Annotated in this window: 45 protein-coding genes and 2 pseudogenes; 27 read left to right on the top strand and 20 right to left on the bottom strand. The window is 72.6% G+C overall.

What is annotated here, in order from left to right; genetic code table 11:
- Positions 1-156: 156 nt before the first annotated feature.
- Positions 157-510: a PRC-barrel domain containing protein gene (locus tag ACWCP6_RS33070; protein ID WP_450936307.1), complete on the bottom strand. Its 354-nt coding sequence runs from the start codon at positions 508-510 to the stop codon at positions 157-159.
- Between the two features lie 370 nt (positions 511-880).
- On the opposite strand from ACWCP6_RS33070, the gene ACWCP6_RS33075 reads away from it, so the two are divergent.
- Positions 881-2,488, top strand: a complete 1,608-nt coding sequence (locus ACWCP6_RS33075) for a PP2C family protein-serine/threonine phosphatase (RefSeq protein WP_450936349.1) — start codon at positions 881-883, stop codon at positions 2,486-2,488.
- A 142-nt stretch (positions 2,489-2,630) separates the two neighbouring features.
- Here the strand turns inward: ACWCP6_RS33075 and ACWCP6_RS33080 are convergent, their stop codons facing one another.
- Both ACWCP6_RS33080 and ACWCP6_RS33085 read right to left on the bottom strand, forming a co-directional pair.
- The gene (locus ACWCP6_RS33080; RefSeq protein WP_450936308.1) at positions 2,631-4,466 is read right to left on the bottom strand and encodes a glycoside hydrolase family 15 protein; all 1,836 of its coding nucleotides are present in this window, start codon (positions 4,464-4,466) and stop codon (positions 2,631-2,633) included.
- 133 nt (positions 4,467-4,599) lie between these two features.
- Positions 4,600-5,010 carry an STAS domain-containing protein gene (locus ACWCP6_RS33085; protein WP_450936309.1) on the bottom strand — a complete coding sequence of 137 codons (411 nt, stop codon included), beginning with the start codon at positions 5,008-5,010 and terminating at the stop codon, positions 4,600-4,602.
- A gap of 412 nt (positions 5,011-5,422) precedes the next feature.
- On the opposite strand from ACWCP6_RS33085, the gene ACWCP6_RS33090 reads away from it, so the two are divergent.
- Positions 5,423-6,619: a PP2C family protein-serine/threonine phosphatase gene (locus tag ACWCP6_RS33090; protein WP_450936310.1), complete on the top strand. Its 1,197-nt coding sequence runs from the start codon at positions 5,423-5,425 to the stop codon at positions 6,617-6,619.
- A gap of 331 nt (positions 6,620-6,950) precedes the next feature.
- Here the strand turns inward: ACWCP6_RS33090 and ACWCP6_RS33095 are convergent, their stop codons facing one another.
- Together ACWCP6_RS33095 and ACWCP6_RS33100 are read right to left on the bottom strand one after the other, a co-directional pair.
- The gene (locus ACWCP6_RS33095; RefSeq protein ID WP_450936311.1) at positions 6,951-7,454 is read right to left on the bottom strand and encodes a MarR family transcriptional regulator; all 504 of its coding nucleotides are present in this window, start codon (positions 7,452-7,454) and stop codon (positions 6,951-6,953) included.
- Positions 7,455-7,998: 544 nt separating this feature from the next.
- The gene (locus ACWCP6_RS33100) at positions 7,999-8,391 is read right to left on the bottom strand and encodes a DUF2267 domain-containing protein (RefSeq protein WP_450936312.1); all 393 of its coding nucleotides are present in this window, start codon (positions 8,389-8,391) and stop codon (positions 7,999-8,001) included.
- Positions 8,392-8,706: 315 nt separating this feature from the next.
- Between ACWCP6_RS33100 and ACWCP6_RS33105 the strand changes: the two genes are divergently transcribed.
- Positions 8,707-8,877 carry a hydrophobic protein gene (locus tag ACWCP6_RS33105; protein ID WP_450936313.1) on the top strand — a complete coding sequence of 57 codons (171 nt, stop codon included), beginning with the start codon at positions 8,707-8,709 and terminating at the stop codon, positions 8,875-8,877.
- Between the two features lie 462 nt (positions 8,878-9,339).
- On the opposite strand, the pseudogene ACWCP6_RS33110 reads toward ACWCP6_RS33105, so the two are convergent.
- A pseudogene (locus tag ACWCP6_RS33110) lies at positions 9,340-9,552 on the bottom strand (DUF5133 domain-containing protein); the annotation flags it as partial.
- A 611-nt stretch (positions 9,553-10,163) separates the two neighbouring features.
- Here ACWCP6_RS33110 and ACWCP6_RS33115 point away from each other — a divergent pair.
- Complete coding sequence (locus ACWCP6_RS33115) at positions 10,164-11,339, top strand: site-2 protease family protein (RefSeq protein ID WP_450936314.1); 1,176 nt, start codon at positions 10,164-10,166, stop codon at positions 11,337-11,339.
- A gap of 52 nt (positions 11,340-11,391) precedes the next feature.
- Here the strand turns inward: ACWCP6_RS33115 and ACWCP6_RS33120 are convergent, their stop codons facing one another.
- A complete protein-coding gene (locus tag ACWCP6_RS33120) occupies positions 11,392-11,958 on the bottom strand; it encodes a CGNR zinc finger domain-containing protein (protein ID WP_450936315.1) in 567 nt (188 codons plus the stop codon).
- Positions 11,959-12,045: 87 nt separating this feature from the next.
- Between ACWCP6_RS33120 and ACWCP6_RS33125 the strand changes: the two genes are divergently transcribed.
- Positions 12,046-12,927, top strand: coding sequence for an alpha/beta fold hydrolase (locus ACWCP6_RS33125; RefSeq protein ID WP_450936316.1), 882 nt, complete (start codon positions 12,046-12,048; stop codon positions 12,925-12,927).
- A gap of 412 nt (positions 12,928-13,339) precedes the next feature.
- Here the strand turns inward: ACWCP6_RS33125 and ACWCP6_RS33130 are convergent, their stop codons facing one another.
- Positions 13,340-14,461, bottom strand: a complete 1,122-nt coding sequence (locus tag ACWCP6_RS33130; RefSeq protein ID WP_450936317.1) for a cobalt-precorrin-5B (C(1))-methyltransferase — start codon at positions 14,459-14,461, stop codon at positions 13,340-13,342.
- A gap of 17 nt (positions 14,462-14,478) precedes the next feature.
- Here ACWCP6_RS33130 and ACWCP6_RS33135 point away from each other — a divergent pair, with 17 nt between their 5' ends.
- Entirely contained in the window at positions 14,479-15,252 is a 774-nt protein-coding gene (locus ACWCP6_RS33135; protein ID WP_450936318.1) for a cobalt-precorrin-6A reductase, read from the top strand.
- A gap of 76 nt (positions 15,253-15,328) precedes the next feature.
- Here ACWCP6_RS33135 and ACWCP6_RS33140 read toward each other — a convergent pair whose 3' ends face one another.
- Both ACWCP6_RS33140 and ACWCP6_RS33145 read right to left on the bottom strand, forming a co-directional pair.
- Positions 15,329-15,955, bottom strand: coding sequence for a precorrin-8X methylmutase (locus ACWCP6_RS33140; protein WP_450936319.1), 627 nt, complete (start codon positions 15,953-15,955; stop codon positions 15,329-15,331).
- A gap of 124 nt (positions 15,956-16,079) precedes the next feature.
- Positions 16,080-18,293, bottom strand: coding sequence for a SpoIIE family protein phosphatase (locus tag ACWCP6_RS33145; protein WP_450936320.1), 2,214 nt, complete (start codon positions 18,291-18,293; stop codon positions 16,080-16,082).
- Between the two features lie 369 nt (positions 18,294-18,662).
- On the opposite strand from ACWCP6_RS33145, the gene ACWCP6_RS33150 reads away from it, so the two are divergent.
- The 3 genes from ACWCP6_RS33150 to ACWCP6_RS33160 all read left to right on the top strand — a co-directional run bounded on the left by ACWCP6_RS33150 (position 18,663) and on the right by ACWCP6_RS33160 (position 21,167).
- Positions 18,663-19,343: an ABC transporter permease gene (locus ACWCP6_RS33150; protein ID WP_450936321.1), complete on the top strand. Its 681-nt coding sequence runs from the start codon at positions 18,663-18,665 to the stop codon at positions 19,341-19,343.
- A gap of 13 nt (positions 19,344-19,356) precedes the next feature.
- Complete coding sequence (locus tag ACWCP6_RS33155; RefSeq protein ID WP_450936322.1) at positions 19,357-20,094, top strand: ABC transporter permease; 738 nt, start codon at positions 19,357-19,359, stop codon at positions 20,092-20,094.
- 101 nt (positions 20,095-20,195) lie between these two features.
- Positions 20,196-21,167 carry an ABC transporter substrate-binding protein gene (locus ACWCP6_RS33160; RefSeq protein ID WP_450936350.1) on the top strand — a complete coding sequence of 324 codons (972 nt, stop codon included), beginning with the start codon at positions 20,196-20,198 and terminating at the stop codon, positions 21,165-21,167.
- Positions 21,168-21,204: 37 nt separating this feature from the next.
- Here ACWCP6_RS33160 and ACWCP6_RS33165 read toward each other — a convergent pair whose 3' ends face one another.
- The 4 genes from ACWCP6_RS33165 to ACWCP6_RS33180 are packed head-to-tail and all read right to left on the bottom strand — an operon-like array spanning position 21,205 to position 25,265.
- Positions 21,205-22,368, bottom strand: coding sequence for an ABC transporter ATP-binding protein (locus ACWCP6_RS33165; RefSeq protein WP_450936323.1), 1,164 nt, complete (start codon positions 22,366-22,368; stop codon positions 21,205-21,207).
- Between the two features lie 22 nt (positions 22,369-22,390).
- Positions 22,391-23,038 carry a LutC/YkgG family protein gene (locus ACWCP6_RS33170; protein ID WP_450936324.1) on the bottom strand — a complete coding sequence of 216 codons (648 nt, stop codon included), beginning with the start codon at positions 23,036-23,038 and terminating at the stop codon, positions 22,391-22,393.
- Positions 23,035-24,513 carry a lactate utilization protein B gene (locus tag ACWCP6_RS33175; RefSeq protein WP_450936325.1) on the bottom strand — a complete coding sequence of 493 codons (1,479 nt, stop codon included), beginning with the start codon at positions 24,511-24,513 and terminating at the stop codon, positions 23,035-23,037. Before ACWCP6_RS33175 ends, ACWCP6_RS33170 begins: the two co-directional genes overlap by 4 nt.
- Positions 24,510-25,265 carry a (Fe-S)-binding protein gene (locus tag ACWCP6_RS33180; protein WP_450936351.1) on the bottom strand — a complete coding sequence of 252 codons (756 nt, stop codon included), beginning with the start codon at positions 25,263-25,265 and terminating at the stop codon, positions 24,510-24,512. The genes ACWCP6_RS33175 and ACWCP6_RS33180 overlap by 4 nt, the downstream gene beginning before the upstream one ends.
- A 133-nt stretch (positions 25,266-25,398) precedes the next feature.
- Here ACWCP6_RS33180 and ACWCP6_RS33185 point away from each other — a divergent pair, with 133 nt between their 5' ends.
- The 8 genes from ACWCP6_RS33185 (at position 25,399) to ACWCP6_RS33220 (ending at position 36,295) form a co-directional block, all read left to right on the top strand.
- A complete protein-coding gene (locus ACWCP6_RS33185; protein ID WP_450936326.1) occupies positions 25,399-26,715 on the top strand; it encodes an alpha/beta fold hydrolase in 1,317 nt (438 codons plus the stop codon).
- Positions 26,716-26,943: 228 nt separating this feature from the next.
- Positions 26,944-29,607: a beta-N-acetylglucosaminidase domain-containing protein gene (locus tag ACWCP6_RS33190; RefSeq protein WP_450936327.1), complete on the top strand. Its 2,664-nt coding sequence runs from the start codon at positions 26,944-26,946 to the stop codon at positions 29,605-29,607.
- A gap of 263 nt (positions 29,608-29,870) precedes the next feature.
- Positions 29,871-30,848 (top strand): NADPH:quinone oxidoreductase family protein, encoded by a 978-nt coding sequence (locus ACWCP6_RS33195; RefSeq protein WP_450936328.1) that lies wholly within the window; start codon positions 29,871-29,873, stop codon positions 30,846-30,848.
- The gene (locus tag ACWCP6_RS33200; RefSeq protein WP_450936329.1) at positions 30,845-32,026 is read left to right on the top strand and encodes an acyl-CoA dehydrogenase family protein; all 1,182 of its coding nucleotides are present in this window, start codon (positions 30,845-30,847) and stop codon (positions 32,024-32,026) included. Before ACWCP6_RS33195 ends, ACWCP6_RS33200 begins: the two co-directional genes overlap by 4 nt.
- Positions 32,023-33,165, top strand: a complete 1,143-nt coding sequence (locus ACWCP6_RS33205; protein ID WP_450936330.1) for an acyl-CoA dehydrogenase family protein — start codon at positions 32,023-32,025, stop codon at positions 33,163-33,165. Before ACWCP6_RS33200 ends, ACWCP6_RS33205 begins: the two co-directional genes overlap by 4 nt.
- 195 nt (positions 33,166-33,360) lie before the next feature.
- The gene (locus ACWCP6_RS33210; protein WP_450936331.1) at positions 33,361-34,230 is read left to right on the top strand and encodes a phosphatidylinositol-specific phospholipase C/glycerophosphodiester phosphodiesterase family protein; all 870 of its coding nucleotides are present in this window, start codon (positions 33,361-33,363) and stop codon (positions 34,228-34,230) included.
- Between the two features lie 151 nt (positions 34,231-34,381).
- Positions 34,382-34,576, top strand: coding sequence for a hypothetical protein (locus tag ACWCP6_RS33215; protein WP_450936332.1), 195 nt, complete (start codon positions 34,382-34,384; stop codon positions 34,574-34,576).
- Positions 34,577-34,717: 141 nt separating this feature from the next.
- A complete protein-coding gene (locus tag ACWCP6_RS33220) occupies positions 34,718-36,295 on the top strand; it encodes a hypothetical protein (RefSeq protein ID WP_450936333.1) in 1,578 nt (525 codons plus the stop codon).
- A 6-nt stretch (positions 36,296-36,301) separates the two neighbouring features.
- Here ACWCP6_RS33220 and ACWCP6_RS33225 read toward each other — a convergent pair whose 3' ends face one another.
- Both ACWCP6_RS33225 and ACWCP6_RS33230 read right to left on the bottom strand, forming a co-directional pair.
- A complete protein-coding gene (locus ACWCP6_RS33225) occupies positions 36,302-37,540 on the bottom strand; it encodes a phosphodiester glycosidase family protein (RefSeq protein ID WP_450936334.1) in 1,239 nt (412 codons plus the stop codon).
- 77 nt (positions 37,541-37,617) lie between these two features.
- Positions 37,618-37,986 carry a DUF779 domain-containing protein gene (locus tag ACWCP6_RS33230; protein WP_450936335.1) on the bottom strand — a complete coding sequence of 123 codons (369 nt, stop codon included), beginning with the start codon at positions 37,984-37,986 and terminating at the stop codon, positions 37,618-37,620.
- A 364-nt stretch (positions 37,987-38,350) separates the two neighbouring features.
- Between ACWCP6_RS33230 and ACWCP6_RS33235 the strand changes: the two genes are divergently transcribed.
- From ACWCP6_RS33235 to ACWCP6_RS33245, 3 genes are all read left to right on the top strand, one after another.
- Positions 38,351-38,872: a MarR family winged helix-turn-helix transcriptional regulator gene (locus ACWCP6_RS33235; RefSeq protein WP_450936336.1), complete on the top strand. Its 522-nt coding sequence runs from the start codon at positions 38,351-38,353 to the stop codon at positions 38,870-38,872.
- 91 nt (positions 38,873-38,963) lie between these two features.
- Positions 38,964-39,707: a dienelactone hydrolase family protein gene (locus tag ACWCP6_RS33240; RefSeq protein ID WP_450936337.1), complete on the top strand. Its 744-nt coding sequence runs from the start codon at positions 38,964-38,966 to the stop codon at positions 39,705-39,707.
- A 62-nt stretch (positions 39,708-39,769) separates the two neighbouring features.
- The gene (locus ACWCP6_RS33245) at positions 39,770-40,042 is read left to right on the top strand and encodes a DUF6295 family protein (protein WP_450936338.1); all 273 of its coding nucleotides are present in this window, start codon (positions 39,770-39,772) and stop codon (positions 40,040-40,042) included.
- 41 nt (positions 40,043-40,083) lie between these two features.
- Here ACWCP6_RS33245 and ACWCP6_RS33250 read toward each other — a convergent pair whose 3' ends face one another.
- Positions 40,084-41,559, bottom strand: coding sequence for an APC family permease (locus tag ACWCP6_RS33250; RefSeq protein ID WP_450936339.1), 1,476 nt, complete (start codon positions 41,557-41,559; stop codon positions 40,084-40,086).
- Between the two features lie 186 nt (positions 41,560-41,745).
- Between ACWCP6_RS33250 and ACWCP6_RS33255 the strand changes: the two genes are divergently transcribed.
- The 4 genes from ACWCP6_RS33255 (at position 41,746) to ACWCP6_RS33270 (ending at position 48,137) form a co-directional block, all read left to right on the top strand.
- The gene (locus ACWCP6_RS33255; RefSeq protein ID WP_450936340.1) at positions 41,746-42,951 is read left to right on the top strand and encodes an ROK family protein; all 1,206 of its coding nucleotides are present in this window, start codon (positions 41,746-41,748) and stop codon (positions 42,949-42,951) included.
- Between the two features lie 155 nt (positions 42,952-43,106).
- The gene (locus ACWCP6_RS33260) at positions 43,107-45,848 is read left to right on the top strand and encodes a glycoside hydrolase family 2 protein (protein ID WP_450936341.1); all 2,742 of its coding nucleotides are present in this window, start codon (positions 43,107-43,109) and stop codon (positions 45,846-45,848) included.
- A gap of 163 nt (positions 45,849-46,011) precedes the next feature.
- Complete coding sequence (locus tag ACWCP6_RS33265; RefSeq protein ID WP_450936342.1) at positions 46,012-47,220, top strand: T4 RnlA family RNA ligase; 1,209 nt, start codon at positions 46,012-46,014, stop codon at positions 47,218-47,220.
- A 2-nt stretch (positions 47,221-47,222) separates the two neighbouring features.
- Complete coding sequence (locus ACWCP6_RS33270; RefSeq protein ID WP_450936343.1) at positions 47,223-48,137, top strand: phosphatase domain-containing protein; 915 nt, start codon at positions 47,223-47,225, stop codon at positions 48,135-48,137.
- 71 nt (positions 48,138-48,208) lie between these two features.
- Here ACWCP6_RS33270 and ACWCP6_RS33275 read toward each other — a convergent pair whose 3' ends face one another.
- Both ACWCP6_RS33275 and ACWCP6_RS33280 read right to left on the bottom strand, forming a co-directional pair.
- Positions 48,209-49,201, bottom strand: coding sequence for a CU044_5270 family protein (locus ACWCP6_RS33275; protein ID WP_450936344.1), 993 nt, complete (start codon positions 49,199-49,201; stop codon positions 48,209-48,211).
- Positions 49,194-49,763: an RNA polymerase sigma factor gene (locus tag ACWCP6_RS33280; protein ID WP_450936345.1), complete on the bottom strand. Its 570-nt coding sequence runs from the start codon at positions 49,761-49,763 to the stop codon at positions 49,194-49,196. Before ACWCP6_RS33280 ends, ACWCP6_RS33275 begins: the two co-directional genes overlap by 8 nt.
- A 186-nt stretch (positions 49,764-49,949) precedes the next feature.
- Between ACWCP6_RS33280 and ctaD the strand changes: the two are divergent.
- The 3 genes and pseudogenes from ctaD to ACWCP6_RS33295 all read left to right on the top strand — a co-directional run.
- Positions 49,950-51,596: pseudogene (gene ctaD, locus ACWCP6_RS33285) on the top strand (aa3-type cytochrome oxidase subunit I); the annotation flags it as partial.
- A complete protein-coding gene (locus ACWCP6_RS33290; protein WP_450936346.1) occupies positions 51,593-51,955 on the top strand; it encodes a hypothetical protein in 363 nt (120 codons plus the stop codon). The pseudogene ctaD and the gene ACWCP6_RS33290, both read left to right, overlap by 4 nt.
- Positions 51,956-52,314: 359 nt before the next feature.
- Complete coding sequence (locus tag ACWCP6_RS33295; protein ID WP_450936347.1) at positions 52,315-52,989, top strand: hypothetical protein; 675 nt, start codon at positions 52,315-52,317, stop codon at positions 52,987-52,989.
- Positions 52,990-53,151: 162 nt separating this feature from the next.
- Here ACWCP6_RS33295 and ACWCP6_RS33300 read toward each other — a convergent pair.
- On the bottom strand, positions 53,152-53,496 hold a 345-nt coding region (locus ACWCP6_RS33300; RefSeq protein ID WP_450936348.1), incomplete at its 5' end, for a transglycosylase SLT domain-containing protein.

The raw sequence follows: 53,496 nt of genomic DNA on the forward strand, positions 1-53,496 counted from the left end.
TCGCTCAGCCGCCCCCCCGCGCGGGGCCCGGCGGGCCCCCGGGGGGGGGCCCCCCCCCCACGGGTGGGGGTGGCTCCGGGGCCACGGGGAGCCGGTCGGCGAACGGGGGGAAAGAGGCTCCCGGTCGGCGGACGTGAACGGCGGGCCGGGGGTGTGTCAGTCGACGGCCCTGGAGAGCAGCATCCGGTAATAGCCCTCCACGGCCAGCAGATAGGCGGGGTCCGTCGCCTCGCTGTCCGTCCCGAACTGCGGCGCCGACTTGATGTCGTCCTTCGCGTACCGGACCGTCAGCATCTTCCGGTCGTGGTCGACGGTGTCGATGAGCCCGGCGGGTACAAGGATGCTCCTGCCGAAGATCCAGACACCGGTGTCCACGATCAGATGGTGCATACCGCCCTCCTCGCCCTGGCGTTCCACCTGGCCGATCGTCCCGTCCGAGGCTTCGACGTCGTATTCGCGGAGATCGACCGGGTGCATGAGCGCGTCGGCGTAATCCCAGATGGAGTGCACGACGGTTACGTCCTTTCTGATGGCCGTGGCGGACAGGGGCGGGAGCGGACTCGGCGGCCGCTCCTGCGTCGCGTGCGCCCCTCGTACCCGCATGCCCGCCGCTCAGTCGTCCCGGCATGGAGCCCCCATCGGCGAGCGCCTGTTGGTGTGACCCGTGGCCACGGGCGGACCAGCGGTGACGTGGTCGCCGCGAACGCCGTGTGCAGGTTCCATGGCGGCGGATTGCGTGATGTGCGGGGGTGGTGGAAAGGTGTCGCGGGCAGCCCATCGCGTTCTCGAGCAGGGAGGGGTGAACGGCTCCGCAGCCCGGGGCCCGCACGTGGTCAGTCCCGCCGAGCACTTCGCCGACGGCACCCGCAGTGGTGCGCCGTTGCAGGCTGCCCCGTACCCCCTCGTCGTGGTCGATGCCTCCGGCCGGGTGTGCTGGGCCAACTCGGCCTTCGCCGCAGTGTGTCCCGGTGCCGTGCCCGGGGCGCCGCTCCGGGACGCCGTGCCCTGCTGGCTCTGGCTCGCGCACAGCGACCTCCCCGCGGCGGAGGAGCCGGCACCCGCGCAGGCCGCCGCGGACCCGGCGCGGGGAGAGGCGGCCGGCCGCAGCTTCCAGGCCCATCCGACCCGGCTCGACGACGGCGAGGTGGCCTGGTGGCTGGTCGACGAGACCGACCAGCGCCGGGCGGCGGAGGCGCTGCGCGTGGAACGGGACCGCACCGCCTTCCTGGCGGAGGCCTCCAACCAGCTGCTGTCCTCACTGAACCTGGACCGGTGCATGGAGGTGGCGGGCCGCATGGCCGCCCGGCACCTCGCCGACGCGGCCGTCGTCGTCGCCCCCGGACGCGGCCGGCTGCTGCCGGTGGTGATCACCGGTGACACCGGACGGCAGGAGCGGCGGATGATCCCCGCGCGGCCCGAGGAGGTGCCCGGGCTCGCCGAGGCGCTCAAGGGCTTCCCGCCCGTCCCGTCCCGGTGGATCGATCCGTCGGCGGCTCCGGACTGGCTGGTGCCCGAGGGGTTCGGTGAGGTGGGGGCGATAGTGGTCACGCCGCTGCCGGGCCACGGCGTGCCCGCCGGCGCCCTGATCCTGCTGCGCCGTACCGGCAACGCCCGGTTCACCGAGGGCGAGGAGGTGTTCGCCCGTCTCTTCGCCGCCCGGGCCGGAGCGGCCATGTCCGCCGCCCGCCTCTACGCGGAGCAGGCACTGATAACCGAGACCCTGATGCGGGATCTGCTGCCCCCGCGCATCCACCAGCTCCGCGGAGTCGAGTTCGCGGCGCGCTACCGCCCGGCCGGGGACGACGAGCGCATCGGCGGCGACTTCTACGATGTGCACCCGCCGTCGACGGAGGACGGCGAGTGCCTGGTCGTCCTGGGAGACGTCTGCGGCAAGGGCCTGGAAGCCGCGGTGCTCACCGGGAAGATCCGCAACACGCTCCATGCCCTGCTGCCCATGGCCGACGACCACCAGAGGATGCTCGAACTCCTCAACGGCGCGCTGCTCACCTCCCACCACGGCCGCTTCGCGACACTGGTGCTCGCATCGGCGGTGCGCCGCGCCGACCGGGTCGCCCTCAGGCTGACCTCCGCCGGGCATCCGGCGCCGCTGATCGTCCGGGCGGACGGCCGTGTGGAGGAGGCACCCACGCGCGGCAGCCTGATCGGAGTCCTGCCGGCGATCCAGGCCCACACGGCCGCGCTCACCCTCGCCCCCGGCGAGAGCTGTGTGCTGTTCACCGACGGCATCACCGAGGCCCGGGGAGGCCCCATGGGCGACGAACTCTTCGGCGAGGAACGGCTCAGGCGGGCGCTCGCCGACTGCGCGGGCATGCCCGCCGAAGCGGTCGCCGAGCATGTGCAGATGCTCGCGGCCGAGTGGTGCGGGTCCAGCCACCACGACGACATGGCCGTCGTGGCCATCACGGCGCCCCGAGGCGCCCATCTCAGGGCGGTGGGGGGTCACACGCCGGGCAGGTACACCGCATGACGGAGCCCACGGCGGCCGGGAACGGTCCCGCATGACCGCCCTCTGGCCCCACCGGGACTCTCCGCGCCCTCCCGGCAGGCGCATCGGCGGTCCCTGACCGGCACGGGCCCTGCGGCACCGGCGATACGGCCGTCGCCTCGCCCTACCTGCCGCGCCGCGGCCCGCCGGACCGGGCGGCCCGCCCCCTGCGGGCGTCCTCGGCGGCCAGGGTGTGCGCCGTTCCGACCAGGCCGATGTGGCTGAACGCCTGCGGGAAGTTGCCCAGTTGACGTCCGGCGGCCGGGTCGTACTCCTCGGCCAGCAGCCCCACGTCGTTGCGCAGCGACAGCAGATGCTCGAAGAGACGGCGGGACTCCTTCACCCGGCCGGTCAGGCACAGCGCGTCGGCGAGCCAGAACGAGCAGGCGATGAAGGCGCCCTCGCGGCCGGGCAGTCCGTCGACGGACGCGCCGTCCCCGCTGTAGCGCCGGATGAGACCGTCCTGGCCGAGCTCCCGTTGTACCGCGTCGATCGTGCCCACGACCCGCGCGTCGTCGGCCGGCAGGAAGCCGACCCGGGGGATGAGCAGCGTGGCCGCATCGAGCTCCGCCGACCCGTAGGACTGTGTGAAGGTGCAGCGCTCGGAGTCGAACGCACGGGCGCACACCTCCTCGTGGACGGCGTCGCGCATCGTCCGCCACCGGTCCACCTGGTCGGCGCCGGGCAGCCGGGGGTGCGCCCGAAGAGTGCGCACCGCACGGTCGGCCGCAACCCACGCCATGACCTTGGAATGCGTGAAGTGACGCCGGGGGCCCCGTACCTCCCACAGCCCCTCGTCCGGGAGACGCCACCGGGACTCCAGGGACTCCATCAGCACGCGCTGCAGTTCCCAGGCCTCGGCCTCCAGGTCCAGTCCCGCATCGGACGCGGAGTGCAGGGTGTCCATGACCTCGCCGTAGACGTCCAGCTGCACCTGGTCCACGGCGGCGTTGCCCACCCGCACCGGGGAGGAGCCCGCAAAGCCGCTCAGCCAGGGGAGTTCGGCCTCCGGGAGACGCCGCTCTCCCGATATGCCGTACATGATCTGGAGATCCGCGGGATCGCCGGCGATCGCACGCAGCAGCCAGTCCCGCCACGCCCGCGCCTCGTCCACGTACCCCGCCGCGAGGAGGGCCTGGAGGGTGAGCGACGAGTCCCGGAGCCAGGAGAAGCGGTAGTCCCAGTTGCGTACGCCACCCAGCTCCTCCGGCAGCGAGGTGGTCGGGGCCGCGACGATGCCGCCGGTCGGCTGGTAGGTGAGGGCCTTGAGGGTGAGCAGGGAGCGCACCACCGCGTCCCGGTAGGGGCCCCGGTAGTGGCAACGCGTCGCCCACGCCCGCCAGTCGCGCAGGCTCGTCTCCAGCGCGTCGTGGGGGTCCACGAAGGAGGGGGCGCTCTCGTGCGACGGCGCGTAGGTGAGGACGAAGGCGACCCGCTCTCCTTCCGCCACCGTGAACTCGGACCAGGTGGTGAAGTCCTCCACACGGGTACGCACGCCCGGCTCCTGGCGCAGCCAGGCGGAGTCCGGTCCCGCCACGGCGACATGGAAGCCATCGGCGCGCCGCAGCCATGGACGCACCCGTCCGTAGTCGAAGCGCAGTCGCAGCTCCCCGGTCATCGCGACCCGTCCGGAGACCCCCTCGACGATCCGGATGAGATCCGGGGTCCGGTCACGCTGTGGCATGAAGTCGAGGACCCTGACGGTGCCGGACGGGGTCTCCCACAGGGTCTCGAGGACGAGCGAGTCGGGCAGATAGGCGCGGCTGCTGCTCGCCGTGCCGTCAGCGGGTGCGATGGTCCAGTGGCCGTTCTCCCGGTCGCCCAGAAGCGCGGCGAAACAGGCGGCGGAGTCGAAGCGGGGCAGGCACAGCCAGTCGATCGAACCGTCGCGGCCGACCAGCGCGGCCGTCTGGTGATCGCCTATCAGGGCATGGTCCTCGACGCGGGGAGTCTCAGTCACCCGAGTCCTCTGCCCGCATCACCTCGTGATAGCCGCTCGCCCCGAGTGGCGGCCGCCACGTCGGCCCGGCACCGCGGGCGGTGCCGCTCGTGACGGCCCGTCACATCAGGTGACCGCGCTCACGACCGGACGGTCACGAGGTGCGGTCGGCGTCCGCCGCGGCGCGGTGGGCGGTGTCCGTCGCTGCACCGACCGCGGTGAGTGCCTCCCGCACATCCGCGTGGATCGGAGCCGTCAGATTCAGGCCGGTGATCTCGAAGAGCCTCCGGACGGCGGGAGTGGGCGCGGCGAGGTGGAGGTCCCCCTCGATGTCACGTGCTTCCCGGGTGCTCTTGATCAGGACGTTCAGCCCGGACGAATCCATGAACTGCAGGGTGGACAGGTCCAGGACGAGATGGCGCCGGCCGTGCAGAAACTGATTGGCCAGATGGTGGTGCAGCAGCGCGGACGTCTCGATGTCCAGTTCGCCGCCAATCGTCACGATCGCGGTGACGGAGTCGTGGACTTCGACCTCGACGTCCAGGTTCTGTTCTCGGGGGGACATGAGTCTCCGCTTCCACGTGGGTGAGTTCGGGGGCACCGCCGTCCGGGCGCCGACCAGCGGGCGCCGGGCCGCGCCGCCCTCTTCGATGTTGCCGCTCGGCAAATGTTAGACGTCGTAAGGACGGGCGGCCAGGGGGTGGCGCTCCGTCGCCCGTGGTCCGCGGGGTGCCGGTGGCGCGGGTCGTCGCATCGCAGGCCCGGGCCCGGGCGCCCGGTGGCCGGCATCCGGCGCGTGCGGGCACTTGTCGCGGTCGGGTGCGATCCGGTCGTTCGCATTGTTGCCGTGTGACAAATATTGCCTTTGTTTCCTAGGATGCGGTTCGTGACCGGCAGCGCCGTAACCTGGGACTCGGCGTGCGCGGTCTCGGTATGCCGGGCTTCGGAATGACCGGCACGGAGAGAATCAGGACGACGTGGACAAGATCGCGACCATCGAGCGGGATCTGCGCGGTGCGGCTCCGGACCGCCTGCTCGACGTGGTGAGTGAAGCTCTCGCCGAGGGCTACGGCGCCGGGCCGGTGGAGCTCCGGCTGGCCGACTACGGCATGCGCTCGCTGCAGGCGGTGGGACATGACGCGGAGCGGACTGCGGAGCCGGTCCTCATCCACGACAGCCCGCAGGGGCGTGCGTACGGGGCGCAGGAGCCCTTCGTCACGAAGGACGAGAGCGGCGCGGTCGCCGTCCATATGCCCGTCAGTGTCCGCGGGGACCGGCTGGGCGTCCTCACGGTGAGGATGGCCGAGGACGTGTACGACGTGTCGGTGCTGCCGGAGATGGAGCGGGTCTGCGTGGCGCTCGGTCACGAGATCCTGGTCGCCGAACGGGACACGGACCTCTATGTGCTCGCCCGCCGCGCGGCCCGGTTGACGCTCGCGGCCGAGATGCAGTGGCAGTTGCTCCCCGGGCGGTCCTGCGCCCGGCCCGAGTTCGCGCTCGGCGCCCATCTCGAACCCGCCTATGCCATCTTCGGCGACAACTTCGACTGGTCCGCCTCGGCCCGTCATCTGACGCTGACGCTCACCAACGGGATGGGGGAGGGCATCGAGGCGGCGCTCCTCACCAACCTCGTCGTCAACGCCCTGCGCAACGCCCGGCGTGCCGGCCTCGACCTGGCCGGCCAGGCGACCCTTGCCGATCAGGCGGTGTACGCGCACTACGAGGGACGCGCCTACGCGTCCGTGCTGCTCCTGGACTTCGACCTCGCCACGGGCGAGGTGGAGGTGGTGGACGCCGGTTCGCCCCGGCTGTGGCGCATGCGCGACTCCTCCGTGGATGCGGTCTCCTTCGACGCGCAGCTTCCGCTGGGGATGTTCCAGGACACGGTCTACGTGCCCGAGCGCTTCGTGGTCCGACCGGGGGACCGCCTGCTGTTCGGCAGCGACGGCGTCTACGACGCGGCGTCCCCCGTCGGTGAACGCTTCGGCAACCGTGCCCTGGCCCGCTCGCTCGCCGCGACCCGGCTGCTTCCGCCGGCCCAGGTGCCGGGGGCGGTCCTGCGTGAACTCGCCACGTATCACGGCCCGACACCCCTGGAGGACGACGCCCTGGTGATCTGCCTGGACTGGTACGGCCGCGCCGGTGAGGGCGGGTCCGGCAGGGGCGGACGCTGACGGCGGGAGCCGGGAGCCGGGAGCCGGGAGCCGGGAGCCGGGAGCCGGGAGCCGGGGCTGGGGTGTCTGGGCCGCCTGCGGACGGAGTGCGCGAGGTGCGGCAGGGAGGGGCGCGGTGCCCGCGGGGAGCCGGCCGGAGCGGCCGCACGGGCGGTGCGCCCCGCGACAACAATTGCCGCTAGGCAACTGTATCCTTGAGGTAATAGTCTGTGGTCCGGCGACTCCGCCGGGGGTGCCGTGGGGCAGTCCGTGATCGAGAGGCCAAGTGATACGTCGTGCGCAGGGAGCGGCCGCAGCGGGCTGTGCGGCACCCGGCCACGCGGCCCGGAGGTCAGGCGGAGCGGGCGTCCGTGACCGATCGGCCGGGTCTCGGGCCGCTCTCCGATTCGTGCAGCGCGTCCTGGAACCCCGTGAGTCCCGTCAACAGCGCCTTGCGCGCCGACGGCTTCATTCTGGAGATCACGTCCCACAGGGCCGCCTCGCGCCGGCTCCGCAGCTCCTCCAGGAAGGCCCGCCCCGAGCTGGTGAGGTGCAGCTCCAGCTCGCGCCGGCTGACCGGACTGGTCTCGCGCCGGATGAACCCCAGTGCCTCTATGCGATCGCACAGCCGGCTGACCGACGGGGGAGCCGCGCCCAGCAGCTCACCGAGCGTCCGGAGGTTGATGCCCTCCTCGCGGTCGAGGCTGTAGAGCACCCGGAGCTGAGAGGCCGAGACCGGCGTGGACGCCATGTCCCTGCCGCGCTCCCACAGCACTTCGAGAAGCTCGATGAGCTCGCGGGCCGCCTCCACGCTCTCGTCCTGGTGACGGTCCGATGCAGAGCGGTTCGCGTCCATCCCTACTGACACTCCGACTCAGTCGTCCTCGTTCCGTGGCGCCGGCGCAGCGCCGCGGTCTTCACTTCCCCGGCTCTCCAGAATGCGACGTCCCTACGGTGGAGTGGCGCATTATGGTCGAACATGCCATGCGCAGCGTGCCCGCGCACGGGGGCGGGAGTCCACCCGCAGCCGCCTCGCACGGTCCGTCGCCACGATGGACGGCCTCCTGTAGGCCGACCGCGGACCTGCACAACTCGTCCCTCTTGCTCCACGCTGTCCCGCCGTCGCAGGATCCCTGCCGGTGGGGCCGGACCCGCCGGGCAAGGCTCTTCCATGGCGCAACCCTATCCTTCCACGGTGTTTCACCCACGGTGACCGTCGGGCACCCCGCCGGTGACACTCCGCGGCGCCGGGCCGGGCCCGCGGCGGACCGGGCCGGCCGCGGGTCCGGCGGAAGCATCCCGCACCTGGCGGCTCCGTCGTGAGGGTCGTCGCCCCGAGGACGAAGCGCCCGGCGCACGGAGCCGCCGTACGGCTCGGCGCCGGGCGCATCCGGTCACGTCTACGCGGGCTCCGTACGACCGAACAGGCCCGCATGGCCCGGCGGGAGCTGGGTGATGACGCGGCGCAGCAGCGCGTCGTCCGCGTTGTCGGCGAGGACGCCGAGCACGGCCGTGACGGCGCGGCGCGCCTCGCCGAAGTCGCTGTGGTCCCGTGCCGCGACGGCTTCGATGAACCCCTGCGGTGTCAGGGGCTCGCTGGCCGGTAGGGCCTCGGCCAGCAACAGACCGCACTGGGGCGGCAGGAGACGGGCGATGTCCTCCCTGTCGTCGCCCACCAGGTGCGCGCCCAGGACCTCCACGACGTGGTGGACGGCCCGGGCGGCCTCCTGCCGCTGGGCGAAGCGGCCCCGTTCCTGAACCTGATCGAGTAGCGTCACCAACGTGCCGGTCATGTCAGCTCCTTGCCGTGGCCGGGCTGCCGGGCCGGATGCCGAGCTGCGCGGCCCACCGCTGCATGTGCGCGTGCCCCCGACGGCGATCGTCAAGCCCCGCCGCCCGGCCCATCACACCACTGGCCCATTCGCCCGCCGGGCGGTCGGGCCACCCCGACCCCGACGGGACAGGTCCGAATCGGCGGAGGCGCTCCCGGGAGCGGGTCGGCCGTCCCTGTTCCGCCCGGCGTCGGCAATCGGTCTCGGAACAGACGGAATTCGGCCCGGCGTAAGTTTCCGGAAGGCGGGCAACCGTGCCATCGGAGGTGGATGAATATGGTGCCCTTGCTTCTCGTCCTGCTGCTCGCCCTCGTCCTTTTCGGTGCCGGATTCGCGCTGAAGGCGCTCTGGTGGATTGCCGTGATCGTGCTCGTGGTGTGGCTGGTCGGATTCGTCGTCCGTCCCACCGGATCGGGAGGAAGTCGCGGCCGCTGGTATCGCTGGTGACAGCGATATGGCTGCGCACTGTGTGGGGGCCGGTATTTCCGTACCGGCCCCCACATGCGATTACCGATTCCTGTCGCAGCCGAAGCCGTCGTGGCCTGAACGGGCGTAGGGGATTACCCGTCAGGGCCACGACAGGGAAGGACGGGAGAAGCGCGGACCGCGGGAGACATACGGGCCGGGGGAGACGTGCGGACCCCCGGAGAACCGCGGGTCAGGGGAGACGCCTGGCCCGCGGAGAGGCGCGGGGGTCGTCCGTGCGCCGGCCCGGAGCCGTCAAGCGGCCCCTTCCAACTGCTGTGCAGCGGCGGCCGTGCCGACCGCAGCGTCCGGTCCCGGCCGGTCGGTGACCGGCGGAATGTCCGTGGGTGCGGGCCTGTCCGCGCCGGACGTCCTGTCCTCCGGGGCGGTGGGCCCGGCGGCGGCGGAGGCTTCGTGGGCGGTGGCGGCAGCGCGGACGGCGTGGGTGTCGTCGTGCGGCCGGGCCCCCGGCAAGCGATACCTCGCGGCCACCAGGGCGCTGTCGATGTCCCGGGTTCCGGTCGCCACACAGAGTGTGTAGGTGACGTCCTCGAGCCGCCGTTGCGCCTCCGCGTCGCCGTTGTGGGCGTCCAGCGCCGTCAGTGCCGCGTACTGCTCGAGGAGATCGGACAGAACCGCGGGGTGAGCCATCAGCACGAGAGGATTCCTTTCATGGTCCTGACTGCCGCGCCGGGCAGACAGCATGCTCGTGCCCGAACTCCCCAGGCGTACGCGTGGATTTCCCGCCTCACCTTTGACGCATCAGCACCTTGGCCAAGGGGATTTGGCGGCTTTGCCGCAGCGCGGACAGATGTGCGCGTGGGAGGGGAAAAGCGTGGGGGTGAGGCGGAAAATCCCGGGAATCCGGAACGGCACCCCTGATCGCCCGGCCGTCCCCGGACCAGCACGTGCAGGCGTGCTGCAGGCCGGACGGACACGGGCCGGGGTGTCATGCCCCCTCGAACTCCTCCGGAGCCCTCGGCCGGGTTCGACAGGTCGTCACTCGGACGGACCGCTCCTGCACCGGGACCTCCTCCTGACACCCGCGCGGCTCCGTGCCACCCCTTCGGAGCACGGCAGGGCTGTCGCGCCCCGTCCGCTTCCGCGAGCGGGACGGGGGCGGGCGCGGCCCCGCGCGGGCCTGTGTACCGGGGGGCGTGCCCGGAACCGGCTTCCGGTCGCGCCGCGGTGGACGGACCATGGAGGAGAAGGGGATGCCGGGCGGTCGTCGGCGGCCGCGGGTCGTGTCCCGTCGGCGGGTGAGGGTGATGAAGGGTTCGATCCGGATCGGGAGCGTGCTGGGGGTGGAGCTGCGCGCGCACTGGAGCGTGCCGCTGATCATGCTGCTCTTCGCCTACGGCCTGAGCAGCCGGACGCTGCCCGCGTACGCGCCGGGCCGGACGTCCGCCGTGTACGCGGTCGCCGGGGTCGTCGGCGCCCTGCTGTTGCTGCTGAGCCTGGTGGTCCACGAGGCGGCACACGCGCTGACCGCCCGCAGGGCCGCGATCCCCGTGCACGACATGACGCTCTGGGCACTCGGCGGAATGACCCGGATGGAACGGCCGACGACGGCGCGGACGGCATTCGCGGTCGCCGTCGCCGGGCCGTTCGCCAGCCTGCTGTTCGGCGGGATCGCGGTGGGGGCCGCGGCGGGTGTGGAGTCGGCGTTCGACTGGCGGGTGCCGGTCGCCCTGCTGGAGTGGCTCGGCGGAACCAACCTGCTGCTGGGCGTCTTCAACCTGCTCCCCGCCGCACCGCTCGACGGTGGCCGGGTGCTCCTGGCCGCGCTGTGGTGGCGCTCCGGAGACCGGGACCGGGCCCAGCGGGCGGCCGGGCGCAGCGGGCAGATCATCGGCACCGCGCTCGGCATCCTCGGATGGCTGGCGTTCGTGAGAGGGGTCTCCGGCGGGCTGTGGCTGGTGGTCGTCGGCCTGTTCGTGGCGGTCACCGCGGCGGCCGAACGGCGGTGGGCCGAGCTCCGCACGGCCCTGCGGGGCGTTTCGGTGACCGAGGCGATGACGAGCCCGGTGGTCACCGGACCCGACTGGCTGCCGGTGGACCGCTTCCTGGCCGACGTCGCCGCGCGGACGAGGCACTCGGTCCTGCCGCTGGTGGACTTCGCGGGGCGTCCGAGCGGAGTCGTACGCCTGGGACGGCTGGCGGCCCTGCCGTCGGGTCGGCGGGAGGAGCTGCGCGTACGCGACGTGGCGATCCCGCTGTCGCACTGTGTGCTCGCCACGCCCGGCGAACCGCTGATCGGCGTCCTGGACCGTCTCGGACCGGACACCGGACTGCCCATCCTGGTGACGGACGGCGGACGGCTCGGCGGGATCATCACCGCCCATGACATCGAGCGGCTGTCCCGGCGGTCCACGGCAGGCCCGGACGGCGCCGCCCCGGCGGCCGGCGGCCGGCCTCCTGGCTCGGGCCCCATGGAGGAGTGACGGCACCCCTCCGCGTTACCGGTGCGCAGGGCCCTCGGGGCACAGGGCCGCCTCAGGGCTTGTGCCGCCGGTAGTAGCGGGCGACGCGGGCCCTGTTGCCGCAACGAGTCGGTGAACACCACTGTCGGCGCGGATGGGCGGGCAGGAAGAGCATCACGCAGTCACCCGCGGCGCACTCCCGCACCTTGCCCGCATCGGCCCCCGCGAGCAGGTCCGCGGCCGCTTCGGCCAGCACCGCGGCCAGCCGGACACCGAGCGAACCGGTGCGCGAGGGAAGGGAGACGACCACGGCGCCGTCCCACCGGAGTTCCGTCGTGGCGGGGGCGGCGCGCTGGGCCTCGTTCAGTCCGTGCAGTGCCTCGGCGGGCGGGCGGTGCCCCTCCATGAGCGCCCGCACCGCCGCCTCGGTGTGGGCGCGTACGGCGTGCACGGGCGCCAGGTCGTCCGGCTTCGGCGCCTGGTCGGCCGCCGGCCCGGGGAGCCGGTCGCCCTCCGACTCCAGCCATGCGGCGAGCAGCTGCGGCGTGGCGAGCAGATCGGTCCGGCCTTCCGGCCCGGCGGGTCGGGTGTTGACCAGGTCCAGAGCGAGCGGTTCACCGGTCAGAGGTTCGGCATCCATCACCCGGCTAATGCTACCTCCGCGCATTGACACGTTAGCCACCCTTTCGATAGAACTAATGCAACATTTCTCTAGAGAGGCATGTGAATGTTGTCGACAGCCGTGTCCGTGCCCCGGGTCGTCCACCGTCACGTCGACGTCGACGGGGTCCGCGTCTTCTACCGCGAGTCACAGCCGGAGCGGCCGGACGCTCCCGTGCTGCTCCTGCTGCACGGATTCCCCTCGGCCTCCCACCAGTTCCGCCGCCTCATCGACGCCCTCGGCGCCCGCTACCGTCTGATCGCCCCCGACTACCCGGGCTTCGGCAACACCGAGGCGCCGGCGGACTTCACCTACACCTTCGACCGCCTCGCCGACATCACCGAAGGGTTCGTCCGCAGCCTCCGCCTGACCCGGTTCGTCATGTACGTCTTCGACTTCGGCGCCCCGGTCGGCTTCCGGCTGGCCCTGCGCAACCCCGGGTGGATCGCCGGACTGGTCGTGCAGAACGGCAACGCCTACACGGAGGGCCTGTCGTCCCTCGCCCGTGACTTCATCGCCCTCACCCCCGACACCCCCGGCGCCGAGCGGACCGTGCGTGACCTGCTCACCCTGCCCGCCACCCGCGCCCAGTACGAGGGCGGAGCCGGTGAGCCCGAGCGCGTCGCCCCCGAAGGCTGGCTCCTCGACCAGCACTTCCTGGACCTGCCCGGCCGCAAGGAAGCCCAACTCGCGCTCGCCTACGACTACCGCAGCAACGTCGCCGCCTACCCCGACTGGCAGGCCTGGCTGCGCAGGCACACCCCCGCGACCCTGATCACCTGGGGCGTCCACGACCAGTTCTTCCCCGAGTCCGGCGCCCGCGCCTATCTGCGCGACCTGCCCGGGGCGGAGCTCCATCTGTTCGAGACCGGCCACTTCGCCCTGGAGGAGAAGCTCGCCGAGATCGCCCCGCTGATCGCGGACTTCCTCGACCGCACCTGGGCGTGAACCGGCAGGGAGACCTGGGGGCGAGCGGGCGGAGGGGCGGTCGCGACAGCGGGGCCGGCGCCGTCGGTGGGCAGAACCACGGGTGTGCTCGGAGTCCTCGACGAGAAGCGGGCCAACGCGCCCGCAGGGCCGCGCCGCCAGGGTCTGTCGTCACATTCCCGTCCGCCCCGCGGCGCCTGGCGCGCTCCCCCACTGCCTCAAGGGCGTGGGAGGTACGCCCTGCCGCGTTGTCGGGATCGCCCGCGTACGCCCAGTACGCGGGCGACCCTCCGCCCTGCGATGCTCCCCCACAGCCTGAAGGGCGCGGGAGGTGCCCCCAGCACCGGACGCCGCGAGCCCTGCCCTCCGGGCAGACGGCGCTACTTCGCGGACACGACCCAGGGGCGCGCGGGGAGTCGCCGGCGGGCGGGGGTCACCGGCTCGCCGGGCTGCGGCCCACGATCGTGCCCGCGCGGTCGATGCAGATCACGTCGACCGAGACCGGCGCTCCGCGCAGCACCGACAGGGCCTGGTCCCGGGCGGCCACCGCCACCAGGTCCCCGAGCGGCACCCCCGCCGCCGCGCACATCCGCAGCGCCTCCAGGCCGGTGTTGGCGTCCGCGACCCCGGCGGCCACGGCCTCGTCCGCGCCACCGCGCCGCGCCAGCGCGGCCAGGAAGTCCCGGTCGACCCGGGAACGGGCGGAGTGCAGATCCAGATGGCCGGCCGCCAGCTTCGACAGCTTCGCGAACCCACCGCAGACCGTGAGCCGGTCCACGGGGTGCCGGCGTACGTACTTCAGCACCGCACCGGCGAAGTCACCCATGTCGAGCAGGGCGTCCTCGGGCAGACCGTACTCGGCGACCACCGTCCGCTCCGACGTGGAACCGGTGCAGCCCGCCACATGCGTACGCCCGGCGGCGCGCGCCACGTCGACACCGCGCCGGATGGAGTCGATCCATGCCGAGCACGAGTAGGGCACGACGATGCCGGTGGTGCCGAGGACGGACAGACCGCCGAGGATGCCGAGCCGCGGGTTCCACGTGGAGCGGGCGAGCTCCTCGCCGTGGTCGACCGAGACGGTGATCTCGACATCGCCGCTGCCGCCGTGCCGCTCGGCGACCCGCGCTATGTGCTCACGCATCATCTGCCGCGGCACGGGATTGACCGCCGGTTCGCCGACCGGCAGCGGCAGCCCGGGGCGTGTGACGGTGCCCACACCCGGGCCCGCCCGGAAGACGACGCCGGATCCCGGCGGCAGATGCCGCACGCTCGCGCGCACCAGGGCGCCGTGGGTGACGTCGGGGTCGTCCCCCGCGTCCTTCACGATGCCCGCCATGGCGTGGGCGCCCGTCAACTCCTCGACCGCGAGGGCGAATGCGGGTGTCTGCCCCTTGGGCAGCGTGACGGTCACCGGGTCGGGGAAGCCGCCGGTCAGCAGAGCCGTGTACGCCGCGGTGGCCGCCCCGGTCGCGCAGGCTCCGGTCGTCCAGCCCGGCCGCAGGCCCGTGTGCTTGAGTTGGGCGCTGCGACCGCCCTTCACCGACTCACTCATGAACGGACCCGAACGCCGTGCACGTGCTGATTCTCGGCGGAACGGCCGAGGCCCGACGCCTGGCCGGAATCCTGTGCACCGAGATGCCCTCGGTGCGGGTGACCACGTCGCTCGCCGGGCGGGTCGCCGCCCCGCTGCTGCCGCCGGGCGAGGTGCGCATCGGCGGCTTCGGCGGCGCCGACGGGCTGGCCCGGTGGCTGCGCGAGCAGGGGGTGGACGCGGTCATCGACGCCACCCATCCCTTCGCCGGCACCATGAGTCTCAACGCGGCGCGGGCCGCCGCCACGGCCCATCTTCCCCTGCTCGCCCTGCGGCGCCCCGGCTGGGTCCCGGAAGCGGGGGACGACTGGCACGTCGTCGACTCCCTCGACGCCGCAGCCGTACTGCTGCCCCGGCTCGGCCGGCGTGTCTTCCTCACCACCGGGCGCCTCGGCCTGTCCGCCTTCGCCGGCCTCGACGACCTGTGGTTCCTCGTACGGTCCGTGGACCGCCCCGGGCCACCCCACCCGCCCCGCATGCTCGTGCTCCTCGACCGTGGCCCGTTCACCCTGGACGGAGAACGGCAGGTGCTGGCCGCCCACCACATCGACGTCGTCGTCACCAAGGACAGCGGCGGCGCGGCGACCGCGCCCAAACTCAAGGCCGCCCGTGAGGCCGGCCTCCCGGTCGTCGTCGTGCGCCGTCCCCCGCTCCCGGACGGCGTCCCCGCGGCGGCCACCGAGCAGGAGGCGGCCGCCTGGCTGCTCCGGCTCACCGGGCACGGCGGGGAGCCGGATCAGCGGTCCGGATGACGGCGGACGGCCCGGACGACCGCCGCAGCGGACCCGTGGCGCACCGTCCCTTCCCGGGCGCCCGGGAAGGGACCGCTCACTCCTCCTCGCTCGCGATCGCGTTGACGGCCGCGGCGGCCATGGCGCTGCCGCCCCGCCGCCCGCGCACCACCAGGTGCTCCAGGCCTGCGGGGTGCGCGGCCAGGGCGTCCTTGGACTCCGCGGCCCCGACGAAGCCGACCGGGACACCGATGACGGCCGCCGGACGGGGCGCGCCCTCCTCGATCATCTCCAGCAGCCGGAACAGCGCCGTGGGCGCGTTGCCGACGGCGACCACGGCGCCCTCCAGCCGGTCGCGCCACAGCTCCAGCGCGGCCGCGCTCCGGGTGGTGCCGAGCTTCGCCGCCAGCTCCGGCACCGCGGGGTCGGACAGCGTGCAGACGACGTCGTTGCCTGCGGGCAGCCGCCTGCGCGTCACCCCGCTCGCGACCATGGCGACGTCGCACAGGACCGGTGCGCCCGCCCTGAGGGCCGCACGGGCGCGGGCCACCACGCCGGGCGTGTACGAGAGGTCCTGGACCAGGTCCACCATTCCGCACGCGTGGATCATGCGCACCGCGACCTGGCCGACGTCCGCCGGGAGGGAGGCGAGGTCGGCCTCCGCGCGAATGGTGGCAAAGGACTGGCGGTAGATCTCCGCACCGTCCTTCTCGTAGTCGAACACTGTTCTCTTCTCGCTCGTCTGCTGCGTCGGACGCGGAGGGGGCGCCGTGCCGCGACGCCGTCGGCGGGAGCCGCCGTCCGGTGGCGGCGAGCATACCGACCGTCCCGGACGGCGCGGCGGGGCGTCAGGCGGCGGCGACCGGGGGCAGCGGGTGCTCCGCCCAGATGATCTTGCCTTCGGCGGTGTAGCGGGTGCCCCAGCGCTGGGCGAGCTGGGCCACCAGGAAGAGGCCGCGGCCGCCCTCGTCGGTGGTGCGCGCGTGCCGCAGGCGGGGGGCGGTGCTGCTGGTGTCCGCCACCTCGCAGACGAGGACGTTCTGCCGGATCAGGCGCAGCCGGATGGGCCCGGAGGCATGGCGGACGGCATTGGTGACCAGCTCGCTGACGATCAGTTCGAGCGGGAACGCCAGCTCCTCGAGCCCCCATTCCTCGAGCTGCCGCTGTGCCAGGGCGCGGGCCTCGGCCACGAACGAGGGATCGGCGGGCAGGGTCCAGGTGGCCACCCGGTCCGCGTCGAGGGAGTGGGTGCGGGCGAGGAGCAGCGCGACGTCGTCCTCGGGCGGCCCGTCGAGCAGGGAGTCCAGGACCGATGAGCACAGCCCTTCCAAGGGCAGGCCCGGCCGGGCGAGTGCGGCCCGCAGCCGCTCGAGGCCTACGTCCATGTCCTGGCCGCGGTTCTTGATCAGGCCGTTGGTGTAGAGGGCGAGGACGCTGCCCTCCGGGAGATCGAACGCGATGGACTCGAACGGCAGTCCGCCGAGGCCCAGCGGTGGTCCCGACGGCAGATCGGGGAAGGTCACCGAGCCGTCCGGGGCGACGATCCCCGGTGCCGGATGCGCGGCCCGGGCCATCGAGCACACCAGCGTGACCGGGTCGTAGACGGCGTACAGGCAGGTCGCGCCGAGCACCGCGGACGGCTGGTTGCCCTCCGACGGTTCCTCGCCGAGGAGGCTGAGCACCAGGTCGTCCAGGTGGGCCAGCAGCTCCGCCGGGGGCAGGTCCAGATCGGCGAGCGTCCGCACGGCGGTGTGGAACCGGCTCATCGCCGCGGCGGCGCCGAGGCCGTGGCCGACGACGTCGCCGATGACCAGGCCGACCCTCCCGCCGGACAGCGGGATGACGTCGAACCAGTCGCCGCCCACCCCACCGCCCACGCCGCCGATCGCGCCCCCGCCGACCCGTACGTCCCCGCTCTCGCCGCCGTCGCTGCCGGCGGGCAGATAGCGCGACGCCACCTCCATGGTGCTTCGCGCGGTCAAACGGTGCGGGAGCAGGAAGCGTTGGAGAGCCAGTGCCGTGTTGTGCTCCTGTGCGAACCGGCGGGCGTTGTCGATGCCGACCGCGGCCCGCGCGACGAGCTCCTGGGCGAGCAGCAGATCGTCCCCGTCGAAGGTCTCGCGCCCCTGCCAGCGGAGGAATGTCGCGACCCCCAGGGTGCTGTCACGGGCGCCGACGGGCACCAGCATCAGCGAGCACGGGAGGCCGGGCCCGCCGCCGCCCCCGTCGGCCGCCGCGGTCTCCCGCGGGGCTGCGGCGAGCCAGTCGCCCGCGTCGTCGTGCAGCACGGACGGCGCGTACGAGGCGCCCTCGGCCAGACACCGTGCGCCGGGCGAGTCCGCCGCGAACTCCACGGTAGCCCCGGCACCGGCGAGCGGTGCGGCGGTGTCCGCGGCGATCGCGTGCCTGCCGACGCGGCGCAGGCGGTACGGACCCGTCGGCGGCACACCGCGGGACGGCTCCCCGCGCACCACCGGGTCCATCAGGTCGACGGCCACGAAGTCGGCCAGCCGCGGGACCCCCACCTCGGCGAGCGCCTGGGCGATACGCGTGACGTCCAGGGTGCTCGCGGTGCGTGCGCCGGCCTCGTTCAGCAACGCCAGCCGCTCCCGCGCCCGCCACCGTTCGGTGACGTCGATGACCATGTAGCACACGCCGCGTACCTGCCCGGAGGCGTCGTCGAGCCGGAAGAAGGACGTCGAGTAGGCGTGCTCACGGTCGGGGTCGGCGGGCAACCGGCCCCAGTACTCGACGTCGATGGCGGGCTCGCCGGTCGCGATCACCTTGTGCATCGCGTTCTCGACCGTCTCGGCGTCCATCCTCGGCAGCACCTCGCCGATCCGCTTGCCGATCCGCTCCTCGCGCGACACCCCGCCCATGCGGGCCAGAGCGTCATTGAGCCAGAGGTAGCGGAGCTCGGGATCCATCACGGCGATGCCGACCGGCGAACGCGAGAGGAACTGCCCCACCAGCGAACGGTCCCACCACGGGTGGTCGGACTGCGACGGGTGGAACGGGAGCGCCGGGCGGTCCTGCCCCGGTCCGCTCTGGGAGCTGTCCATGGCGCTACCTCATCCATGAGGGCCGTCGCCCCACCGCGACTGCGGGACCCCGTCATGGGCGACATCTGCACGTGGTGGTATCTCCAGCATTGCACTGGATGGGAGGGGTGCCGACCGAGCCGGTCATGAATGATCCACATTCAAATGCAACGTTCAATGAATGAGCCGCTCGGGGAGTCTTCCCGCGCCCGGGACCACCCGGTTCACCCGGCCCGGAACCGTATCGGCAGGACGTGCCCCGCCCCGCCGGGCAGGACGCGTCCCCGGCTCGGCGGCCAGGAAGAGCGGGATGCGCCCGGGCACCGTCCGCACCGCCCGGACGGGCCACCCCAGCGCGCCCCGCCCGTCCGGGCCCGCTGGAATGGACCCGTGACCGCGCCCCCGGACGACTGCCTCGCGCGCAACGACTGGATCTGCGGCGCGTACCTGACCACCCGCAGCCGGATCCTCGCCGACGCGGTCCTCCAGCATCTCCAGCTCACCGCCGCTGCCGTGCTCATCGCTCTGGTGATCGCCGTGCCGCTCGCCGTCACGGCGCGCCGCTGGAGCTGGACCGCGGGGCCCGTGCTCGCCGTCACCACGATCCTGTACACGATCCCGTCCCTCGCGATGTTCTCGCTGCTCCTGCCCGCGTACGGACTCTCCGCGGCGCTCGTCGTCGCGGGCCTCGTCCTCTACTCGCTCACGCTGCTGGTGCGGAACATCCTCGCCGGGCTGCGGGCCGTCCCCGAGGAGACCCGGCAGGCCGCCCGCGGGCTCGGCTACGGTCCGATCCGGCTGCTGCTCACCGTCGAGCTCCCGCTCGCGCTGCCCGCCGCCATGGCCGGGCTGCGCATCGCGACCGTCTCCGCCGTCTCCCTCGTCACCGTCGGCGCGATCGTCGGCTTCGGCGGGCTCGGAAACCTCATCTATGCGGGCATGAACACCTACTTCAAGGCTCAGGTGCTCACCGCGTCGGTACTGTGCGTCGTCATCGCCGTCGCGGCCGACCTGCTGCTGCTCGGCGTACAGCGCCTGCTCACGCCGTGGACGAGAGCCGCGCGCCGGTGAGGGCGGACCGGGGATGACCACCCTCACCGACGCCTGGCACTGGCTTGCCGACCCGGCGCACTGGTCGGGCGACAACGGCGTCCGGCACCGGCTCGCCCAGCACTTCGTCCTCACCGTGGTCTGTCTCGTCATCAGCTGCGCGATCGCGCTGCCCGTCGCGGTCGTCCTCGGGCACGTCGGCCGCGGCGGCGCCCTCGCCGTCAACATCTCCAACGTGGGCCGCGCGGTGCCCACCTTCGCCGTGCTCGTCCTGCTGCTGCTCACCCCGATCGGCCGGTTCGGCGAGGGGCCCACGGTCGTGGCGCTCGTCCTGTTCGCGGTGCCACCGCTGTTGACCAACGCCTACGTCGGGATGCGCGAGGTCGACCGCGGGGTCGTCCAGGCGGCGCGCGGCATGGGGATGACCGGACGGCAGACGATGACCCGGGTCGAGATCCCGCTGGCAACGCCCCTCATCCTCAACGGAGTGCGGATCGCGGCCGTGCAGCTCGTCGCGACCGCCACCATCGCGGCGCTCGCGGGCGGCGGCGGCCTCGGACGCATCATCACCGCGGGGTTCAACCTGGCCAGCACGCCGCAGGTCGTCGCGGGCGCCTTCCTCGTCGCCGTGTTCGCGCTGCTCGTGGAGGCGGTCTTCGAGCTGGTCGAACGCTATGGACGCCGACGCGTCAGGGCGCGCGCCGAACGGAACCGTCCGGAGCGGGCGGCAGCGGTGCGTGGCGTACGGGCCCTTCTCGGGCGGACGCGGTGACGAGTCCCCCGGGGCGCACCGGGCTGCGCCCGGGCGGACGGTTCCTGACGGTCCGCCGGGCCCGCGCCGGCACCGGCCGGGTGACGCGCCGCCGGGCCCTCGTGGGCACCGGCGGGGCGGGGCGGCGTGCCGCACCGGTGGCAGCCGCCCTGCTGGCGCTGGCCGGCTGCACCTCGGGGCCCAGCCTGGAGACCAAGGGCCAGGTCACCGCTTCGCCCGGCGACAGCAGACACCTCACGATCGGCTCGGCCGGGTTCACCGAGAGCGATCTGCTCGCCCAGATGTACGCGCTGCTGCTGCGGAAGGCCGGGTACCACACCGACATCATCACGGTCGCCAACCGTGAGCTGTACGAACCGGCGCTGGAGTCCGGGCAGATCGACGTCGTGCCCGAGTACGCCGCCACCTTCGCGGACTGGCTCAACACCAAGGCCAACGGAACCGCCGCCCCGCCCGCCGGCTCACCCGACCTCGGCGCCACGACGACCGCCCTGCGCCGTCTCGCCACGCCCCGCGGGCTCACCGTCCTCGACCCCGGACGCGCCGTCGACCAGAACGCCTTCGCCGTGGCCGCGCCCTACGCCGCACAGCACCGGCTCAGGACGCTCGGCGACCTCGGCGCCTCGGGACTGAAGGTGCGGCTCGCGGCGGGCGACGAATGCGTGCAGCGTCCGTACTGCGAACCGGGACTGAGGAAGGTGTACGGCATCGACGTCACCGGCATCGATCCCAAGGGCGTCGGCACCACCCAGGCGAAGAAGGCCGTGCAGAGCGGCCAGGATCAGATGGTGCTCACCACAACCACCGACGCGACCCTGCCCGAGTTCGGCCTCGTCCTGCTCAAGGACGACAAGCACCTCCAGAACGCCGACTACATCGTCCCGGTCGTCAACCGCGCCCGTGCGGGCGGTCCCGGGGTCACGGCCGCGCTGGACAGGCTCAACAAGGTCCTCACGACCGAGGACCTGGCGTCGATGAACCAGCAGGTCGACAGCTGGCGCAGACTCCCCGAGGACGTGGCCAGGAACTATCTGGAGCAGAAGGGACTCCTGCAGGGACCGACGGAGGCGTAGGCGCAGGCGTCGGAGCCGGCTTCGCGGGCGCGGGGGGCTATGCGTCGGAGACGGAGTCGAAGGAGACCTCCGCCCGTGCCACCCCCAGGGCGTCCGCATCGACCGACCGCCGCAACGCCTCGTGCAGCTTGGCCGGGGTGAGCACCCCGAGGAACCGCTCCCCGTCGAGCACCGCCACCCACCCCGCGTCGTGCTGGAGCATCACGCCGAAGGCCTGCTTCAGCGGCGCGCCCACCGGCACCCATGCGTTCATCCGGTGGGCCAGATCGCCGACCGTGACGCCCTCGCCCGCACGGGACACCTCGTCGAGGCCGACCCAGCCGTGCAACTGCGCGCCGGTGCCGAGGACGGCCGCCCAGCGGGCTCCCCCGGCACGCAGCCGGGCCGCGGCCCGCGCGGCCGGTTCGCCGAGCCGGGCCACCGGCGGCTGCTCCAGGTCGTCGGCCTCGATCTCGGTGACCGAGAGCCGTTTCAGTCCGCGGTCGGCGCCGACGAACTCGGCGACATAGGCCGTGGCGGGGTTGCCCAGCACCGCACCCGGGGTGTCGAACTGTTCGATGCGCCCCTGTCCGTACACGGCGATGCGGTCACCGAGCCGCACCGCCTCCTCGATGTCGTGCGTGACCAGCAGCACCGTCTTGCGGACCGTGTCCTGCATCCGCAGGAACTCGTCCTGCAACTGCTCCCGCACCACCGGGTCGACGGCCCCGAACGGCTCGTCCATCAGCAGCACCGGCGGGTCGGCGGCGAGCGCCCTGGCCACCCCGACCCGCTGCCGCTGCCCGCCCGACAACTGGTCCGGGTAGCGGGCCCCGAACGTCCCGGGGTCGAGGCCCACCAGGTCCAGGAGTTCCGCGGCACGGGCCCGTGCCGCGGCCCGCTTCCAGCCGAGCAGCGCCGGAACCGTCGCGGTGTTGTCGAGGACCGTACGGTGCGGGAAGAGCCCCACCTGCTGGATGACGTACCCGATGCGGCGCCGCAGCCGCACCGGGTCGACCTGCGCGATGTCCTCACCGTCGACGTAGATCCGGCCCCCGGTCGGCTCGATGAGCCGGTTCACCATCATCATCGTGGTCGTCTTGCCGCACCCCGACGGGCCGACGAGCGTGACCAGTTCGCCCTCCGCGACCTCGAAGGTGAGGTCGTCCACGGCGGTCGTGCCGTCCGGATAGCGCTTGGTGACGTGCTCGAACCGGATCATTCCCTCACGCTAACCGCGCGGATCACTCCTCGCTCATCAGCACGACCTCCAGGGTCCGGGGGCCGTGCACGCCCTCGACGCGGTCGAGTTCGATGTCACTGGTCGCCGAGGGACCGGAGATCCAGGTCAGGGGACGGGCCGGGTCGAGGCGTTCGACGGCCTCCGGGACGGAGGACACGACCTGGCCGGGGACACGCACGACGCAGATGTGATGGTCGGGGACCAGGGTGATGCGGCGGCGGCCCTGGTCGGGGGAGCCGTCGAGGACGATGGTTCCGGTCTCGGCGACGGCCACCGCGCAGCCGGTGACCACACTGTCGACGCGGTCCAGTTCATCGGGGGTGTCCGCGGCGCGGTCGGGCACCCGGACCGCGTCCGTCGCCGCCAGCCACTCATGGGGCAGGCCCGGAGGGACGAGGACCGTTGTCGCCCCCCGTGCCGCGAGCAGGCCCCGCAGCAGCTCCGGCAGCGCCGCACGGTCGGTGCGGTGGACGACGGCCCGGTAGTCGGCCAGATTCTCGGCGAGCAGGTCGACGATCCGCCCGGTCGTGCGGTCGCCGTGCGCCCGCAGGTAGTCGCGGCCGACCGCGCGCTCGTACGGCGGATCGTCGGAGGGCACGTCGGCGAGGGCACGCCGCACCCGGCCGAGGATCAGATCCCTGCTGCTCATCGCGGGTTCTCCTGTCCGCCGTGGGTGCGCTGCCACCAGTCGCGGAACGGCTCCGCGGGCACCGGTGGCAGATCCCGGGTGCCGCTCCACGCCGCACCGGGCCCCGGCAGCCGGCGCGGATGGAGGCGGCGGGTGCGGCAGGCGAGGCGCTGCCCGGTGCGCAGGGCCGCGGGGTGCCGGAAGGCCCAGGCCGCCGCGCGCAGGGCCGCCCGCTCCGCCGCGTGCCCCTTCGCCGGCTTCAGTGTCACCCGGGTGCCCTGCCGTACGACCGGGCCGCCCTCGACGACCCGCTCCCGCAGATGCACCAGCACCTCGGGGATGTCGATGGCGACCGGGCACACCTCGTAGCAGGCCCCGCACAACGAGGACGCGTACGGCAGCGAGGCGTCGATCTCGCTTGCGATGCCCCGCAGTTGGGGGCTGAGGACGGCACCGATCGGGCCCGGGTAGACCGAGCCGTAGGCGTGCCCGCCCGCCCGCTCGTACACCGGGCAGACGTTCAGACAGGCCGAGCACCTGATGCAGCGCAGCGCCTGCCGGCCGACCCGGTCGGCGAGGGCGTCCGTGCGGCCGTTGTCCAGGAGCACCAGATGGAACGCGCGCGGGCCGTCCTCGTCGTGGGTGCCGGTCCACATCGAGGTGTACGGGTTCATCCGCTCGGCGGTCGAGGAGCGCGGCAGGGTCTGGAGGAAGACCTCCAGGTCGCGCCAGGTCGGTACGATCTTCTCGATGCCGACGACCGAGATCAGCGTCTCGGGCAGGGTCAGGCACATGCGGCCGTTGCCCTCCGACTCCACCACGACCAGGCTGCCGGTCTCGGCGACCATGAAGTTGGCCCCGGAGACGGCGACCTTGGCGCGCAGGAACTTCTCCCGCAGATGCAGCCGCGCGGCCTCGGCGAGTTCGGCGGGGGCGTCGGTGAGCCCGTCGGGGGCGGGGCGGCCCCACGCGGCCATCTCGGAGCGGAAGATGTCACGGATCTCGCCGCGGTTGCGGTGGATCGCGGGGACGAGGATGTGCGAGGGCCGGTCGTGGCCCAACTGCACGATGAGCTCCGCGAGATCGGTCTCGTAGGCGCGGATGCCCGCCGCCTCGAGGGCCTCGTTCAGACCGATCTCCTGGGTCGCCATCGACTTGATCTTCACCACCTCGCGCTCCCCGGTGGCCCGGACCAGGTCCGCGACGACACGGTTCGCCTCCGAGGCGTCGGCCGCCCAGTGCACCACACCGCCCGCCGCGGTGACCGACTCCTCCAACTGCACGAGATACCGGTCGAGGTGGCGCAGCGTGTGCTCCTTGATCTGCCGTCCCGCCTCGCGCAGGGCGGCCCAGTCCTCCAGCTCGGCGACCGCCCGGGCACGCTTGTCCCGGATGGTGTGGGTGGCGTGCCTCAGATTGCCGCGCAGCCTCGTGTCCCGCACCGCCTCACGAGCCGCGTCGGGGAAGGCCGGCATCCCCAGGAACGTGCCGCTCATGCCAGGGGCTCCTCTCGCGTGCTCGCCAGGATCTCCGCGACATGGACCGGGCGCATGTCCACCTCGAGACGGGACATGATGCCGCCGATGTGCATCAGACAGGAGTTGTCCGCCGCGCACAGCACCCGGGCACCGGTCGACTCGGCCGCCCTGACCTTGTCGGAGCCCATCGCCGCCGAGACGTCGGCGTTCTTCACCGCGAAGGTACCGCCGAAGCCGCAGCACTCCTCCGCGCCGGGAAGCTCCACCAGTTCCAGCCCCTCGACCGCCTCCAGCAGCCGCCGCGGCCGGTCCCCCAGGCCGAGGACCCGCAGTCCGTGACAGGTGGGGTGGTAGGTCACCGTGTGCGGGTAGTACGCGCCGACGTCGGTCACCCCCAGCACGTCCACCAGGAACTCGGTCAGCTCGTACACCCTGTCCGTCACGGGCGCCAGCGCCGCCGCCAGGCCGCCGCCGCGGCCGTCCGTGCGGGCCCGCTCGCCCAGCCGCGGATACAGCTCCCGCACCATCGCCGCGCACGACCCCGACGGCGTCACGATCGCCTCGTACCCGGCGAAGACATCGGAGAAATGCCGGGCCAGCGGCTCCGTCCGGTGCCGGTATCCGGTGTTGTAGTGGACCTGCCCGCAGCAGGTCTGCGCCATCGGGAAGTCGACCTCGACGCCCAGCCTGGTCAGGAGTTTCACCACGGCCCGCCCGGTGTCCGGATACAGCGTGTCATTGACACAGGTCAGGAACAGGGCGATCCGCATCGCGGGTTCCTCCTCGTCGATCATCGGATGGGTGCAGGGTACGCGTCGCCCGGACCCCACGGGAGTCGCCGTGTGTGCTGAACTGGCCCCGGAAGCCGGATGTTCATGTTCTCCACCTCGCCCAGGAGCACCCTTGACCGAGTCGACCGTCGCGTACCGCCAGCCGGGCGTCGTCCTCACCGACCGCCACTTCACCGTGCCCCTCGACCACGACGATCCGGCGGGGGAGACCATCGAGCTCTACGCGCGCGAGGCCGTCGCCGTGAGCAAAGCCGGCAAGGACCTGCCGTGGCTGGTGTACCTCCAGGGCGGGCCCGGCTTCGGCGCCAACCGCTTCGTCGGCAAGCAGGCCTGGCTCGGCCGGGCCCTCCAGGACTTCCGGGTGCTGCTGCTCGACCAGCGCGGCACGGGCCGCTCGACCCCGGCGAACCGGCAGACCCTCCCGCTGCGCGGCGGCCCCCGGGAACAGGCCGACCACCTCGCCCGCTTCCGCGCCGACTCCATCGTCCGCGACTGCGAGGCCATCCGGCCCGCCGTCACCGGGGGCGCCCCGTGGGCCGTGCTCGGTCAGAGCTTCGGCGGGTTCTGCGCCACCCACTACCTGTCGGCCGCGCCCGAGGGCCTCAGCACGGTGCTCATCACCGGCGGTCTGCCGTCCCTCGACGCGCACGCGGACGACGTGTACCGGGCCGCGTTCCCGCGTGTCGAGCGCAAGGTCGCCGCCCACTACGCCCGCTACCCGCAGGACGTCGAGCGCGCCCGGCGCATCGCCGCGCACCTCGCCGAGCACGAGGAAGGGCTCCTCCTCAACGGCGGCTACCGCCTCACCGTCGAGGCCTTCCAGTCCCTCGGCATCCTCCTCGGTTCCGGCGACGGCAGCCACCGGCTGCACTACCTGCTGGAGAACGCCTTCGTCCGCACCCCCGCGGGCCACGCGCTCTCCGACGCCTTCCAGGAGGACGTCCAGGCCGCGCTGTCGTACGCCGGGCACCCGCTGTACGCGCTCGTCCACGAGGCCATCTACGCACAGGACGCCCGCCCCACCGCATGGTCCGCGGAGCGCGTACGCGCCGAGTTCCCCCGGTTCGACGCGGAGCGGGCGCTCGCGCAAGGCGATCCGCTGCTGTTCACGGGCGAGTCCGTGCACCCGTGGATGTTCACCACCGACCCGGCGCTGCGGCCGCTGCGCGAGACCGCGGAGCTGCTCGCCGGACGCACCGACTGGACCCCGCTCTACGACGCCGGGCGCCTCGCCCGCAACGACGTGCCGGTCGCGGCCGCCGTCTACCACGACGACATGTACGTCGACACGGAGCACTCCCTGCGTACCGCCCGCACGATCCGGGGCCTGCGCACCTGGGTCACCGACGAGTTCGAGCACGACGGCGTGCGCGCGGGCGGACCGCGCGTCCTGGACCGGCTGCTGGCCCTGGCCGGGGGCGAGGCCTGAGGGGGCCCGGCCGGGGCGGGCGTGCCCGTCCTTGGGGTGCTCTTGGACAACACGGCCGACTGCTTGGACATCCCCGCGCGGTCGGTGCAGGGACCATTGACATGCCCTCAGAACCCTGGTGAATTCCGGGGCGTTCTGTTGCGCGCCGGATTTCCGGTGTCCAAGGTGCTCGGGCGCGCGAGAGGTGCCACCGCGCCCGAGGTGCCCCATGGCTCCCCTGGAGGACATGTGACGCTCCGTCCGCCCCGTTCCGCCGTCCTCGGCGCGATCTGCGCGATCGCCGCCGCCCCGCTTGCCGTTAAGGCCCCGGCCGCCGCCGCCCCGCCGGGCCCCCGCACGGTCGCCCCGCCGGCCATCACCCCGGCCCCGCGGTCCGAGCAGGCCCGCGACGGTTCCGTCACGGTCACCCCCACCGTGACGCTGGTCGCCGGGCCGCACACCGACGCCTCCGCCCTCGACGTCACCGAGGGGGCCCTGCGCAGCGCCGGCGCGGCGCGGATCGTACGAGGCGAGGCCCCGCGGGACGGGCGGCTCACCGTGTACGTCGGCGGGTCCGACGAGACCCCGCAATCCGCCGGAGCGCTCGGCGCCCTCGGCCTCGACGGGCCCGGCCAACTGCCGTCCGGGGGGTATGTCCTCGGCGTCGGCGACCACCGGATCGTCCTGTCCGGGGTCGACACGGCGGGCACCTACTACGCGGCCCAGTCGCTGCGCCAGGTGCTGCCGCACCGTGCGGGGCCGGGCGCGCAGGTGCGCGGGCTCGCGGTCCGCGACTGGCCCGCGACACCCGTCCGCGGGGTCATCGAAGGGTTCTACGGCACCCCCTGGTCGCACCGGGCGCGCCTGGACCAGCTCGACTTCTACGGCGAGCACAAGATGAACATCTACGTGTACTCACCGAAGGACGACCCCTATCTGCGCGAGAAGTGGCGCGACCCGTACCCCGCCGCACAGCTCTCCCGGATCAAGGAGCTGGTGGACCGGGCCCGGGCCCGGCACGTCGAGTTCACCTACGCCCTCTCGCCGGGACTCTCCGTCTGCTACAGCTCCGACGCCGAGGTGAAGGCCCTCGTCGACAAGTTCCAAAGCATCTGGGACATCGGTGTGCGCAGCTTCGCGGTGCCGCTGGACGACATCAGCTACACCCACTGGAACTGCCCCGAGGACCAGGCGAAGTGGGGCACCGGCGGAGGCGCGGCCGGCGCCGCGCAGGCCCATCTGCTCAACCGCGTCAACCAGGAGTTCATCGCCGCCCATCCGGGCGCCCAGCCCCTGCAGATGGTGCCGACCGAGTACTACGACGTCACCCCGTCCGTGTACAAGAAGGCGCTGGCCGACCAGCTCGACAAGGACGTCCTGGTCGAATGGACGGGTATCGGGGTCATCGCGCCGACGATGACCGTCGCGCAGGCCGACCAGGCCCGCACGGTCTTCGGGCACCCCATCCTCACCTGGGACAACTACCCGGTGAACGACTACGTGCCGAACCGCCTGCTGCTCGGGCCCTTCACAGGACGCGAGCCCGGCCTCGCCGAGCACCTGGCCGGGATCACGGCCAACCCGATGATCCAGCCGTACGCGTCGAAGCTCGCGCTGTTCACCGTCGCCGACTACACGTGGAACGACCGCGCCTACGATCCGCGCACGTCCTGGAGCGCGGCGCTCGACGAACTGGCCGGCGGCGACCGGCGTGCCGCATCCGCCCTGCGGACCTTCGCCGACGCGAGCTACGGATCGCGGCTGAACCCGCAGCAGGCGCCCGAGCTGTCCGCGGCGTTCGCGCGCTTCTGGGAGGACGGCGACGCCGGGCGGCTCGACCGGACGCTCGAGGAGTTCGGAGCCGCGCCCGGCGTGCTGCGGGACCGGCTGCCCGACCGCGGCTTCCTGGACGACGCGGCACCCTGGCTGGACGCCGCCACCGCCTGGGCCGCCGCCGACCGGACCGCGCTGCGGATGGTGCGGGCCGCACGCGACGGGGACGGCGCCACGGCCTGGGCGCTGCGGGGGCGGCTGCCGGGTCTCGTGCAGAAGGCGAAGTCCTTCCAGACGACGAAGCCGGACGGTACCGAGGTCCCGGTCCTCGTCGGGGACGGCGTGCTGGACGGCTTCGTCGACGACGCGCTCGCCGAGCACGACCGGCTGCTCGGCGTGCCGGGCCGGGCGAAGGCCACCAGCAGCCTGGGCACCTACCAGGACAACGCGGTCGGGCGCATGACCGACGGCGACGACGCCACGTACTACTGGAGCAATGAGGCGCCCGGAGCCGGCGACGCGGTCACGCTCGACCTGCGCTCCGCACGCGACCTGGGCAGGGTCACGCTGGCGATGGGCAAGCCGGGCAGCCCGGACGACTATCTGCACGACGGTGTGCTCGAGTACTCCTCCGACGGGACGACGTGGCACCGGCTCGCCGAGTTCTCCGGCCGGCCGGAGGTCACGGCGACGGCGCCGGACGGCGTGCGGGCCCGGTATGTGCGGGCCCGGGCCACCAAGGCCCAGGACTACTGGCTGGTCGTACGGGAGTTCCGCGCCGGCGCCGCGGGAGCGAGTGTCACCGGGGGCCCGCCCGCAGCCCCCGGCAGCTCCCTTGCCGCGGCGGCGGACGGCGACCCGGACTCGGCGTACCGCGCGCAGCGCGCGCCGGAGTCCGGCGAGTCGCTGACGGTCGCCCTGGGCGGGTCGGTACCGCTGGCGTCGCTCACGGTCCTCCAGCCGGAGGGCCGGGCCGTCCGCGCGACGGTGCAGATCCGTACGGCCGACGGGTGGCGCGGCGTGGGTGAGGTGTCGCACCCGTACGACAGACTGCGGGTCGCGGCGAGCGCCGATGCGGTGCGCCTGCTCTGGCACAGCGGGGCCGGGGCGCCGCAGATCTCCGAGATCGTCCCGGGCTGATCGACCGCGGGGCCGCGCGGGCTCCGGCGGAGACCGACGGATTCTGCGCCGCTCGCGGCGGAGGGCGGGCGGGCGGTGCCCCCGGCGCCGCCCGCACCGCCGCTCCCGGATGGGCGCGCATCGAGGGCCGGCGCTTTCCGCGGCGGGGCGGCGGACCGGAAGCGACGCACCCCGCCGACTGTTCCCATTCGGGCAAGCGACCGCTTAGTATGCGGTGGACCGGTACCCCGGACACGTCAGAACGCCCCCGGCGAGGAGGCCGCATGCAGGCATGGCAAGTGCACCGGAACGGCGAGCCGAGCGAGGTGATGCGGCTCCAGGAGGTCGAGAGGCCAGTGCCCGGCGATGGCCAGGTCCTGCTCAAGGTGCGGGCCGCGAACATCAACTTCCCGGACGCCCTGCTGTGCCGCGGGCAGTACCAGATCACACCCCCGCTGCCGTTCACCCCCGGCGTGGAGATCTGCGCCGAGACCGAGGACGGCCGGCGCGTCATCGCGAACCCCGCGCTCCCGTACGGCGGGTTCGCCGACTACGCAGTGGCGGACGCCCGGGCCCTGCTGCCCGCGCCGGACGCCCTCGACGACGCCGAGGCGGCGGCGCTGCACATCGGCTACCAGACCGGCTGGTTCGGACTGCACCGCCGAGCGCAGCTGAAGGACGGCGAGACCCTGCTGGTGCACGCCGCGTCGGGCGGCGTCGGCAGCGCAGCAGTCCAGCTCGGCAAGGCGGCCGGCGCCACGGTCATCGGGGTCGTCGGCGGCGAGCACAAGGCGAAGATCGCCCGCGACCTCGGCTGCGACGTCGTCGTCGACCGCCGCAGCGACGACATCGTGGCCGCCGTGAAGGAGGCCACCGGCGGCCGGGGCGCGGACGTGGTCTACGACCCCGTGGGCGGCGACGCGTTCACGAAGTCCACGAAGTGCATCGCCTTCGAGGGACGGATCGTCGTCGTCGGGTTCACCAGCGGCACCATCCCGGCCCCCGCCCTCAACCACGCGCTGGTGAAGAACTACTCGATCCTCGGCCTGCACTGGGGCCTGTACAACACCAAGGACCCGCGCGCCGTGCTCGCCTGCCACGAGCGGCTGACCGAGCTGGCCGCGCAGGGCGCCATCAAGCCCCTCGTCAGCGAACGCGTCCCGCTCACGGGCGCCGCCGACGCCGTGCAGCGCGTCGCGGACGGCGTCACGACGGGCCGCCTCGTCGTGGTTCCCGACCTCCAGGAAGGAACGGCCGCATGACCGACGCCGCCGATCTGCGCCGCCGCACCCAGGAGCTGCTGGCCGCGCACCCGCCCGCCACCACCGACCCCACCGACTTCCTGAAGGCCCGTTTCGACGCGGGCCTCGCCTGGGTGCACTACCCGCAGGGCCTCGGCGGCCTCGGCGTGCCCCGCTCCCTCCAGGCCGTCGTCGACGCCGAACTGGAGGCCGCGCAGGCCCCCGACAACGACCCGCGCCGGATCGGCATCGGCCTGGGCATGGCCGCCCCGACCATCCTCGGCTTCGGCACCGAGGAGCAGAAGCACCGCTTCCTCAAGCCCCTGTGGGTCGGCGAGGAGGTGTGGTGCCAGCTCTTCAGCGAGCCCGGCGCCGGCTCCGACCTCGCCGCGCTCGGCACGCGCGCAGTGCGGGAGGGCGACAGCTGGGTGATCAACGGGCAGAAGGTGTGGACCTCCAGCGCCCATCTCGCCCGCTGGGCGATCCTCATCGCCAGGACCGACCCGGACGTGCCCAAGCACCGCGGCATCACCTACTTCATCTGCGACATGACCGACCCGGGCGTCGAGGTGCGGCCGCTGCGGCAGATCACCGGTGAGGCCGAGTTCAACGAGGTGTTCCTCACCGACGTCCGCATCCCCGACGCGCACCGCCTCGGCGAGGTCGGCGACGGCTGGCGGGTCGCCCAGACGACGCTCATGAACGAACGCGTCTCCATCGGCGGCATCCGCATCCCGCGCGAAGGCGGCATGATCGGCCCCGTCGCCGCGGCCTGGCGCGCCCGCCCCGAGCTGCGCACCCACGACCTGCACCAGCGGCTGCTCACCCTGTGGGTGGAGGCCGAGGTCGCCCGGATCACCGGCGAGCGGCTGCGTCAGCAGCTCGTCGCGGGCCAGCCCGGCCCCGAGGGCTCCGCCATGAAGCTCGCCTTCGCCCGCCTCAACCAGGAGATCAGCGGCCTGGAGGTGGAACTCCTGGGCGGCGAAGGGCTGCTGTACGACGACTGGACCATGCGGCGCCCGGAGCTCGTCGACTTCACCGGCCGTGAGGCGGGCTACCGCTATCTGCGCTCCAAGGGCAACAGCATCGAGGGCGGGACCAGCGAGGTCCTGCTCAACATCGTCGCCGAACGCGTCCTCGGCCTGCCGCCCGAGCCCCGCACCGACAAGGACGTCGCCTGGAAGGACCTGGCCCGATGACCGACGCCGCCGCGCCCGACCTGCTCTACTCCGAGGCCGAGGACGACCTCAGGGCCGCCGTGCGCGCCCTGCTGGCCGACCGCGCCGACCCGCAGGCCTTCCTGGCCCGTGCCGAGACTCCCTCGCCCGGGCAGGAGGGACGCCCAACGCCCCACGACCCGCGGCTGTGGCAGTCGCTCGGCGCGGAGATGGGGCTCGCCGGGCTGCTCGTCCCGGAGAAGCTCGGCGGCCAGGGCGCCACGCACCGCGAGGCCGCCGTCGTGCTGGAGGAGATCGGGCGGTCGGTCGCCCCGGTCCCCTTCCTGACCAGCTCCGTGATCGCCACCGAGGTGCTGCTCGCACTCGACACGGCCGACGCGGAGGTGGCCGCCCTGCTGCGCGACCTCGCCCAGGGGACCAGGACGGCGGCGCTGACCGTGCCGTTCTCGTCCGGCCCGGACACGGTGCGCCTCCCGGACACGCTCGCCGGCACGGTGACCGCGGTCGCCGACGCCGCCACCGCCGACGTCCTGCTCGTGCCGACCGGCGAGGGCCTGTACGCCGTCGACGCCTCCCGCGCCGCCGTCGACCCCCTCACTCCGCTCGACCTGACGCGCCCGCTCGCCGCCGTGCGTCTCGACGGCGCCGGGGGCACCATGCTCACCGCCGACCCGGGGCGCACGCGCGAGGCCGTACGACGCGGGCTGCTCGCCGGCGCCGGGCTGCTCGCCTCCGAGCAGCTGGGCGTCGCCGAATGGTGCCTCACCGAGACCGTGGCGTACACCCGGGACCGCAAGCAGTTCAACCGGTCCGTCGGATCCTTCCAGGCGCTGAAGCACCGTATGGCGCAGCTGTGGCTGGAGACCGTGCACGCCCGCGCCGCCGCCCGCAACGCCGCCGACGCCCTGGCCACCGGCAGCCGGGGGCACCTCCCTGGGGGAGAGATCCCCCTCGCGGTGGCCGTCGCCCAGGCCTATGTCTCGCGCGTCGCCGTCCATGTCGCGGAGGAGTGCATCCAGCTCCACGGCGGCATCGGCATGACCTGGGAACACCCCGCCCACCTCTACCTCAAGCGTGCCAAGTCGTCCCAGCTGGCCCTGGGTTCGGCGGGCGACCACCGCGCGACGATTGCGGAGCTCGCCGACCTCCGGGCGCCATGACCCGCAGCGGGGCGACCGCGGGGTCCGCCGCGAACCGGGCGGCGGACGGGACGGGCGCGCGCGGACCCCGCAGCGCCGTCCACAGGTGAACCGAGGCGGGCCATCCGGCCAACTCGTCGTCTTCGCCGGCCTCTTGAGCCGTACGGGACCCCATACTCGCTGGGGTCCCGTACGGCACTCACCGGGAGGCAGAGCATGGCCCCAACCACCCGCCGCAGAGCCCTCACCGCCCTCGGCGCCGCCCTGGCCGGCACGGTCGCGGCCCCCTCCGTGTACGCACGGGCGGCCGACCGGGGCCACCGCGGGCCGCGTCCCCTGCGCCGCGCCCACGCACACAACGACTACGAGCACCCGCGGCCCCTCTTCGACGCCCTGGACCACCGGTTCGGCAGTGTGGAGGCCGACATCCACCTCGTCGACGGGCAACTCCTCGTCGCCCACGACCCGGTGGACCTGGACCCGACCCGCACCCTCGAATCGCTCTACCTCGAACCGCTCGCCGCCCGGATCGAGGCCAACCACGGCTGTGTCTACCGAGGTTGGCGCACCCCGCTGCACCTCCTCGTCGACATCAAGACGGAGGGTGCGTCGACGTATCTCGCGCTGGACCGCCACCTCCGGCCGTACCGGCACCTGTTCACGGCGTACGCGCACGGCAGGGTGCATCCGGGGGCCGTCACCGCCGTGATCTCCGGCGACCGCGCGGCACGCGGACCGATGGCGGCGCAGCGGGTGCGGCACGCCTTCTACGACGGGCGGCTCACCGACCTGGGAACCGCGGCGCCGGCCTCCTTCATGCCGCTCATCAGCGACAACTGGACGCTGAACTTCACCTGGCAGGGCACGGGCCCGATGCCCCCCGCCGAACGCGACAAGCTGCGCGGCGTCGTCGCCACCGCCCACGCCCGAGGACAGCGGATCCGCTTCTGGGCCACCCCGGACCGGCCGGGACCGGACCGTGACGCGCTGTGGTCCGAACTGCTCACCGCCGACGTCGACTTCCTCAACACCGACGACCTGGCGGGACTCGAATCGTTCCTGGACGCCCACGACAGGGCCCGGTGACCCCGGGCCCGGCCCGGGAACGCACCCGCCCGGCGTGGTCACACGCAGTCAACACACGTTCGGAGGACACGTCACTCGCCCGGACGGCCCCTCCGCTGCGCCACACTTGCGGCCGAACGCCGCGGTATCGACGCGGCGGAGGAGGGTGATGATGGCCATTTCCATTTCCGTGGTGCTGCTGCTTCTGATCCTGGCGGTGGTCTTCATGCGCAACGGCGCGCTGAAGCTCTCGCACGCGATCGTGTGCGTCCTGCTCGGCTTCTACCTGGCGAGTTCCAGCATGGCGCCGACCATCCACAACGGCCTCACGGCGACGGCGGACATCGTCGGCAGCCTCAAGCCGTAGCCGGGCGGGCGCACTTCACGGAGGCATCGCTCCAGGTCGTTGCGGGTTCGTGAACAAAGCTCGCTTTTCCATGGACACTTCAAGGGCTCCGGCCTAGGGTCTGCCGCGGCGCGACCCTGCCGTACGCACCCGAGGAGTCCGATGTCCCTGTCGACCGGAGCGGTGAGCCGTGCGCTCGCGCTGACCCTGACCCTGACGGCCGCGTCGTTCGCCGCGCCCGCGCAGGCGGACGAGATACCGAGGGCGCCCGGGCACCGGCTGGTCGAGGGGTACGCGGGCGCGCCCGCCGTGCCGCGCCCGGTCCCCGGCGAACAGCCGCCCCGTGACCCGCACCTGGCACCGAACGGCCGCAGCGGCATGCACGCCGACGCCTGGGGCAGCGCGACCTACCCCTGGAACGGCCCCCTCGGCAGGAGCCCGCAGGTCACCAGCGAGCGGATGGCTCTGCTCGGCGGTGAGTGCGCGACCGTCACCTTCGACCGCGCCGGCCGGATCGTCACCGTGTGCGGCACCTTCAAGGGCTTCCTGGTCAAGCTGCTCGACCCGGTGTCGCTGAAGACTCTGGCCGAGTACCAGCTGCCGCAGCGGCCGTCGACCGTCGAGGCGATCACCCGGCTGGACTTCTCCAAGATCTTCAAGGACACCTCGGGCGGCGCCTACGCGTACCTCGACGACGAGGACCGGCTCGTCCTCGCCGACTCCCGTCAGCACATCCTGCGACTCGCCCACGAGCAAACCCCCGACGGCACCTGGAAGTTCGTCGTCACGGACGACTGGGACCTCGGCGCACAGGTGCCGCACTCCTGTGTGACCTGGACCGATCTGCACCCGAGCGGTGAATGCGACCCCGTGACCTCCGTCATGCCCGACTGGGACGGGCGCATCTGGTGGGTGACCCGTCAGGGACGCGTCGGCACGGTCGACCCCGCGACGGGCACGATCCGCTCGGTCCGACTGGACGGTGAGGAGATCCAGAACTCGTTCTCGGTCTCCGACGACGCGGTGTCCATCGTCTCGGACCACGCCCTCTACAGTTTCCGCGCCGACGCCGACGGAACACCGCGGATCGTCTGGCGGGAGACGTACGACCGGGGGACGGGCACCAAGCCCGGCTCGGTCGACCAGGGTTCGGGCACCACGCCCGACGTGTTCGGGCCGGGCGGCAAGTACGTCGCGATCACCGACAACGCCGACGACCGCATGAACGTCCTCGTCTACCGCAGCGGCGCCCACGTGCCCGAAGGAAAGCGTCCGGTCTGCAAGGTCCCCGTCTTCGGCTCCGGTGCGTCCACCACCGACAACTCGCTGATCAGCTGGGGCAACAGCCTGGTCGTCGAGAACAACTACGGCTACGAGAACGTCACATCGCTCACCTTCGGGCGCAGCGTCGTCGGCGGCGTCACCCGGATCGACGTCCGGGAGGACGGCAGCGGCTGCGACACGGTCTGGGAGAGCGACGTCCGTTCCCCGTCGACCGTGCCGAAGCTGTCCACCGCCAACGGCCTGCTGTACGTCTACACGAAGGAGCCCAACTCGCTGGGCATCGACGCCTGGTACCTCACGGCCGTCGACTTCCGCACCGGCGCGACCCGGTGGAAGCAGCTCGTCGGGACAGGGCTCCTGTACGACAACAACTGGGCGCCGATCACGCTGGGGCCGGACGGCACCGCGTACGAGGGGGTCTTCAACGGGCTCGTCGCGGTGCGGGACGGGGAGTAGCCCTCGTCAGCGTGCCCGGCCCGCGAACACCCCGATGCCGTCCGGCACCGGCCGTTCCGCGCCGCCGCTCGGATGGTTCAGCACCGAGACGGCGGCGGCGCCCGGCCTTCTGGCCACCAGGGTGCTCGAGCCGCCGCCGTCCACGTTGAAGGCGTCCTGCGCACCCAACTGCCGCATCAGAGAGGCCTCCTCGGCGACGGAGAGACCGGCGCGGAACCGCGGGGAGCCGTCGAGTGCGAGCAGCAGCACCCGCCGGCCGCGGTCGGCGATCCCCGCCACCGTGCGCACGGCGGAGGTGACACGGTCCAGGCCGGACAGCGGCGTGCCGTGCCGCAGCACCGGGTAGCCGCCGATCGCGAACCGCAGCGGGACGCGGGACGTGGCGGACAGCATGCGGTACCGCACCGCGACCCGGTCGCCCACCGACAGCCGGCGCAGCTCCCGGGCGCCCCCCTCACGGCCCACCAGCACCACCGTGCCCCTGGCGACGCGGCCGCTGCCGGGCGTGCCGGCGGTGGCCACCACACGGCCCCGCCGGACGGTCACCTCGTACGTCTTCGCACTGCACGGCGCCGCCCGGTCCGTGTCCGTACCGCAGACGGCACGTCGGCGGGAGACCTCGCCCCAGTCCGCGGTGAAGGCGCCGACCGAACCGACCGGCAGCGCGTACTGGTTGAGCCCGCCGAGCCGGAACCGGTCCGCACGTGTGAGGACCGACCCGTCGAGCGTCAGCCGGTCGAGCCGCGCCCGGCCGTCGGTGCCCACGGCGAGGACGTCCTCCGTCGTGGAGCCGGGCGGCATGGCCGGACCGAACCGCTGGCCGTTCGGGACGGCGGACTTGAGGAGGCGGCCGCCGGCGATGGCGGGACCGACGGGCGCGCCGGTCGCCTTCACGCCCGGATGCTGGGTCTCCGTGATGTCGAAGAAGTCGCCGTTGACGCCGGCGACGGCGCGCTGCGCGTCGGCGAGCCGTGAGACGGGGGCCCGGGCCGCCACCACCGGCGGGTGGAGAAGGCCGATGCGGATGTGCGGATTGCGCAGGTCGACGCTCAGCAGATGTGCGTGCGCCGTCCCCCTTGCCCCCACGACGTCGAAGTCCCGGTACACCACGCCCGGTGCGATCTCCCGGCCGGCGGCCGCTACGGCACCGGCCGGGGCCGCCCCCTGCAGAGCGGCCCCGCCCAGTGCGCCGCATGCCGTGAGCACCGTGAGAAGTGCTCTGACCCGTCCGAATCCTCGTGCCACGGTCCCCTCCTGGAGGTCGCTCCCAACTGACCCTGTGCAGGGGGGAGTTCACCAGAGGCGGGGCGCCGCGCCCGTTGCTACGCGCCGACGAGCCGGGAACGGATCAGGAAACGTACACCTTCGGGTGCTTCCAGTGAGAAACCGCTGCCACGGCCCTCGACGACGTCCACGATCGGCCGGGTGTGACTCCACACCTCGTACTGGCTCCTCGACATCCAGAACCCCACCGGCGCCGCCACGCCCTCGACCGCCAGCTCCGCGAGCAGCACGTCCGACGCGCCGGTGCGGAACTCGCCCTCCGGGTAGCACATGGGGGCGCTGCCGTCGCAACACCCGCCGGACTGATGGAACATGAGCGGTCCGTGCGCCCGGCTCAGCCGGCGCACCAGCTCGGCGGCGGCAGGCGTCAGCTCCACACGTGCGGCGTCGTCCCCAGCGTCGTTCACGATCGCTCCTCGGCCGGCCCGAAACGAATGCGGTGGACCAGTCAACGGGGTGCCACGTTGCGAAGAGGTTGCACGGCGGGCGACGGGCCCGTGGCAGGGGCGGCGGCGGGCCCCGGCCGGATTCCCCGCCGCCCCTGGCCGCGGCACCGGCGCGGGCATAGATTGGTTGAAGTCAAGCAAGTGAATGCCCCGAGGGAGCGTGTCCCGTGGGAAGCGGCTTTGCTGGACCGACCGGCCCGGAACCCGCCGTCCGCCGTGCCCCGGGCGAGCACGGGAACGACGGGGCGCGCGCCGTGCGGGCGGATGCGGCGCCCGGGCGGCGGACGGATCCGCCGCACGGCACGGACGAACCGTAGGAGCCGTCATGACGGACCTGCCGCACGGGCCGCACCGCGACGCACCGACGCCGGACCCCGTCGACGCCGAGCTGGCGGGCCGGCTGCGCGCCGCGATCCAGCACCTGATGCCCGTGCTGCGCAGCCACCGTGCCCATCCCGACCTCACCCCGAGCCGGCTGGCCGCCCTGGCGGTCCTCGACGAGCGGAGTCCGCTGCGCATCAGCGAGCTGGCGGAGCGAATGGGGATCGCCCTGTCCACGGCCTCCCGCCTGGTGGACCTCCTCGTCGGCCACGGCTGGATCGAGCGGCAGCCCGACCCGGCAGACCAGCGGGCGAGCCTCGTCGGCCTCACCGCGGCGGGACACACCCTCCTCGCCGCGGTGCGCCGCGACACCGGCAGCCGGCTCGCCCAGGAGGTCGCGGCACTGCCACCGGACCTGCGGCGGCAACTGCGGGACGCCCTGCCGGCACTGGAATCCCTGGCCGCCCGGGCCCGCGCCTCCCGGCTGCCGGCCCCGCGCCCGGCCCACCGGAGCCCACGGCGCTGACCCAGCCCCCGACCCGAACACCCCGACGGGAGGAACCCCCGGCACTCACGGAAGCCGACCGCACCACCACCGCACAGCACAGGGGACGCCCATGGACGACGCACTGCTCGCCGAGACCGTGACGATCACCGGCCACGACGGCGACCCGATCGAGGCGTACTCCGCCCGGCCGCTCACCCCACACCCCGCCGGGGGCGTCGTGGTGATCCACCACATGCCGGGCTACGACGCACCCACCAAGGAGATCACCCGCCGGTTCGCGGCCGAGGGCTTCGCCGCGGTCTGCCCCAACCTCTACAGCCGCGAAGCACCCGGAGCCACCCCCGACGACGCGGCCGCCGCTGCGCGGGCCCGCGGCGGCGTCCCCGACGAACGCCTGGTCGGAGACGTCGCGGGCGCCGCGCAGTACCTGCGCGTGCTGGCCTCGTCCGGCTTGCGGGTCGGCACGATCGGCTACTGCTCGGGCGGCCGTCAGTCGGTCCTGGCCGCCTGCAGTCTGCCGTTGGAGGCCGCCGTCGACTGCTACGGCGCCTTCGTCACCGCCCCGCCGCCCGACGGCTTCCCCCTCCGGGTGCAGCCGCTGACCCCGCTCCTGGGACAGCTGTCCTGCCCGCTGCTCGGTCTGTTCGGGGCCGAGGACCGTCATCCCTCACCCGAGGAGACGGAGGAACTGGCCCGGGAACTCACGGACCACGCCAAGGACCACGAGTTCCACACCTACCCCGACGCGGGGCACGGCTTCTTCGCCGTCGACCGGCCCGGCTACCGCCCGCAGGCCGCCACCGACGGCTGGCGGCGCGTCCTGGAGTTCTTCGGGCGACACCTGAATGGGTGACCCCGATGGCCGCGCCCCGGCGCCGTCCCGCGGCCGGCCGAGTACGAGCGTGAGGAGCCATCATGTGCACGTACCGGACCTGCACGACCCCGGTCGAAGGCAGCGGCAAGGGCAGCGGAGGCTACTTCGCGCTCACGGAGGCGATGGTCTACGTCGACCATCCGCAGCACGCCCCCTACGAACACACCGTGAACATCGACTTCCTCAACCCGTCGCTCGGTCCCGCGGCGCGGGTGGCGGTCGAGCTCACGGAGGAGGCGGCCCTCGCGCTCGTCGACGCGGTGCGCAGCGCGCTCGCCGCCGCCCCGCCCGGACTGGCGGCCACCCGGCCCTGACCCAGCCGACCCGTCACCCTGCGCCCCGGCGGCTCAGAACCTCAGCTGTTCGCCTCGCAGGCCGGCGCGGCACCCTCCGCCACTTCCGCCCCGAGGCCCTCCGCACGGAATCCGGCGATCTCGCGCGGTCCGAAGGGCCACACCTTTTCGTACGCCGACCAGCCGAGGAAGGCGACGCAGCCGAGGCCGACCCAGGCCAGCGACCACTCGATGGGGTGGCGGCCGGGGGCGTTCCGGTCCGCGTACCCGTAGATCACCAGCCAGCCGACGAGGGCGACCAGGCTCGGCAGCGGGTACAGCCACATCCGGTACGGGCGGTGAAGTCCCGGCTGCCGCTTGCGCAGCACGGTCACCGCGGCGATCTGCGCGAGCGCCTGGACGAGCACCATCACGGTGGTGAGCAGCTGGATCAGCGTGACCAGGTCCGTGTGGCGGCCGATGAGGAAGCCGGCGGCCGTCACCACACCCATGGTCGCCAGGCCCAGGACCGGGAACCCGTGCCGCGGGTGCATCTTCGCGTAGGAGCGGAAGAACACCCGGTCGCGCGCGGCGTCGTACGGCACCCGGGAGCCGCCGAGCAGCCCGGCGAACACGGAGGCGAAGGCGGTCACCAGGATGAGCACGGTGACGACGTTCGCGGCGCCCTTGCCCCAGGTCGCCTCGAGGACGGCGGAGGCGACCGACGTCGACGCGATGTCCTTGGGATCCAGCATCCGGTGCCAGTCGAGCACACCGAGGGCGCCGACCTGGAGCAGCAGGTAGATCGCCATGATGCCCAGGATCGAGTGGACGATCGACCGCGGGAGCGTGTGGCCCGGGTCCTTGATCTCGGCACCCATGTACGCCGTGGTGTTGTAGCCGAGGTAGTCGTAGATCCCGATGGTCAGACCCGCGGCGAAGCCGGTCCAGAAGTGCGTTCCGGTGACCGCGAAGGCGTTCGGGGGGTAGTCGAAGGCCAGACCCGCATGGAAGTGGGTGACGGACGCGACGATCACCAGGGCGACGGCGGCGATCATCACCCCCCACATCACGGTGGTGATCCTGGCGATGTGCGCGATGCCCCGCCACAGCAGCAGGACCACCAGCGCGATCACCCCGAGGCCGATGAGGTCACCGGCCGTTCGGCCGAGGTCCGGAGCCAGATAGCCGAGGTACTGGACGAAGCCGACGACGCCCGTGGACATGATCAGCGGGATGAAGAGCATGGCCGTCCAGACGAAGAGGAACGGCATCAGCCGCCCGGTGCGGTACTGGAACGCCTGGCGCAGATACACATAGCTGCCCCCCGACCCGGGCAGCGAGGCCCCCAGCTCCGCCCAGACCAGGCCGTCGGCGAGTGCGAGCAACGCGCCGGCGATGAACCCCACCACGGCCTGCGGGCCGCCGAACGCCGCGACCATCAGGGGGATGGTCACGAACGGGCCGATGCCGCACATCTGGCTCATGTTGATCGCCGTCGCCTGGAACAGTCCGATCCGGCGGGCGAAGCCGCCGCTCGCGGGCGGTGATCCGGACATGGGGTCTCCCTGGGAGCGATGGACTGATCCGGTCCGATTAAGTTAAGAACCCTTACATGACTCGTCAAGGGTCCGCGGGAAGGCGCGCAGTAGGGTCCCGCCGCTCCCGGCGAACCGCACCGCCGCACGCCGTCCGGCGCTCCGGGCCCTTCGGCCCCCGCCCGGCGCATACAGGAGAATGATCCGATGACCGCCAGTGACGCGGGTGCTTCGCAGCCCTGGAACCCACGACGACAGCGCAGCGCGAACGAGCGGCTGCTGCTGGACCGGCTGCGCCTCGGCGGCCCCGCGTCACGCGCCCAACTCGCCCGCGACACCGGCCTGTCCAAGCCCACGGTCTCCAGCGCGCTCGCCGCCCTCGAACAGGCCGGACTGGTCCGCGAGGCGGGCACCCACGCGCCCGGGCGCGGCCGGGCCGCCGTGCTGTACGCCCCGGACCCGACCGCCGGCTACGCCCTCGGCATCGACATCGGCCGGGCCTGGCTGCGGGTCGCACTCGCCGACCTCGACGGCGCCGTCGTCGCCCGCTCCGAGGTCCGCAACCAGGCGCGCACCTCGGCCACCCTGGCCGACCTGGTCGTCATTACGGCCCGTCAGCTGGTAGTGGCGTCAGGGGTGGACCCCCACAGGGTCGCCCAGGCCGTGGTCGGCAGCCCCGGCGTCTACGACGAGGCCACCCGGCGGGTGCGCCACGCCCGCAACCTGCCCGGCTGGGGCCGGCCGGGGCTCTTCGACCGCATACGCGACGGGCTCGGCGTCCCCGTCGCCGTGCACAACGACGCCAACCTCGCCGCGCTCGGCGAATACACCTTCGGGGCCGGCGCCGGCAGCAGGCTCTTCGTCTACGTGCTGATCGGGACCGGGCTCGGCATGGGCGTGGTCAGCGAGGGCCGGCTCTTCACGGGGGCCCACGGCGGCGCCGGGGAGATCGGCTTCCTCCCCTGGGGGGACCGGCCACGGCCGGACACCGCGCGGGCGGGCGCCGACACCGGGCCGCACGGATCCGACGCCGAGGCGGCGGTGTCGGCGGACGCCGTGGTCCTGGCCGCGCGTGCTCACGGCATGACCGGCCCGCTCACCGCCAAGGACGTCTTCGACGCGGCACGCGCCGGAACCCCCGCCGCGGTCCGGGCGGTCGAGGAGGAGGGCGAACGCCTGGCCCGTGTCGTCGCGGCCGTCGCCGCCGTGCTCGATCCCGACCTCGTCGTCCTCGGCGGAGGCGTCGGCCACAGTGCCGACCTGCTGCTGCGCACCGTGCGCCGCACCCTGCGCACCCTGACCCCGCAGCGCCCCGAGGTGGCGCCGAGCCGGCTGGGGGAGGAGGCGGTGCTGCTGGGTGCGGTGGCGACCGCACTGGACGCCGCCCGGGACGTGGCGTTCACCCGGCGCTGACCGCGCACACTCGTCCGGGCGATGCCCCGCACGGGCGCCCCGCGCCGGGACTCACGCTCCTCGTTGCCCTCTCCGGCGCGGCCGGTCGGTTAAGTTAAGGCTCGTTACTTGAGCTCGTGCACGCGGATGTCCGACCAGCCCCCTCGGAGACCACCGTGTTCCAACGCCCTGTCCGGATCAACAGGAGCGCGTCGGGCCTGACCGTGCTCGGCCTGCTGTGCGCCGCGGCGACCGGCACGTGCACCGCGGAGCCCTCGCCCCGAACGGACTTCGTCCCCACGGTGACCAGCGTCGCGGGGACACCGGGAAGCACGACCGCGCTGTCCGGATACGCCATCCAGTCGACGGCCAAGGTCTCCGACCCGGCCGCCGCCGTCTCCGCCCCCGGCTACCAGGCCGCCGGCTGGTACCCGGCGGGGCCGCGGTCCACCGTGCTCGCGGCCCTGCTCGCCCGCGGCACGTACCCCGACCCGTTCCACTCCACGAACCAGAAGCGCATCCCTGCCGCCGACTTCGCCGTTCCGTGGTGGTACCGCTCCGACTTCACCGTCGCCGACACCTCCGCACGCACCTATCTGGACTTCAGCGGAGTGATGTCCGCGGCCGACGTGTTCGTCAACGGCCGGCAGGTCGCCACCGCGGCCTCGGTCGCCGGTGCCTACACGCACCACGAACTCGACGTCACCGACCTGGTGCGGTCCGGCACCAACACCGTCGCCTTCCGGATCCAGCCGAACAACCCCCGCAAGCACTTCACCATGGGGTGGCTCGACTGGCTGCAGCCGCCGCCGGACGAGAACATGGGCATCGTCCGCGATGTGCTCGTCCGCCGCGGGGGGCCGATCGCGCTGCGCGACGCCCATGTCACGACCGGCCTCGCTATGCCGTCCATGGCCTCGGCGGACCTGACGGTCAAGGCGCAGGTGCGCAACGACTCGGCCCGCACCGTCACCGCCACCGTGTCCGGCACCGTCGGCGCGGACCGGGATCCCGGAGCGCAGATCGCCTTCCGGCAGAGCGTCACCCTCCTCGCCCACGAGAAGAAGACGGTGACCTTCACCCCGGCCGGCGATCCGCAACTGCACCTGAACCGGCCGCGTGTGTGGTGGCCCGCCGGAATGGGCGCCCAGGACATGTACGGCCTGGACCTGAGGACCACCGTGTCCGGCACCGTCTCCGACACGGTCCACCGCAGCTTCGGCATCCGCGATGTGAAGGCACCGCTCAACGACGACGGCGCCCGCCAGTACTACGTCAACGGCCGCCCGCTGCTCATCAGGGGCGGCGGCTGGTCCCCGGACGAGTTCCTGCGCTGGGACCGCACCTACGTGGAGGACCGCCTCAAGTACGCGCTGGACCTGGGCCTGAACACCCTCCGCCTGGAGGGGCACATCGAACCGGACGAGTTCTTCGACCTCGCCGACCGCCGCGGGATCCTCACACTGCCGGGCTGGGAGTGCTGCGACAAGTGGGAGGGCGAGTTCAACCCCAACGAGTCCGGCGAGAAGTGGACCAGCGCCGACTACCCGATCGCCAAGGCCTCCATGGCCGCCGAGGCGGCACGCCTGCGCGACCACCCCAGCGTCATCTCCTTCCTCATCGGCAGCGACGCCGCGCCGAACCAGAAGATCGAAAAGGGGTACGTCGACGCCCTGAAGGCGTCCGACTGGCCCAACCCGGTGGTCCCCGCCGCATCGGACAAGTCGGCCCCGCTGACCGGACGTTCGGGGATGAAGATGACCGGCCCCTACGACTGGGTGCCGCCGGGATACTGGTACAACAAGCGCGAGGGCGGAGCCACCGGATTCAACTCCGAGACCAGCGCGGGCCCCGACATCCCCACCCTCGACACCCTGCGCCGCATGATGTCGCCGGCCGAGCTCGACACCCTCTGGAGGGACCCCTCGGCCCAGCAGTACCACCGCTCGCCGTCGAAGAACTTCAACACGCTCAAGCTGTACGACGACGCCCTGGCCGGCCGCTACGGACCCCCGAAGAGCCTCGACGACTACGTGCGCAAGGCGCAGCTCGCCCAGTACGAGATCGTGCGGGCGCAGTACGAGGCGTACGCGCGCAACGCCAAGGACGCGTCGAAGCCCTCCACCGGAGTCATCTACTGGATGTTCAACAGCGGATGGACCTCCCTGCACTGGCAGCTCCTCGACCGCTTCATGGACCAGGGCGGCGCCTACTTCGGCGCGAAGAAGGCGAACGAGCCGCTGCACATCCAGTACTCCTACGACGACCGCACCGTGGCGGTCGTCAACAGCCGGCCCGAACCGGCGTCCGGCCTGAGCGCCTGGGTGACCCTCTACAACACCGACGGCACCGAGAAGTACGACCGCAGCGTCTCCGGACTCGACGTCGCGGCCGACGGCGCGCGGACCACCGCGCTGACCGTCCCGGCGTCGGTGACCGGACTGTCCCCCACCTATCTGGCCCGGCTGATCCTCACCGACGCCTCCGGCAAGGAGGTGAGCCGCAACGTCTACTGGCTCTCCACCAAGGCCGACGTCCTCGACTACGGGGCCTCCGACTGGAAGCACACGCCCACCACCGCCTACGCGGACCTCAAGGGCCTGAACTCCATGGCGCGCACGACCGTCTCCGCCACCGCGGCGACGGCCACCGGCGGCGACGGAACCTCCACGACCACCGTCACCCTGACCAACACCGGCACCGGGAACGCCCCGGCCCTGCTCACCGACCTCCACCTGGTGGATGTCCGCGGCCTGCCCGTCCTGCCCATCCGCTGGTCCGACAACCAGCTCAGCCTCTGGCCGGGCGAGTCGGCGACCGTGACCGCGACCTACCGGACCGCCGACCTCCGAGACTCCGCGCCACGGCTGCGCATCTCCGGCTGGAACACCCCCACCACCACCCTCCCCGCCGTCTGACCCCTTCGCGGAAGCGCCACGGCGCCCGGCCCGGACAGCACACGCCGTCCGGGCCGGGCGCTTTTGCGCGCCCCGAAGCGGACCCGGCCGGGCCCGCGGGTAATTCGGTGTCGGCCGGGGCCTCCCGCACGTGAGAATCGAGGCCCACGACCAGGAGGAACACATGACCGAGGCGACCCCGACCCTCCGCGAGCTGCTGCCGCCGCAGGAGCTGGCGGCGGCCCTCGAAGCAGGACACGTCACCCGCAAGGCGCACCCCGAACTGCCGCTGTCCATCTACACGTACACGAGGACGTGCCAGTACGAGGGCGCGTGGAACCGGGTGACCATCCGCTGCCGTGGTCTGGTCGTCGACGACACCACCGGTGAGATCGTCGCGCTTCCGCTGCCGAAGTTCTTCAACGTCGGGGAGCACGAGGCCGGCCGGCCGTACGCGCCGCCGCTCCCCGACGAGCCGTTCGAGGTGTACGACAAGGTGGACGGCAGCCTGGCGGTGGTCTTCCACTACGCCGGCCGGTGGCGGGTCGCGTCCAAGGGATCGTTCATCAGCACCCAGGCCACCTGGGCGCAGCGGCTGCTGGACCGCAAGGACACCTCCGCGCTGATCCCCGGCACGACCTACCTCGCCGAGATCCTCTACCCGCAGAACCGCATCGTCGTCGACTACGGCGACCGCCGGGACCTGGTGCTGTTCGCCGCCTTCGCCAAGGACGGCACGGAGACACCCCTCGCCGAGGCCGCCGGGGCCTGGCAGGGGATCGGTTCCGTCGTCACCGTCTGGCCGGCCATGCCGCTCGCCGAACTGAAGGCCCTGGCCGCGTCCGACCGGCTGCCCGACGGCCGGGCGGCCACGGGCACCGACGCGGAGGGCTTCGTGCTGCGCTTCGCCTCGGGCGTACGCGCGAAGGCCAAGCTCTCCGAGTACATGCGCCTGCACAAGGTGCTCACCGGGGTCACCGAGCGGGACATCTGGCGCGGCCACGGCATCCAGCGGTTCTCGGGCCTGCCCGTCAAGCAGGTGGCCCAGGCGCTGGGCTGCTCGGCGGCGGACATCGAGGCGTCCGGCGGCAAGCCCCTCGACGCGCTGCTCGACCAGGTTCCCGACGAGTTCGACGCCTGGGTGCGCGAGGTGATCGCCCGGATCGAGAGGGACGTGGCCGACCGCGAGCGGGCGATCGACGAGGCGTACCGGTCCGTCGCCCATCTCGCGGCCGACCGGGGTGCCTTCGCGCGGGCGGTCCGGGAACTGCCCGACGCGGCGGTCCGCCCCGCCATGTTCCTGCGCCTGGACGGGCGTCCGACCGAGTTCGTGACGTACCGTTCCGTGCGGCCCGAGGCGGCCGACCCGTTCAAGAACGACGAGGAGAACTGACCGTGCCCGTGGTACACGTCATGACGGGGCTGCCCGCATCGGGGAAGACGACCGCCGCACGCCGGCTGCAGACGGAGTCCGACGGCCGGATGCGCCGGGTGAACCTCGACGACCTGCGGACGATGCTGGACGTTCCGGCGCCCGAGCGCGGACGCTCGTTCGCGCACGAGCAGACCGTGCTGGCGATCCAGGACGCAGCGGTGCGGGCGGCCGTGGACGGCGGTTTCGACGTCGTCGTGGACAACACACATCTGACGCCGCACATACCCAAGCGTCTGAAGGCCGCGGTCGGCGGACACGCCGCCTTCGTCGTGCACGACTTCACCGACGTCCCGGTGGACGAGTGCATCCGGCGCGACGCCGAACGGGAGCGGTCCGTCGGTGAGGAGATCATCAGGCTCCTGGCCGACAAGCACACCCAGGCGAGGAAGGGCGGCTGGCGGCTCACCGAGGAGTGGCTGAACGACGAGGTCCCCGTCGCGCCGTACACCGCCGACCCCGCTCTGCCGGCGGCGGTGATGTGCGACATCGACGGCACCCTCGCCATCCGTGGCGACCGGGGTCCGTACGACTTCACCCGCTGCGAAGAGGACACGCTCAACGTCTCGGTGCGCGGTGCCCTGCGCTCCTTCCAGCAGGCCGACGGCGATGTCGTCGTCCTGCTCTCGGGCCGCGGTGAGGAGCACCGCGAGCGGACGGAGAACTGGCTGCGCCGGCACGAAGTGCCCTACGACGAGCTGTGGATGCGGGCCGCCGGCGACGGCCGCCGCGACGACGTGGTGAAGGCGGAACTCTTCGACCGGCACGTCCGGCACCGTTACGCGGTGCGTGTCTCCCTCGACGACCGCGACCGCGTCGTCGCCGTCTGGCGCCGGATGGGCCTGCCCACCTGGCAGGTCAACTACGGCAACTTCTAGCGGCACCGGGCGGACCCGGCCGGTGGTGCCCCGGCCGGGCGTCTCGTGCGGTGCGCCGGACGACGTCCGGCTCAGCGCATCCACGCGCTGTACTGCATGACGTCCCCGGCACGGACACCGAACTCGGGATCGTCCTCGGTGAACGTCATCTCCAGGCCGAGGACGGCCCCGGAGGACGGGTCCAGGATCACCATCCGGCGGGCCTCGCCGTGCGGGGGCGCCCAGACGTACGCCTGGCCCGGGCGGCCGAGCCGGTCCGTGACCGCGCCGAGCGGGCGCAGGTCCTTGGCGTCGGCCAGCACCCGGGCGAGGGCCGCCGACTCCCGGTCGCCGAGCGTCCAGTGGTTCAGCAGTTCCGACACCGTGTCCAGGAGCTCGCCGGTGGTCCCGTCGCCCGCGGGGTCCAGCTCGCCGAGATAGGCACGCAGCTTCGCGGGGTCGTGCGGCGGTGCCGCCTGCGGAGGGGCGTCGCTCCAACTCGGGGGGTAGCTGCGGCGGCTGAGCACTTTGCCGTCGTGGACGGTGCGCGGGGAGCCCTCGGTGTCGGTGTCCGCGATGACGGGCCTGCCCGGATGGAGCGGGTCCGTCGCCACGACCAGTTCGGTGTGGCTGTCGTCGGACTTCCAGCGTGTGATGCGCTCCTCGGGCACGGTGATCGGCGGCGACGCCCGGGGTGAGTCGGACATGGCCAGGCTCCACGACTGGACGTGGGTGCCCTTGACCAGACGGGACGAGCCGCCGTCCTGCCGGGCGGCGGCCGCGGCCCGCTCGGCCACCCGGTCCAGCGGTACCGGCGTCGACCCGGCCCGTGGCAGCAGCGGGCGAGGTGCCGCCACCGCGGGCGCGGTGCTCGGGCCCGCCAGTGTGAGGGCGAACGCGACCGCGCCGACGGCGGTCGCGGTCGCGGCGCCCCAGAGCAGACGTCGCATGCGCAGGCGTCGCCGGCCGTGCAGCAGCCGGTTGAGACGGCGTTCGGCGTCATGGTGGAGCGGCCGGTCGCGGAACCGCGCGTCGGTGACCGGCACCGGATTGGCCTCGCGCAGGAGGTCGAGTTCGTCAGCCATGGCCGGGGTCCTCCGAGAGGGTGGGGCGGTCCACTTCGGGTGCCGGGACCGCGGATGCGGTGGTGCGCATGCGGTCGATCTCGGCGCGCAGGCGGCGGCGGGCCCGGTGCAGGCGCATGGCCGCCGCCCGGCTGCCGCAGCCGAGGACCACGGCGACCTCGTCGACGGCCAGCTCCTCCCAGGCGGTGAGCCGAAGTACCTCCTGGTCCGCCGGCGAGAGCCGGTCCAGGGCTTCGTGCACCCAGGATCCGGGCGGTTCCGCGTCGGGACTGTCGACGGTCTGCCTGCCGGCCCGGGCCTCGTCGTGTGCGAGCCGTTCGACGAGCCGCCGCCGACGGCCCCAGCCGCGCACGGTGTTGGCCAGGCAGTTGCGTGCCACGCCGTACAGCCAGGGCAGGGGAGTGGCGGGCAGTTCCGACCGCCGCCGCCAGGCCACGGTGAACACCTCCGCCACCACCTCTTCCACCTCGTTGATCCGGCTGTCCAGTCGCCGCGCGACGTAGCGGCTGACCGCCCAGTAGTGCTCGCGATAGGCAGCGGCGAATGTCTCGTCGTTGCTCATGCTCTCCACGTGTCCGGCTCGGCCCCGATCGTCACACCCATGGACGTGATTCATGTCGCTCCGGCAGAGTGTGACGCCCCGGCGACGGCCGGACACAGGCGGGGCATGGAGAGCAACACGGTCATGATCCCGCCGCCGGCCCCAGCGCGCCGGCGAGCGCGCCGCCCCCGGTCCGCCGCACTGGGATGGCTGATCACCACGGACCACAAGAGGATCGGGGCGCTGTATCTGGTCACGTCGTTCGCGTTCTTCTGCATCGGCGGTGTGCTGGCGCTGTTCATGCGCGCCGAGCTCGCCCGGCCGGGTCTGCAGATCATGTCGAACGAGCAGTACAACCAGGCGCTCACGATGCACGGCACGATCATGCTGCTGATGTTCGCGACGCCGCTGTTCGCCGGGTTCACGAACTGGATCATGCCGCTGCAGATCGGTGCGCCGGACGTGGCGTTCCCGCGGCTGAACATGTTCGCCTACTGGCTCTACCTGTTCGGCTCGATGATCGCCGTGGGTGGCTTCCTCACCCCGGACGGTGCCGCCGACTTCGGCTGGTTCGCGTACTCGCCGCTGTCGGACGCGGTCCGCTCGCCGGGCATCGGCGCCGACATGTGGATCACGGGTCTGGCCCTCTCCGGCTTCGGCACCATCCTCGGCTCGGTCAACTTCATCACCACGATCATCTGCATGCGCGCTCCGGGCATGACGATGTTCCGTATGCCGATCTTCGTGTGGAACGTGCTGCTGACCGGTGTGCTGGCCCTGCTGGCCTTCCCGGTGCTGGCCGCCGCGCTGTTCGCCCTGGAGGCGGACCGCAAGTTCGGTGCGCATGTCTTCGACGCCGCCAACGGCGGAGCCCTGCTCTGGCAACACCTCTTCTGGTTCTTCGGCCATCCAGAGGTGTACATCATCGCGTTGCCCTTCTTCGGAATCATTTCCGAAGTCATCCCGGTGTTCTCACGCAAGCCGATGTTCGGCTACATGGGCCTGGTGGGCGCCACCATCGCGATCGCCGGTCTGTCCGTGACGGTGTGGGCGCACCACATGTACGTCACCGGCGGTGTGCTCCTGCCGTTCTTCTCCTTCATGACCTTCCTGATCGCGGTCCCGACCGGTGTGAAGTTCTTCAACTGGATCGGCACCATGTGGGGAGGTTCGCTGTCCTTCGAGACACCGATGCTGTGGGCTGTCGGCTTCCTGGTCACCTTCGCCTTCGGCGGTCTGACCGGCGTCATCCTGGCCTCGCCCCCGATGGACTTCCCTCTCTCCGACTCGTACTTCGTGGTGGCGCACTTCCACTACGTGCTGTTCGGCACCGTGGTGTTCGCGATGTTCTCCGGCTTCCACTTCTGGTGGCCGAAGTTCACGGGCAAGATGCTGGACGAGCGCCTCGGCAGGATCACCTTCTGGACGCTGTTCGTGGGCTTCCACGGCACGTTCCTGGTGCAGCACTGGCTGGGCGCCGAAGGGATGCAGCGGCGCATCCCCGACTATCTGTCCGTGGAAGGCCTGACCACCCTCAACACGGCGTCCACCGTCTTCTCCTTCCTCCTCGGTCTCTCCTTCCTGCCCTTCCTCTACAACGTCTGGAAGACCGCCAGGTACGGCAAGCCGGTCGGCGTGGACGACCCGTGGGGTTATGGCCGTTCGCTCGAGTGGGCGACGCCCTGCCCGCCCCCGCGGCACAACTTCCACACCCTGCCGCGGATCCGCAGCGAATCCCCGGCGTTCGACCTGCACCACCCGGAAGTGGCGGGCGTGTCGACGGCGTTGGCCCCCCGGGAACCGGACGGGTCCGGGGACGGGGGCGAGAGCGACCGCAGGGAGGCCCTGCGATGACGGTGCGCGACGGCGCCCCCGGCGACGGCACGCACGAGGTGCGCGTTCTCATCAACGAGATCGAGGGCCATCTGCTGCTCGAGGCCACCCGGGCGGAGGGGCGGGCGGCGGCCGTCCGCTTCGTGGACCGTCTCGGCTGGCCGACCGACTCGCAGCGCGAGGACATCGAGCGCCTCTATGCGGAGGAGTTCATGGAGACCAGCCGCCGGGCATGGCAGCACACGGCGCGGCGCGCGGCACAACTCGCCGCCGACTACCGGCGGAGGTACGTGCTGGCGCGGCGCCGCCTCACCGCCGGACTCCTCTGCGGTGCCGCCGCGCTGGTCACGCTGATGGCGTTGGCGGTGTGGACGGGGTGACCCGCAGTGGCCTCGGTGACTCGGACCGGTCGGCCCCTGGTGATCCGGACCGGGCGGCCCGGGGTGGCCCGGACCGGGCGGGCCCGGGCGGCGGGACAGGCTGCCGGGTCAGGCAGAACCAGCCGCCCACCGCAGCGTGTTCCGTGCGATGTCGACGCGGGTGACGCACGGTCAGTCCGCCCGATTGATCAACTTCCCTGCATCGGTGGGCTGTTGCGGGTTCCGATCTCCGTACGGAGCGTCGCTCCTTTGCCATTCCTTGGTGTAGTCTCGCGGACCGCAGGCGGTGGCTGACGCCCCTCCGGCACCGGAGACGGCTGCTGTCACCGACCCCCCAAGTAAGCCGAAAGGCACGAACCATGCTCAACAACCGTGTGGCGCGGCGCGTCAGCCGCGCACTGGCACTCTCGACGGCAGCCCTCGGAATAGTCGCCACCGCGGCCCTGCCGGCCGCGGCCGACGACGGTCCCACCCGGGACCAGCTCATGGCCGACTGCTCCTCCGGGGCCGGGAAGTGCACCTTCAACTCCCCCGAGCTGGGCAAGGCCTACCTCGGGGACTTCCGCCAGGTCTCCGACTCGCTCTACAACTGCAGCAGCTCACCCGCCACTCAGTCCATGACCTGGTCGGACACCGTGGGTTCCACGGACTCCGTCGGGGTCTCCGTCTCCGTCGGCGGAACCATCGCGGAACTCATCAACGTGAGCGTGACCGCCACCTACGACCACACCTGGTCGACTTCACACACCGACGGCGGTTCGCTGTCCATGTCGGTGCGCCCCGGTGAAGTGGGCTGGATCTCCCGCGCCCAGGTGATGCAGCAGGTGTCGGGCACCTGGCAGACCCACTACGACAGCCCCCAGTGGGGCCACTACTACTGGTTCATCCCGGACACCGTCACCGGTCCCGCGCCGAACGGCACCGACGGCAAGAAGAACGCCGTGATCGTCAAGAGCCGCAAGATGACCTCGGCGGAGCGCCGTTCGTGCTCGGCCGGCCTCCACAAGGGCAAGGCGTTCGTGCGCCAGAGCTGAACCCCGCCCCGGGGCCCGTGTCGCATCCCGGATCCGGGAAGGCGGACCTCCGTGTGAAGGACCGCCCGGCACGGGCGGAGCCGCACAGCCCGAAGGACCGGTGCCGGCAGCGTTGTTGCTGTCGGTACCGGTCCTTGTGCGTGCGGTGGGTGTGCCCGTGGGTCAGTAGGCGGAGTTGACGTTGTCGATGGACCCGTAGCGGTGGGCGGCGTAGTTGGCGGCCGCGGTGATGTTGGCGACGGGGTCGGTGAGGGAGTTGGCGGTGCCCGGGACGTGGTAGGCGTTGAAGGTCGGCTGGATGACCTGGAGCAGGCCCTTGGAGGGGGTGCCCTTCTGCGCGTTGACGTCGTAGTTGTTCTGGGCGTTGGGGTTGCCGCTGGACTCGCGCATGATGTTGCGGTGCAGGCCCTCGTAGGTGCCGGGGATGCCCTTGGCCTTCATGATGGCCAGGGACTGCTTGATCCAGCCGTCGAGGTTGTTGGCGTAGCCCTTGGCGGGGGTCTTCTG

It is taken from the genome of Streptomyces sp. NPDC002004 (genome assembly GCF_053593975.1).

Coding starts and splice junctions, on each gene's coding strand:
- ACWCP6_RS33175 (WP_450936325.1), bottom strand. CDS start 24,513: ATGAGCGGCACGTTCCTGGGGATGCCGGCCTTCCCCGACGCGGCTCGT.
- ACWCP6_RS33100 (WP_450936312.1), bottom strand. CDS start 8,391: ATGACCGGCACGTTGGTGACGCTACTCGATCAGGTTCAGGAACGGGGC.
- ACWCP6_RS33095 (WP_450936311.1), bottom strand. CDS start 7,454: ATGGACGCGAACCGCTCTGCATCGGACCGTCACCAGGACGAGAGCGTG.
- ACWCP6_RS33275 (WP_450936344.1), bottom strand. CDS start 49,201: ATGGCTGACGAACTCGACCTCCTGCGCGAGGCCAATCCGGTGCCGGTC.
- ACWCP6_RS33155 (WP_450936322.1), top strand. CDS start 19,357: ATGACCACCCTCACCGACGCCTGGCACTGGCTTGCCGACCCGGCGCAC.
- ACWCP6_RS33125 (WP_450936316.1), top strand. CDS start 12,046: ATGTTGTCGACAGCCGTGTCCGTGCCCCGGGTCGTCCACCGTCACGTC.
- ACWCP6_RS33180 (WP_450936351.1), bottom strand. CDS start 25,265: ATGCGGATCGCCCTGTTCCTGACCTGTGTCAATGACACGCTGTATCCG.
- ACWCP6_RS33245 (WP_450936338.1), top strand. CDS start 39,770: ATGTGCACGTACCGGACCTGCACGACCCCGGTCGAAGGCAGCGGCAAG.
- ACWCP6_RS33220 (WP_450936333.1), top strand. CDS start 34,718: ATGTCCCTGTCGACCGGAGCGGTGAGCCGTGCGCTCGCGCTGACCCTG.
- ACWCP6_RS33240 (WP_450936337.1), top strand. CDS start 38,964: ATGGACGACGCACTGCTCGCCGAGACCGTGACGATCACCGGCCACGAC.
- ACWCP6_RS33215 (WP_450936332.1), top strand. CDS start 34,382: ATGGCCATTTCCATTTCCGTGGTGCTGCTGCTTCTGATCCTGGCGGTG.
- ACWCP6_RS33205 (WP_450936330.1), top strand. CDS start 32,023: ATGACCGACGCCGCCGCGCCCGACCTGCTCTACTCCGAGGCCGAGGAC.
- ACWCP6_RS33200 (WP_450936329.1), top strand. CDS start 30,845: ATGACCGACGCCGCCGATCTGCGCCGCCGCACCCAGGAGCTGCTGGCC.
- ACWCP6_RS33280 (WP_450936345.1), bottom strand. CDS start 49,763: ATGAGCAACGACGAGACATTCGCCGCTGCCTATCGCGAGCACTACTGG.
- ACWCP6_RS33115 (WP_450936314.1), top strand. CDS start 10,164: ATGAAGGGTTCGATCCGGATCGGGAGCGTGCTGGGGGTGGAGCTGCGC.
- ACWCP6_RS33120 (WP_450936315.1), bottom strand. CDS start 11,958: ATGGATGCCGAACCTCTGACCGGTGAACCGCTCGCTCTGGACCTGGTC.
- ACWCP6_RS33290 (WP_450936346.1), top strand. CDS start 51,593: ATGACGGTGCGCGACGGCGCCCCCGGCGACGGCACGCACGAGGTGCGC.
- ACWCP6_RS33130 (WP_450936317.1), bottom strand. CDS start 14,461: ATGAGTGAGTCGGTGAAGGGCGGTCGCAGCGCCCAACTCAAGCACACG.
- ACWCP6_RS33085 (WP_450936309.1), bottom strand. CDS start 5,010: ATGTCCCCCCGAGAACAGAACCTGGACGTCGAGGTCGAAGTCCACGAC.
- ACWCP6_RS33255 (WP_450936340.1), top strand. CDS start 41,746: ATGACCGCCAGTGACGCGGGTGCTTCGCAGCCCTGGAACCCACGACGA.
- ACWCP6_RS33265 (WP_450936342.1), top strand. CDS start 46,012: ATGACCGAGGCGACCCCGACCCTCCGCGAGCTGCTGCCGCCGCAGGAG.
- ACWCP6_RS33250 (WP_450936339.1), bottom strand. CDS start 41,559: ATGTCCGGATCACCGCCCGCGAGCGGCGGCTTCGCCCGCCGGATCGGA.
- ACWCP6_RS33145 (WP_450936320.1), bottom strand. CDS start 18,293: ATGGACAGCTCCCAGAGCGGACCGGGGCAGGACCGCCCGGCGCTCCCG.
- ACWCP6_RS33295 (WP_450936347.1), top strand. CDS start 52,315: ATGCTCAACAACCGTGTGGCGCGGCGCGTCAGCCGCGCACTGGCACTC.
- ACWCP6_RS33210 (WP_450936331.1), top strand. CDS start 33,361: ATGGCCCCAACCACCCGCCGCAGAGCCCTCACCGCCCTCGGCGCCGCC.
- ACWCP6_RS33195 (WP_450936328.1), top strand. CDS start 29,871: ATGCAGGCATGGCAAGTGCACCGGAACGGCGAGCCGAGCGAGGTGATG.
- ACWCP6_RS33235 (WP_450936336.1), top strand. CDS start 38,351: ATGACGGACCTGCCGCACGGGCCGCACCGCGACGCACCGACGCCGGAC.
- ACWCP6_RS33165 (WP_450936323.1), bottom strand. CDS start 22,368: ATGATCCGGTTCGAGCACGTCACCAAGCGCTATCCGGACGGCACGACC.
- ACWCP6_RS33170 (WP_450936324.1), bottom strand. CDS start 23,038: ATGAGCAGCAGGGATCTGATCCTCGGCCGGGTGCGGCGTGCCCTCGCC.
- ACWCP6_RS33105 (WP_450936313.1), top strand. CDS start 8,707: ATGGTGCCCTTGCTTCTCGTCCTGCTGCTCGCCCTCGTCCTTTTCGGT.